The organism is Glycomyces paridis, from assembly GCF_004912155.1.
GTDB lineage: Bacteria > Actinomycetota > Actinomycetes > Mycobacteriales > Micromonosporaceae > Glycomyces > Glycomyces paridis.
In genome coordinates, this window is the sequence record NZ_STGX01000002.1 from 186,968 (window position 1) to 242,011 (window position 55,044).

Here is a 55,044-nt window from a genome sequence, read left to right on the forward strand (position 1 = left end):
CGCCCGAACCGGGCGCGGCCCCGCCGCCGTGTTCGGCCTCGCGGCCGTTCGCTCAGACTTCCAACACGTGCGGCACGATCATCGGGCGGCGGCGGTAGGTGTCGTTGACCCACTTGCCGACGGTGCGCCGCAGGATCTGCTGGAGCTGGTGGGGTTCGGTGACCCCGTCCTTGGCGGCGCGCTCGATCGCCTCGTTGATGAGCGGCAGGACCCCGTCGAAGGCCTTGGGGTCCTCGGAGAAGCCGCGGGCCGAGACGGTGGGGCCGCCGACGACCTTGCCGTTCTCGGAGTCGATGACGACGGTGGCGGCGATGAAGCCGCCGTCGCCGAGGACGCGGCGCTCGTTGAGGACCGGCTCGCCGACGTCGCCGACGGAGAGGCCGTCGACGTAGACGAGGCTGTTGGGGATGTGCCCGACGAGGCGGGCGCGGCCGTCGATGAGGTCGACGACGTCGCCGTTCTCGATGACGATGACCTGGTCGGCCGGGACGCCCGACTCGATGGCGAGCCGCGCGTGCGCCTGGAGGTGCCGCGCCTCGCCGTGGACGGGGATCATGTTGGAGGGCTTGACGACGTTGAGCACGTACAGCAGCTCGCCCGCGGGGGCGTGGCCGGAGACGTGGACCTTGGCGACGTCCTTGTGGATGACGGTGGCGCCGGTGCGGGCCAGGCGGTTGATGACGCCGTAGACGGCGGTCTCGTTGCCGGGCACGAGCGAGGAGGCGAGGATGACGGTGTCCTCGGGCTCGACGGCGATGTGCCGGTGGTCGCCGGAGGCCATGCGGCCCAGGGCGCTCATGGGCTCGCCCTGGGAGCCGGTGGACATGTAGACGATCTCGTCGGCGGGCAGGCGCACCGCCTCGTCCATGCTCACCAGGAGGCCCTCGGGGACCTGCATGAGGCCGAGGTCGCGGGCGATCGCCATGTTGCGGACCATGGAGCGGCCGACGAAGGCGACCTTGCGGCCGTGCGCGTGGGCGGCGTCCATGACCTGCTGGACGCGGTGCACGTGGCTGGCGAAGGAGGCGACGATGATGCGGCCCTTGACGTCCTCGAAGAGCTTGTCGAGGACGGGGCCGATCTGGCGCTCGGAGGTGACGAAGCCGGGGATCTCGGCGTTCGTGGAGTCCGAGAGGAGCAGGTCGACGCCCTGGTCGCCGAGGCGCGCGAAGCCGGCGAGGTCGGTGATGCGCCCGTCGAGCGGGAGCTGGTCCATCTTGAAGTCGCCGGTGTGGAGCACCAGTCCGGCCTCGGTGCGCACGGCGACGGCCAGCGCGTCGGGGATGGAGTGGTTGACGGCGAGGAACTCCAGGCCGAACGGTCCGAGCTGGAGTGTCTCGTTCTCGGTGACGACGATGCCGGCGGGTTTGATGCGCCGTTCGCGGAGTTTGGCCTCGACGAGGGCGACGGAGAAGCGGGAGCCGACGACGGGGATGTCGTTCTTGTGCTCCAGGAGGAAGGGGATCGCTCCGATGTGGTCTTCGTGGCCGTGGGTGACGACGATGGCCTCGATGTCGTCGAGGCGGTCGAGGATCGGCGTGAAGTCGGGGAGGATGAGGTCGACGCCGGGCTGGTCGACGTCGGGGAAGAGGACGCCGCAGTCGACGATGAGGAGGCGGCCCTCGTACTCGAAGAGGGTCATGTTGCGGCCGATGGCGCCGAGGCCGCCGAGCGGGATGACCCGCAGGGCGCCGTCGGGGAGGGCGCCGGGCGCGCCGAGGTTCTTGGGTCGGGTCAGGCCCATCAGGCCTCCTTCAGGTCGGCGATGCGGGCGGCGATGAGTTCGGCGAGGTCGGGTTCGGCCGGGAGGAGGGGGAGGCGGGGTGCTCCGGAGGGGAGGCCCTGGGAGGCGAGGCCGGATTTGACGGCGATGACGCCGGGGCCGCGGAAGATCGCGTCGGTGGCGGGGAGGATCGCGTCGCTGATCGCCTGTGCCTGGGCGGTGTCGCCGCGGTCGTAGGCGTCGAACATGGCGTTGATGTGGCGGCCGAGGAGGTGGGCGGTGACGGAGACGACGCCGATCTGGCCGGTGGCGTAGGCGGCGAGGTTGAGTTCGTCGACGCCGCAGTAGAAGGCGAGGCCGGTGGCGGCGCGGACGCGCTGGGCCTTGACGAGGTCGCCGGTGGCGTCCTTGACGGCGATGATGCGCTCGTGGGCGGCGAGGCGGGCGAAGGTGTCCTCGGCGATGCCGACGACCGAGCGCGGGGGGATGTCGTAGAGCATGACGGGCAGTTCGGTGGCGTCGGCGATGGTCTCGAAGTGGGCGGCGACGCCGGCCTGGGTGGGTTTGGAGTAGTAGGGGGTGACGAGGAGGAGGCCGTGGGCGCCGGCCTTGGCGGCGTTCTCGGCGAGGTGGACCGAGTGGCGGGTGTCGTAGGTGGAGGCGCCGGCGATGACGTGGGCGCGGTCGCCGACGGCGTCGAGGACGGTCTCGACGATCTGGGTCTTCTCGGCGTCGGTGGTGGTGGGGGATTCGCCGGTGGTGCCGTTGACGACGAGGCCTTCGACGCCTTGGTGGTCGACGAGGTGGCGGGCGAGGGCGGCGGTGCCGGGGACGTCGAGCTCCCCTGAGGGCGTGAACGGCGTGATCATGGCCGCGAGTGTTCGCCCGAAGGGGCGCGTTGCGTTGCGCATGTGCTTTCACCAATGCTGATTCCGGCGGCCGGGCGGTGCGCGCGGCCGCACGCTTCGTATAACTGTCTCAAGTTTCGCCGCCGCGCCGCCGCGTTTCGGGCCGCGCGGTGGTGCGCGGCCGGGTGCGGGGCGGGGCGGTGGTGTGCCTGCGGCTCAGCCCTCGGTGACGTAGGGGCTGGAGGCGACCTCGGTGCCGTCGTCGAGCTTCGCGATCTGGAAGTCGGCGAAGACGTTGGCGGCCTTCTCCTTGAGCTGCTTGAGGCATTCGACGGCCAGCGCCCGGATCTCGACGTCGGCGTGCTCGGAGGCGCGCATGGCGATGAAGTGGCGCCAGGCGCGGTAGTTGCCGGTCACGACGATGCGGGTCTCGGTGGCGTTGGGCAGTACCGATCGCGCCGCTTGGCGCGCCTGCTTTCGGCGCAGGGTCGGGTTGGCGACGTCGGCGAACTGCTTCTCGAGTCCTTCGAGGAGGTCGTTGTAGGCGCTCTGGGCGGCTTCGGCGGCGGCGAGGAAGCGTTCGTGGAGTTCGGGGTCGGCGGCGATCACTTCGGGCTCGACCATGTGCGCGTCGCGTTCGGGGACGTAGCGCTGGGAGAGCTGGGAGTAGGAGAAGTGTCGGTGGCGGATCAGCTCGTGGGTGAGGGAGCGGGAGATGCCGCTGAGGTAGAAGCTGACGGTGCCGTGTTCGAGGACGGAGAGGTGGCCGACCTGGAGGATGTGTTCGAGGTAGCCGGCGTTGGTGGCGGTCTTGGGGTTGGGCTTGGTCCAGGACTGGTAGCAGGCGCGGCCGGCGAATTCGGCGAGGGCTTGGCCGCCGTCGGCGTCGGTCTCCCAGGGGACGTCGGCCGGGGACTCGAAGTGCGTCCAGGCGATGAGTCGGACGTCCATCGGTACGATTTCGGGCATCCCCGCTCCCCCTCGTTCGTGTTCGGGCCTGTTATTGCTGGTTCTCGACTACCTGAGGGTACTCGTGGGCGGAGTGTGGTCCGGCACGCGCCCGGTCCCGGGCGGCGGTTCGGGTGTGTCGTGTGTGGCCGGGCGGGTCGGGCGTCCGTGTTGCGTGCGGTCTGGATCCAGCACGCCGCTTGACAGACGTCAGAAATGATGTCATGATGGTGTCATGAACTTGACGCCGTATATCGAATCGCTCCGCCGGAGCCTCACCGCCGCCGCCGCGCCCGGCGGGGAGGACGCCGCGCGGACCGCTGCACTGCTGTCCGAGGCTCTCGACGCGGGGGCTCGCCTGGCGCTCATGGAGGCCCTCTCGGAGGCCGCCGCCGAGATCACGGCCGGGCTCGACCAGGCCGGTTCCTCGGCGTCGGTCGACCTGCGCGTGCGCGGCAGGGAGGTGGACCTGCGGGTCAGCGGCGGCGAGACCGCCGAGACCGCGCCGCCGCCGGCCCCGCCGGTGGACGACGACGTCGCCCGCATCACGCTGCGCCTGCCCGAGTCGCTGAAGGAGGACGTCGAGAAGGCGGCCTCCGCCGACGGCGCCTCGGTCAACGCCTGGCTGGTCCGCGCCATCAACAACGCCGTGCACGCCTCGCGCACGTCCGGCCCTTCGGGCGGCGGCGCGAAGTACAGCCAGCGCATCACCGGCTACGCCAGGGCTTAGGGAGCTCCACTGATGAACGAGTACACCGAATTCACCCACGACGGGCCCGTCACGGCGGCGCTCACGCTCGCCGACGGCTCGGTCACCGTGACCGCCCACGAGGCGAAGACGGTGCTGGTGGAGATCAAGCCCGCGCAGCGGCGCTCCGAGGGCGACGGCGACGCCGCCGACCTGGCGCGCGTCGAGTTCGAGAACGGGCACCTGCGCGTCCTGGCCCCCGACAAGCCCGCGAACTGGTTCTTCCGCAAGGAGATCGGCGTGCACCTGTCGGTGAAGGTCCCGGTCGGCTCCGAGATCTCGGTGAAGACGACCTCGGCGCCGATCAGCCTGCACGGGCGCCTGGGCGCGGTCTCGATCAACACCGTCGCCGGCTCGGCGACCGTCGAGAGCGCCCTGAGCGTCAAGGCGAACACCGTCTCGGGCTCCATCAGCGTCATCGACGCGACCGAGGACTTCCGGGCGAACACCGCCTCGGGCCAGGTCAAGGCCGACCACGTCGGCGGGGACTTCTCCGCGAAGACCGTGGCCGGGTCGATCTCGGCCGAGCGCGTCGACGCCTCCGCGAACGTCAACACGCTCTCGGGCGGCATCGAGCTGGCCGCGCTCAAGTCCGGTTCGGTCAAGGCCAACACCGTCTCGGGGCGCATCACCATCGGGGTCGTGCCCGGCACCGACGTGTGGGTCGACCTCGACGCCAAGGCCGGGACCGTGACCTCCGAGCTCGCCACCGGCGACACCTCCCCGGCGCCCGCCGGGGGCGGCACGAGCCTGGAGGTGCGGGCCCGCTCGGTCTCGGGCGACATCTACCTGCACCGCGCCAGCGCGTTCGCATAGAGCTGCATTCAACACCCACCGAAGCCCGGCCGCCCCGGGCGGGACCCGCGAGGTCCCGGACCGGGGCGGCCGGGCCTCCGCGTTCAGACGTAGAAGAACGTGAACGGCGGCCACGGGAGGTTCCGCGCCACGGTGAAGGCCGCCCAGACGATGAGGAAGCCGGTGAGGGCGCCGGGGGTGAGGTGGAAGACCGGCAGGCGCCAGGTGCGCCGCGCGACCAGGCGCGGCAGGGCCCAGGCGACGAACATCCAGACGAGGAACGGGGCGGCGAAGACGGCCATGAGGTGGTGGCGGGCCGCTTCGGGGAGGTTCAGGGTCGCCAGGTAGTAGAACGCGCGCGTGCCGCCGCAGCCGGGGCAGTCGAAGCCGGTGGTGAGCTTGAACAGGCACGTGGAGGGCCCGGTGTTGTCGGTCGGGTCCGTGGCGACGACGCCCGCGGCCGCTCCCGCGACGCACACGAGGATGCCGACCGGCGCGACCCAGGGGCGCGCGAAGAGGGCGCCGATCCACCGCCGGACGGCGTCGCCGCGGCGCGGCTCCGGGGCCGGGCCGCGGGCCGCGTCCAGGCCCGCCTCATCGACTGCGCACACGTCGCCTCCTCGCCTTCAGGGTAGCGGGCCCGCGCCCCCGCGCCGGGCCCGAGGCCCGGCCCGGCGAACCGGCGAATTCACCGGTTCGCGCCGTTCGGGAGCTTAGGCTCGGTTCATGCTCGGTCTCACCGTTTCCGGCCGCCCGGCCCCGCGCGCCCTCCGCCGCGCCCTCGTCGCCGCCTGCGCGCTCGGCCTGCTGTTCACCGCCTCCGGGTGCCTCCGGCTCGACCTGGGCCTGGAGGTGCGGCCCGACGACACCGTCGGCGGGACCTTCACCGCGGCCTGGAACGAGGAGTTCCTGGAGGACTCGGCGGACCTCGGCGTCGACCGCGCGCAGCTCGACGCGTTCCTGGACGCCCTCCTCGACGGCGTCCCCGGCACCGAGCGCACCCCCTACCGCGAGGACGGCTTCGTCGGCCAGACCGGGACCTTCACCGACCGCCCGCTCGCCGAGTTCGCCGACTTCGGCGGCGACGAATGGGGCTACCTGCGCATCGACCACACCGGGCGCCAGTACGACCTGGAGGGCTACTGGGACCTGCGCGCCGCCGGGTTCCTCGACCCCGGCACCTTCGAGGACGCCCAGATCCGCATCAGCGTCAACTTCCCGGCCTCGGTCACCGAGCACAACGGCGAACTCGACGGGCGCACCGTCACGTGGGAGATGCGCCCCGGCGACGAGTACGAGCTCCACGCCACCGCCGTCGCCAACAACGGCTGGGCGTTCCTCGCCGCGGGCGTCGCCTTCCTCGTCGTGGTCGTGGCGCTGCTGTGGCTGTGGCAGTGGCGGGCCCTGCGCCGCCACTCCGTGGGGGCCTCCGCGTAGGCGGTTACCTCGCGCACAAACCGTGGGCGGCGCCGGTGAGGCCCGTATCCTGGTGAGTCGGCCGGCGTAACGGATCGATAACACCGGGGGGAGGACCGTTGCCGCAGTACCGCTCCAAGAGCAAGGGCGACAAGCCCGACTCCGGACTCGAGCTCAGCGTCGGGCAGGTCCTCGCCGCCGCCGGGGCCACCGTCATCGGCGCCGTCCTCGCGAAACTCCTCAACCTGTGGGGCACCGTCGCCGGGACCGCGATCCTCAGCGTGTGCTCCTCCATCGGCGCCGTCCTCATCCTGCGCGCCATGCGCAGCACCGGCGACCGGATCAAATCGCAGATCGCGGCCATGTCCCCCACCGCCCGCGGCGACGCCGCGGTCACGGTGGAAGTCGACGCCGAACGGACCGTGGTCCTCGGCCCCGACGGGACCCCCGCGGCCGCCTCGGAGACCGTCGTCGTCACCGCCACCGCCGAGGTCCCCGAGACCGAGATCCTCCCGGCCGCAGGCGCCACGGGCGACACCGTGGAGATGGACGTCCCCGACCTCGAACCCGAAGGGCACGTCACGAAGGTCCAGTCGCGCAAGCGGACCCTCCTGGCCGTCCTCGTCTCCAGCGTCCTCGTCTTCTCGCTCACCATCACCGTGCTCTTCCTCATCGGCGCGCTCACCGGCGACGGCACCCGGTTCATCCACGACGGCGGCGACACCCAGACCACCGTCATCGTCCAGACCCCCGACGAGACGGCGACCGAGCCCTCCGAGACCGCGACCGAGACGCCGAGCGAGACCGCCTCGCCCGAGGCGACCGCGAGCGAGGACCCCGGCGGGGGCACCGGGGAGACGGCCACCGAGGAACCCGGCGAGACCGCCACGACGCCGTCCCAGACGCCCTCCACCGAGCAGGGCGCGACCGACCCGACCCCGAGCACCAGCCCCGAGGCCGCCGAGGAGGAGGCGCTCACCGAGGCGCCCACCACCGAGGAGTAGACGAAGCGCCCGCGACCTGAGGCCGCGGGCGCTGCAACGTCGAAGCGTCAGTCCAGCAGGTCGTCGATGCCCACGGTCAGACCCGGGCGGCCCGCCACCGCGCGCACCGCCAGCAGCACCCCCGGCATGAACGAGGCCCGGTCGAGCGAGTCGTGGCTGATCGCGAACCGCTCGCCGGGGCCGCCGAAGCGCACCTCCTGGCTCGCCACGTACCCGGCCGAGCGGATCGCGTGGACGCGCACCCCGTCGACGTCGGCGCCGCGCGAGCCCTGCGGGTCGGTCTCGGTCGCGTCCGGCATCCCGTCCAGGCCCGCCTCCGCGCGGGCCGCGGCGATGAGCCGGGCCGTGTGCACCGCGGTCCCCGACGGCGCGTCGATCTTGCGCGGGTGGTGCGCCTCGATGACCTCCGCGGAGTCGAAGTGCTTCGCGGCCCTGGCCGCGAACTGCATGAGCAGCACCGCGCCGATGCCGAAGTTCGGGGCGATCACCGAACCGACCTCCGGGTCGGCCGCGAGGATCTCGCGCGCCGCCTCCAGGCGCGGCGCGTCGAAGCCCGAGACGCCCACGACCGTGTGGATGCCCCGCTCGACGCACCAGGCCAGGTTCGCCATGACCGCCCCCGGCAGCGTGAAGTCCACGACCACGTCGCAGCCGGCGACCTTCTCCAGGGACTCGTCGCGGTCCACCGTCGCCGCCAGCGCCATGTCGTCGGCGGCGTCGACCGCCTCGCACACCGCGCGGCCCATACGGCCGTGCGCGCCCAGCACGCCCACTTCGATCATCGGAAGTCCTTCGCGTCGAACGGCCCCACGGCCGCGGTCGTCATCGGCTGCGACAGCACGTCGGCGGCCACCGCCCGCACCTGGTCGGCCGTGACCGCGGCGTTGTCGGCCAGGTCCTGCTCCAGGCTGGTGATCTCGCCGTACAGGAGCTGCTCGCGCCCGAGCCAGTTCATGCGCGTGTGCGAGTCCTCCAGGCCCATGAGGAGCCCGACCTCGTACATCTTCTTGCCGCGGGCGAGCTCCTCGGCGGTGACGCCCTCGCGCACCACCTTGTCGAGCTCGGCCTGGATGAGTTCGCGCACCTCGGCGGCCCGGTCGGGACGGCACCCGGCGTAGACGCTGAACGAGCCGGTGTCGGCGAAGTACGAGTCGGAGGCCGAGATCGTGTAGACCAGGCCCCGCTCCTCGCGGATCGTCTGGAACAGGCGCGAGGACATCCCGCCGCCCAGGACGTTGCAGAGGATGCCCAGGGCGTCCTTGCGGTCGTCGTGGCGCGAGAACGTCCGGCAGCCCACCACGAGGTGGGCCTGCTCGGTGTCGTCGCGCAGGACCGCAAGGGGCGCCGGGCGCGTGGGGGGCTCCTCGGCCGCAGCCCGCTGCGCGGGCACCGTCGGGCGGCCCTCCAGGGGCGCGAACGCCTCCCGGACGAGCTTGACGAAGTCGTCGTGGTCGACGCCGCCGGCGGCGGCCACCACGAGGTTGTCGAGGCGGTAGTGCGCGGCGTAGAAGTCGCGGATCTGCGCCGCCGTCATCGCGCGGACCGTCTCGACGGTCCCGGCGATGTCGCGCCCGAGCGCCCCGGACCCGAACACGGCCCGGTTGAAGTGCTCGTAGACCATCTCCGAGGGCTCGTCGGCCGAGGCGGCGATCTCTTCGAGGATCACGCCCCGCTCGGTCTCGACGTCGGCCTCGGCGATGAGCGAGGCGCTCACCGAGTCGCCGAGCACGTCCACCGCCAGCGGCAGGTCGGCCGCCAGCACCCGCTCGTAGAAGCAGGTGTGGTCGCGCGCGGTGTAGGCGTTGGCGTCGCCGCCGACCGCCTCGATGGACCTGGAGATCTCGGCGGCCGAGCGCTTCTCGGTCCCCTTGAACAGCAGGTGCTCCAGGAAGTGCGAGGCGCCCGACAGCTCCGGGGTCTCGTCGCGGGAGCCGACCCCGACCCACGCGCCGACGGCTGCCGTGCGCAGGGCGGGGACGGATTCGGTGAGCACATGAAGCCCGTTGGGCAGCACCGTCGATGTGACGGTGCCGCCCAACGGGTCTTCCACGAGTGTGCGAGTCAGGGGACGACTCATCTACTCTTCCGAGCCTCCGCCTTCGTCGGAGCGGCGGGTGCGGCGGCGGCGGCGCTCGCCGTCGCCCGAACCGCCGCGGTCGCCGCCGGAGCGCTCGCCGCGCTCGCCGCCGCCGGAGCGTTCGCGGTCGCGGCGCGGGCCGCGGTCACCGCGGTCGCCCCGGTCCCCGCGGGACTCCTTGCGCTCGGCCGGGCGGCCCTTCTTGTACCCCTCGGGCTCCTGGCCCTCCGGGTACACCTTGTCGAGGTAGATCTTGCCGCGGTTGTCGATGTCGCCGATCTCGACCTCGATCTTGTCGCCGACGCCCAGCACGTCCTCGACCCGCTCGACGCGCTTGCCGTCGCCGACCTTCGAGATGTGCAGGAGGCCGTCGCGGCCCGGCGTCAGCGAGATGAACGCGCCGAAGTCGGTGGTCTTGACGACGGTGCCGAGGAACCGGTCCCCCACGTTCGGGAGGGTCGGGTTCGCGATCGCGTTGATCGTCTCGACCGCGGCCTGGGCGGCCTCGCCGTTCTCCGCCGACACGTAGATCGTGCCGTCGTCCTCGACGGTGATGTCCGCGCCCGTGTCGTCCTGGATCTGGTTGATCGTCTGGCCCTTCGGGCCGATGATCGCGCCGATCTTGTCGACGGGGATCTTCAGGGTCGTGATCCGCGGGGCGGTCGCGGCCAGCTCGCCGGGCTCGCTGATCGCGTCGAGCATGACGTCGAGGATCGCGTGGCGGGCGTCGTTGGCCTGCTGGAGCGCCTGCGCCAGCACGTCCGAGGGCAGGCCGTCGAGCTTCGTGTCCAGCTGGAGGGCCGTCACGAACTCGGCGGTGCCGGCGACCTTGAAGTCCATGTCGCCGTAGGCGTCCTCGGCGCCGAGGATGTCGGTCAGCGTGACGTACTTGGTCTCGCCGTCGACCTCCTCGGAGATGAGGCCCATCGCGATGCCCGCGACCGGCGCCTTGATCGGCACGCCCGCGTTCATGAGCGACATGGTGGAGGCGCAGACCGAGCCCATCGAGGTCGAGCCGTTCGACGCGAGCGCCTCGGAGACCTGGCGGATCGCGTAGGGGAACTCCTCGCGGCTCGGCAGGACCGGCACCAGGGCGCGCTCGGCGAGCGCGCCGTGGCCGATCTCGCGGCGCTTGGGCGAGCCGACGCGGCCGGTCTCACCGGTCGAGTACGGCGGGAAGTTGTAGTTGTGCATGTAGCGCTTCTTGGAGACCGGCGACAGCGTGTCGATGGCCTGCTCCATGCGCAGCATGTTCAGCGTGGTGACACCCATGATCTGGGTCTCGCCGCGCTCGAACAGGGCCGAGCCGTGGACGCGCGGGAGGATCCCGGCCTCGGCGGCGAGCGGCCGGATGTAGGCGGGCAGGCGGCCGTCGATGCGGACGCCCTCGGTGATGACGCGCTTGCGGACCAGCTTCTTGGTGAGCGAGCGCAGCGAGGCGTTCAGCTCGCCCTCGCGGCCCTCGAAGTCGGCGCCGAGCTTCTCGAGCATGACCGACTTGACGCGGTCGAGCTCGTCCTGGCGGTCGGTCTTGTCGGCGATCTGGAGCGCCTGGTCGAGCTCGGCCGTCACGGCCGCCTCGACGGCCGCGAACGCGTCGTCCTGGTAGTCGAGGAAGCGCGGGTAGTCGGCGACGGGCTTGGCGGCGACGGCGGCCAGTTCGGCCTGGGCGCGGACCAGCTCGGCGATGACCGGCTTGACGGCCTCCAGGCCGCTGGCGACGACCTCCTCGGTCGGCTTGGTGCCGCCCGAGGCGATGAGGTTGATCGTGTTGTCGGTGGCCTCGGCCTCGACCATCATGATCGCGACGTCGCCGGACTCCAGGACGCGACCGGTGACGATCATGTCGAAGGTGGCCTTCTCGATCTGCTCCAGGGTCGGGAACGCGACCCAGGTGCCGTCGATGAGGACGACGCGCGTCGAGCCCAGCGGGCCCGAGAACGGCAGCCCGGACAGCTGCGTCGACATGGAGGCGCCGTTCATGGCGACCACGTCGTACTCGTCGCGCGAGTCGACCGCGAGGATCGTGCCGATGACCTGGACCTCGTTGCGCAGGCCCGACACGAAGGACGGGCGCAGGCCGCGGTCGATGAGGCGGCAGGTGAGGATGGCGTTCTCGCTGGGGCGGCCCTCGCGGCGGAAGAACGAGCCGGGGATGCGCCCGGCGGCGTACATCCGCTCCTCGATGTCCACCGTCAGCGGGAAGAAGTCGAAGTGGTCCTTCGGGTGCTTCGAGGCCGCGGTGGTCGACAGGACCACGGTGTCGTCCATCTGGACGATGGCCGAGCCCTGCGCCAGCTTGGCGAGGCGGCCGGTGCTGAAGACGATCTTGCGGGTGCCGAAGGCGCCGTTGTCGATGACGGCGGTGGCGTGGTGCTCCCCGAGGTTGAAGGCCTCGGGTGTCCGTTCGGTATCGGACATAGAGTGTCGATCTCCTTTTGCAGTGCGGTATCACTGCGTCGTTCGGTAGCGCCGCCCACCCACGCGTTCCGGTCTTCGATCGAAGCACTCGGAGAAGGGCCCCGCTTCGCGCGGGGCGTTCCGGATGCCACTACCGAGGACCGGGGCGGTCTCAGGCGAGCCGCGCCGCGCCTCGCTGCGAGGCGCTGGATTGTCATGTGCACCGTGTGGTCTGTCGAGTACGGTGCTCCACGCCCACCTTACGTTACCCGGCGGACGCGGCTGCCGCCGCGAAGAGAAAGTGAGCCGCGGAAAGCAGTGTCCCGGGAGGGGCCGGGCACGCGAAAGGGAGCGGTCCTCGCGGACCGCTCCCTCCGGAGTCGGCTAGACGTTGTCGCGGATGCCGAGGCGCTCGATGAGCGCGCGGTAGCGCGTGATGTCTTCCTTCTTCAGGTACTTGAGGAGGCGCTTGCGCTTGCCGACCAGGAGGAGCAGGCCACGGGTCGAGTGGTGGTCGTGCTTGTGCTCCTGGACGTGGGCGGTCAGCTCCTTGATCCGCGCGGTCAGGATCGCGACCTGGACGTCGGTGGAACCCGAGTCGCCCTCGGTGAGCGCGTACTCCTTGATGATCGCGGACTTCTTCTCAGCGTCGAGCGCCATGTCGAACACCCCTTCTTTCGATGAACGGCCGGTCCGCGGTGTCGAGCAGACCGGTCTCGGTGGAACCCGACCAGGTTAGCAGCGGCGTCAGCCCAGCTCCAAGGCCCGCCGGGTGTCTGCGACGTCGGTCTCGATCTGCGCGACGAGCGGTTCGATCCCGTCGAAGGCGATCTGGCCGCGCAGGCGCGCGGTGAAGTCGAGCCGCACGCGCTCGCCGTAGAGGTCGCCGGAGAAGTCCAGGAGGTAGGCCTCCACGGTGCGCTCGGCGCCCTCGAAGGTCGGGTTGGTGCCCACGCTGATCGCGGCCGCCAAACGCTGGGAGCCGCGGTGGAACCAGCCGGCGTAGACGCCGTCGGCGGGGATCGCGGTCCCGTCCGCGACGTCGAGGTTCGCGGTCGGGAAGCCGAGCGCGGTCCCGCCGCGGCCCGCGCCGTGGACCACGGTGCCCTCGACGCCGAAGTCGCGCCCGAGCACCTCGGCGGCGGCCGCGACGTCGCCTTCGGCGACGAGGCGGCGCACACGCGTGGAGGAGTAGACCGACTGCGGCGGTGCGGGCGAGCCGTCCGCCGGCGCCGTGTCGGCGTTGAGGTGCTGCGCGAGCACCTCGAAGCCGAACTCCTCGCCGAGCTCGGCGAGCTTGGCGGTGTCCCCGGCGGCCTTGTGGCCGAAGCGGAAGTTCTCGCCGACGACGACGGCCTTGGCGTGCAGGGCGCCGACGAGCACGTGCCGCACGAAGTAGTCCGGGCTGAGCTTGGAGAGCTCCTCTGTGAACGGCAGGACGCAGACCCCGTCGACGCCGAGCGCCCCGAGCAGCTCGATCCGCCGCTCCAGGCTCGTGAGCCGGGCCGGGACCGCCTGCGGCGCGACCACGGCGGTCGGGTGCGGGTCGAAGGTGACCACGACGCTGCGGGCGTCGCGCTCGGAGGCGGCCTTGACGGCCGTCCGCACGAGCGCGGCGTGCCCGCGGTGCACGCCGTCGAACACGCCGATCGCCACGACCGAGGCGGGCCAGCCCTCGGGGGTCGCGTCCATTCCACGCCAGGTTTCCACGGTCCGAATCCTCTCACTGCCGCACGGCGGCGGGCAGTCGGACGGTCCCGCAGTGGCAGCGGCCGCTCAGAGCATCATCGACTCGTCCGCGTTGCCGCCCGACGCGAATATGAGCAGCATGAGGACGCCCACCGCGACCAGCAGCAGCATCCCTATCAGGAGCCACCCGGTGCCGGCCGGCTCGGCCGTCCTGGGCTGCTCCTCGGCGAGCATGGTCGGTTCGTCGCGGGCGGGCGCGCCGACGGCGCGGTCGCTCGGGCTTCGGCGGAACTCCTCTGGCAGTTCTTCTGCCGCACTTGGGCTCATGGGCTCCTCCTGGTGACGGGTTCCGGCCGGGGGGCACTCCCCTTGATTGTTGAGAGATCGTCGGCAATCCGACCGTCGTTTCCCAGAATCCGCCTGACAACAGCGTCATTTCGCCCTCGTGGAAATTACAAGGCCGTGACCGCCCCACCACGCGAAACGTCCCGTACCCGACCGAACACCCGCCATCCGACCGAAGACGTGCCATCTTCATGTCCCTGGGTGCAACGACGACCCGGGGCCGGTGCCCCGGATGCGAATGGGGTGCTGGCATGAAGGGGATCCTTGCGATGGCCGCGGTCGGAGCGGTCCTGGCGGCGACGGCCGTTCCGGCTCCGGCCGCCGCCGCCGCGACCGGCTGCGAGCGGACGGGCGACTACACCGTCTGCCGGACCGACCCGAAGGGCGGCAAGGACGCGTCGATCGTCGACGAGCTCGTGAGGCAGATCGACGCGACGAGAAAGGGCGACACCGTGCGGGCCGCGGTGTATCAGTGGACGCTGGAGCCGCGGATCGCGCCGCTGGCCGACGCGATGGTCGAAGCCGAGCGGCGCGGCGTGGACGTGCGCGCGGTCGTCGGGCAGCGGGCCGACAAGCCCGCCGCGAACGACCCGGTCATCCGGCGGCTGAAAGGCGCGGGCGTCAAGGTCCACCAGTGCGAGGGCGGGTGCCTGCCGAACGCCGCGGGCACGCGCAAGGGCCCCGACCACAACCGGTTCTTCCTCATCGACCGCGGCGGCTCGCCCACGGTCCTGGTGACGAGCTTCAGCTTCACGAAGTCGCACCTCAAGCAGGCGCACAACCTGCTCGGCGTCCACGGCGACCAGCGGCTGTACGACTTCTACGAGGGTTTCTGGAACCGCCTGTACAGCGAGGACTGGGACGGGTGGACCGACAAGAACAAGAGCACCACCGGAGACCTGGCACGGGCCTGGGTGTTCCCGCGCGGCGACGACGCGGTGGCCGGGCAGCTCAAGGAGATCACCGGCTGCGGCGACGGCGACCGGGTCCTGGTGGGCCACGCGAACTTCCAGTCCAACCGTCCGGCGGTGCGCGCGCAGCTCGACCGCATCCAGGGGCTCGGGTGCCAGGTGCGGGTGGTGGTGCTCGACGCGAAGACGAGCCATCCCAAGTGGGTCGAGGAGAAGTTGGGAGCCTCGAACGTGCGGGTGCACCCGTACAGCCGCAACAAGTTCATCGTGGCAGAGGCGCAGTTCGGAGACCGGCACCGCGCGGTGGTGTGGACCGGCACGCACAACCTCCAGGGCAACGCGATGAAGAACGTCGACGACAACGTGCTGCGGGTCGCCGACCAGGGCGTGGCGGACCTGTACGCGTCCTACTTCCAGCGCTTGTGGAACGGCGCGAGGTAGCGGCGCCGGGAAGCGGTGCGGGGGAGGGGCGTTCGCCCCTCCCCCGCGTGTTCGCCGGGTCAGCCCTTGACGGAGCCCGCGAGGAGCCCGCGCACGAAGTAGCGCTGGAGCAGCAGGAACACCACGAGCGGGACGATGATCGCGATGAAGCCCGCGGCGGGCAGGCGCGTCCAGCCGAAGCCCCAGGTGCCCGCCATGTCGCCGAGGACGGCGGTGAGCGGGCGGGTGGCCTCGCCGGGCGCGAAGGTGCGGCCGACGAGGAAGTCGTTCCACACCCACAGGAACTGGAAGATGCCGATCGAGGCCAGGGCCGGGGTCACCAGCGGCAGGACGACCTTGCGGAAGATCTGCGAGTGGCTGGCGCCGTCGATGCGGGCGGCCTCCATGACGTCGCCGGGCAGTTCGCGCATGAAGTTGTGCAGCAGGAAGATCGCCAGCGGCAGGCCGAAGATCGAGTGCGCGACCCACACTTGGACGATCGTGTTGACGCCGTCGAGCTGCCAGGCGGGCATGATGGTGAAGTCGCCGATGTGCAGGCCCTTGCTGAAGAAGGCGAGCAGCGGGATGAGCGCCATCTGGAGCGGCACGACCTGGAGCGCGAAGATGCCGACGTACAGGAGGTTCCTGCCGCGGAACTCGATCCAGGAGAGCGCGTAGGCGGCCATCGCGGCGAAGGCCACCGGGACGACCACGCCGATGATCGTGATGACGACCGTGTTGACGAGGTTGACGATGAGCCCGCCGCCCTGCGAGTCCGAGTACAGGACGTAGTTGTAGGTCTCCAGCGTGAACGAGCCGGGGTCGGCGAAGAAGTTCCACCAGCCGGAGGTGCGGATGTCGTCCTCGGGCCGGAACGAGGAGACGAACAGGCCGAAGGTCGGGATCGTCCACAGTGCCGCGATGACGAGCGCCACGACGCTGGCGGCGCGGCTGGAGAGGACCCGACGCAGGCGCTGCCCGCGGGTCTCGCCGATGCGGGCCACCGGTTCGGGGGTCTGCACGTCGGTGCTCATCGGGCCTCCTGTTCCTGGCGGCGCATGTTGCGCACCTGGTAGATGACGACGGGGACGACGAGCAGGAACAGCACGACGGCCATGGTGGCGCCGCGGCCGTCGTTGTAGAGCCGGAAGGCCTGCTCGACCATGTTGTGGGCGAGGACGTCGGTGCCGTGGTGGCCCTGGGTCATGGCGCGCACGATGTCGAACAGCTTCAGCGTGGCGATGAAGACGGTCACGGCGACGACGACGATGGCCGAGCGGATCGAGGGCACGGTGACGTGCCAGAAGATCTCGGAGGGCTTGGCGCCGTCGATGCGCGCGGCCTCGACGATCTCGGTCGGGACGCCCTTGAGCGCCGCGGACAGGACGACCGTGGAGAAGCCGACCTCGATCCACACGAGCACGACCATGAGGAGGAAGTTGTTCCCGGGGTGCTCGTTGAGCCAGTTGACCGGCTCGGCGCCGAACCAGATCATGACCTGGTTGAGCAGGCCGATCTGCTCCCCCGAGCCCTTGTACTGGTACATGAACTTCCAGATGATGGAGGCGCCCACGAAGGAGATGCCCATCGGGAGGAAGACGAGCGCCTTGTAGACGCGCTCGCCGCGGCGGCCGTCGATGAGGACGGCGTAGACGAGGCCGAGCGCGGTGGAGACCATCGGGACGATGACGATCCACAGTGCGGTGTTGAGGAGGATCTGGAGCGCGTCGGGGTCGCTGACGGCCCAGGCGTAGTTGTCGAAGCCGACGAACTCGCTGCCGTCCTTGTTGAAGAACGACATGACGACGGTGCGCACGGCCGGGTAGACGAGGCCCACCGCGAGGAAGAGCACGGCCGGGGCCAGGAACACGAAAGCGACCGCACGGCTGCGGTCGCGGCGGGAGGCGAGTTCGGCGAGCCCGTAGAGGGCCATCAGGATCACGGCGAAGGCGACGAGCCCGATGGCGAGCAGACCGAACCGGTCGATGAGAGCGGAGATTTCCACGTATGTGACTCCAGTTGTCCGGACAATGGGCCGAGCGGGGCCGGTAGGCCCCGCTCGGCTTCTTGATCAGCTACACGGGTCGCAGGCTACTGCGGCCAGGAGGCTTCGATGTCGTCGGCGACCTGCTGGGAGTCCTTGTCGCCGTCCACCCACTGCACGATGCCGGTCCAGAACGAGGACGCGCCGACCTCGCCGGGCATGAGGTCCGAGCCGTCGAAGCGGACGGTCACGTCCGGGTTGGTGAGGATCTCGGTGGCGAGCACGTTGATCGGCGTGGTGGCGTTGTTCGGGTCCACGCCCTGGTGGGCGGTGCTCCACGGGCCGGTCTGGAGACGGGCGTTGTGGTAGACCTCGCTGGCGAGGTACTGGCGGGTGGCCTCGGTGGCGTCGGTGTCGGAGAACGCGGCCACGAACTCGCCGCCGACCAGCATGGTGTTGTCGCCCTCGTTGGTCTCGGGGAACTGGAACGCGAAGACGTCGCCGTCCTCGGCCACGTTCGTGCCCTCGGGCCACATGGCGCCGTAGAAGGAGGCCATGCGGTAGAAGGCGCAGTCGCCGTCGAGGATCGGCCAGCCGGCCTCCTGGAAGGCGGTGGCCGAGATGGTGTCGGTGCCGTTGAAGACGTAGTCCTCGTTCAGCAGGACCGAGCCGGCCTTGTCGAAGGCCGAGACGATCTCGGGCGAGTTGAACGGGATCTCGTGAGCGACCCACTGGTCGTAGGTGTCAGTGCTCTCGCGCAGGACGATGTCCTCGATCCAGTCCGTGCCCGGCCAGCCGGTGGCCCCGCCGGACTCGAAGCCGGCGCACCACGGGGTGGTGCCGGACTCGGCGATGGTGTCGGAGAGGGCGATGAGGTCGTCCCAGGTGGTGGGGACCTCGTAGTTGTTCTCCGAGAAGAAGGTCGGCGAGTACCAGATGAAGGACTTCGCGTTGGACGAGTTCGGGGCCGCGTAGAGCGTGCCGTCGATCGTGCCGTAGTTGAGCCAGTCCTCGCTCCAGCCCTCGGTCGCCAGGGCGGTGACGTCCTCGGACGCGGGGACGAGGTCGTCCTTGAAGGAGGACATGAGGCCCGGCTGCGGGAACAGCGCGATGTCGGGGGCGTTGCCGCCGTCGACGCGGACCTTCATGTCGGCCTCGAACTCGCCGGTGCCCTCGTAGGCGATGTCGACGCCGGTGCAGTCCTCGAAGAACTTCCAGGCGGCCATCATCTCGTCGGCCTCCTGGTCGCGGATGGAGCCGAGGATGGTGACGGTCTCGCCGTCGAAGGAGCCGAACTGCTCGTAGTTGGCGCAGTCCTTCGCCTCCTCGGGCACCTCGCCGCGCGAGTTGTCCTCGTCCTCGGGTGCGCCGCACGCCGCCGCGGCGAGCGCTATGGCACTGACGGCAGCCGTGAGGTAGGAGATTCGTCTGGTCTTGCTCATCGGGGTTTCCCTCTCTTCGCAGGTGTTGTACGCCCGGCGAGTCCGACTGCCTCCCTGTCCCGACCATTCGGGGAACCGCTCTCACCGATTCCACGCCAGGTAGGGACTGCCTCACCCGCCGTTGGGGCGACGCGGCAATCGTGCTCTGAGTAACACTGGATGTCAAGTCTGCATTGCTGAATCGTTACCGGTTGGCATTGGATCGATATTCGTTCGCACCCAAATTGTGGGAGCGATACCAATGACGTATCATTCCGGAGCCCGGCAACTCGTTTCACCCGCGCCGACCGCGCGGGCCCCAACAGCGCGCAGCCGAAAGCGGTGCACAGCCGAGAAAGGTGCCATCCATGACGCAGCTGACCTTCCCCGAGGGCTTCCTGTGGGGGACGGCCACGGCCTCCTACCAGATCGAGGGGGCGGTGAATGAGGACGGGCGGGGCCCCTCCATCTGGGACACCTTCTCCGACACCCCCGAGAAGACCTGGCGCGGGCAGACCGGCCGCGTGGCCTGCGACCACTACCACCGCCTCGACGAGGACATCGCCCTCATGGCCTCCCTGGGCCTGGACACCTACCGGTTCTCCATCGCCTGGCCGCGCATCCAGCCCGACGGCACCGGCCCGGTCAACCCCGCCGGCATCGCCTTCTACGACCGCCTGGTCGACAAGCTCGTGGCCGCCGGCATCAAGCCGATGCCCACGCTCTACCACTGGGACCTCCCGCAGTCCTTCGAGGACCGCGGCGGCTGGCCCGCGCGCGAGACCGCCGAGCGCTTCGGCGAGTACGCCGCGATCGTGGGCGAGCGCCTCGCCGACCGCGTCCACACCTGGTGGACCCTCAACGAGCCGTGGTGCTCGGCGTTCCTGGGTTACGGCAACGGCCACCACGCCCCCGGCCGCACCGAGCCCGTCGCGGCCCTCACCGCGGCCCACCACCTCAACCTCGCGCACGGCCTCGCCGTGCAGGCGCTGCGCGCCGCCGGGGCCGAGCGGGTCTCGATCGCGCTCAACCCGACCCAGGCCCGCGGCGAGGAGGAGGCCGTGCGCATCGTCGACGGCCTCGCCAACCGCGTCTTCTTCGACCCGATCCTCAAGGGCGAGTACCCCGCCGAGATGATGGAGCGCACCGCGCACCACACCGACTGGTCCTTCGTGCGGGACGGCGACCTTGAGCAGATCAACCAGCCCATCGACCTGCTCGGCGTCAACTACTACAACCCCACCTGGTTCCGGATCAACGCCGAAGAGCCGGAGTGGCCGGTGCAGCCGGGCTCGGCCGGGATCGAGGGCTACACCCCCGAGGGCCTGGAGTTCACCGACATGGGCTGGCCGATCGAGCCCTCGGGCCTGACCGACCTGCTGGTGCGCCTCCACAAGGAGTACAACGTGCCGACCATGATCACCGAGAACGGCGCGGCGTACCCGACCGGTCCGGGCGCCGACGGCGAGGTCGACGACGTCGAGCGCGTCGCCTACCTGCGCGGGCACATCGCCGCCGTCCACGACGCGATCGCGGCCGGGGCCGACGTGCGCGGGTACACCGCGTGGTCGCTCATGGACAACTTCGAGTGGGCCTTCGGCTACGACAAGCGCTTCGGCATCGTCCACGTCGACTACGCGACCCAGAAGCGGACCCCGAAGGCCAGCGCCAAGTTCTACGCGGGCGTCATCGCCGCCCACGGCCTGGAGCGGTAAGCGGCACAAGGATTCAGAGGACGGCCCGGAGCGCGCGCACGGCGCGCTCCGGGTCGTTCGCCTTCATGACCGCGCCCATGACGGCGACGCCCGCCGCGCCCGCTTCGCGTGCGGCGCGGGCCCGCTCGGGCCCGGTCACGCCGCCGAGGGCGTAGACCGGGACGGGGCCGGCGCAGGCCGCAGCGAGGCCGTCGAGCCCGAGGGCGGGGCCGTAGCCGGGTTTGGAGTCGGTGGCCCAGACCGGCGAGTAGGTGCAGTAGTCGAGGCCGGGGTCGATCGGCTCGCCCGCGTGGACGGAGCGGCCCAGGAGCGCCGGGCGCGGACTGGGGACGGGGAAGCGGGCCGAGAGGTGGGCGGCGGCGACCGGTCCGGCCGGGTCGGCGATGAGGAGGAGCCCGCCGGAGGCGGCCATCATCGGCCCGAGCGCGGCGGCGAGCGCGAGGCGCTCGGTCCACGGGAGGTGCTTGTCGCGCAGCAGGAGTGCGAAGGGCCCGCCGCGGAGGGCGAGGGCGACCTGCTCGGTGAGGGGCCGGGCGGCGCCGGGGGCGTCGGTGACGACGAGGAGCGGGTGCATGCGTCAACCGTATTGCCCGTTCGCGGCGGCGCACGGGGGTCGCGTGGAGTGTCCGGAGTGCCTGGAGTCGATTCATGCCCGACTGGTCAGTGCTACACCGATTTAACGCTTGTGTATCGGTCCACGTCTCGAACTTGCGTAATTCACGACACAGGTGCGAAACTTCAGGGGATGAACATCGGCGATCAAATCAACGTGCTGCGCACCGAAGGGGAGCGGATCGCTGTCGCTGGTGGGGAACTCTCGCTCAACGCCGTCGTGCCCACTTGCCCGGGCTGGGTCGTCAAGGACCTCTTGACCCATATCGGGACCGTCCACCGCTGGGCGGCGGCGATCGTGGGCGAGGCCCTGCCCCACGATCCGCGACGGCGGGACTTCCAGCGTCTCGTGGGGCCCCTGCCCCACGACGACCTGCTGGTCGACTGGGTCCGCGAGGGCCTCCTGCGACTAGTGTCCACATTGGAGAAAGCCCCGAGCGGCCTCCAGTGCTGGCAGGTGTTCCCCTCCGAGTCCTCGCGGCGCTTCTGGGTCCGCAGACAGGCCCACGAGACCACCATCCACCGCGTCGACGCCGAACAGGCGCGCGGCGACGAGATATCACCGGTCGGCCCCGAGTTCGCGGCCGACGGCATCGACGAGCTGCTGCTGGGCTTCCACGGCAGACCGTCGAGCCGCGTGCGCGCACTGCGCCCGTCGGTGCTCCACATCCATGCCACCGACCTGCCGCCGGGCCGCGGCGACTGGTACATCCACCCCACCGACACGGGCCCGCTCGTGACGTTCAGCGAGGTCGAGTCCCCGCACTGCGTCATCGAGGGCCCGGTGGAGCTCCTGTACCTGGCGCTGTGGAACCGGCTGCCGTTCGACGACCTCCTGGTCCGCGGGGACCCGGCACTGCTCCACTTGTGGCGCAATTACTCCGCGGTCCGGTGGGTCGATCCCGTCGACGTCTGAGCACTGGAGCGCACCAGCGCGAAACCGCAGGTGATCGAGTGCTCACCGTCCGAGATGTCCGCCGCTCGCGGCGCCGGGGCGCGCTGCTGCGCCCGAACGGCGGACCGGGATCGTAAGCTCACCGACGTGAACCAGGTCCATCCGAACCACGCTCATGCCGTCCCGAACGACGCCGTGCCCCGCGCCGCGCTGTGGATCCTGGTCCCGGCGGCGGCCGCGACCCTCCTCGGCCTGCTCCTGCTGTGGCCCCACGACGTCGAGGACACCGCGATCGAGGGCTACGGCACCGAGGTCGACGGGCACGTCCTGTCGGTCCACGAGACCGAGTGCGAGGCCGCCGACGCCGAGCTCAACGAGCAGCTCCAGGCCACCGTGTGCGGCGACGTCGTCGTCCGCATCACCGAAGGCGACCTCGCCGACCAGGAGATCGTGGTCGACATCCCCTCCGGGCCCGGCGCCCCCGTCGTGGCCGCCGGCGACGACGTCATCCTCATCCACACCCCCGACTCGGTCTCGGGCCAGCAGTTCCACCTCATCGACCACGACAGGTCGAGCGCCCTGTGGGCGCTCGTGATCGCCTTCGCGCTCGCCGTGATCGCCTTCGGGCGGTGGAAGGGCGTGCGGTCCCTCGCCAGCCTCGCGGTGACCTTCGCGATCGTGCTGCTCTTCATGGTCCCGGCCGTCCTCGACGGCTCCTCCCCCATGCTCGTGGCGACCGTGGGCGCCGCCGCGATCATGCTCGTCTCGCTCTACCTCGCCCACGGCTGGAACCGGACCACGACCGTGGCGGTCATCGGGACCCTCGCGTCGCTGGTGCTCACCGTGGCGCTCGCCGAGGCCGCGGTGCGGCTCGCGAAGCTCAACGGGGTCCTCGACGAGAACACCACGAACCTCGCGCTCCAGTACCCCATTGACATGTCCGGGCTGCTGCTCGCGGGCATCCTCATCGGCGCGCTCGGCGTCATCGACGACGTCACGGTCTCCCAGGCCGCCACCGTGGACGAGGTCGCCAAGGCCAACCCGCGCTGGGGCGCGCCGCGGCTGTTCAAGTCCGGGATGCGGGTCGGGCGCGACCACCTGACCTCGGTCGTCAACACCCTCGTGCTCGCCTACGCGGGCGCCTCGCTGCCGCTCCTGGTCCTCATCAGCGCCGCCGACCGGCCCCTGGGGCAGGTGCTCACCAGTCAGACCATCGCCACCGAGATCGTCCGCTCGGTCGCGGGCACGCTCGGCCTCATCGCCGCCGTGCCGATCACCACCTGGCTCGCCGCGCACCTGGCGCGGCGCAACCCCGAGCCCGCGGCCGAGAAGCCGGAGAAGGCGAAGGCCCCGGACGCGAAGCAGGCTCGGCCCAAGCCGACCGAGACCGGGGACGACACCTGGGACGGCGACGACTCCCCTTACCCGCCTTCACATCTGAACTAGAAGCGCTCCGCGGCGGCCATGAGCCGGCGCGAGGCCTGGTGCAGCGCCTGGAGCACCGTCATCACCGCCGGGCGGCCCGTCGAGGCCGTCCGGTGGACCACGTAGACCTCGCGGCCCCGCAGCGGCTCGGCCACGCGGCGCACCGCCACGTCCCGCCGCTCGGCCGCGGCCATCCACGGCGCCACCGTCACCCCGAGGCCCTTGGCGACCAGCGTCAGGATCGTGTCGAGCCCCTCGAACTCCGAGACCGGCGCGCTGATCCCCTCGGCGCGCCACAGCCGGTCCAGGGCCATGCGCGAGGGCTCGCCCTCCGGCGAGGCGATCCACGACTCCCCCGCGAGAGCGTGCGCCGACAGGACCGTCTGCTCGGCGAGCGGGTGGCGGGTCGGCAGGACCGCCACGAGCGGGTCGTTCACGAGGTGGTGGAACGTCAGGGTGCCGGAGGTGGCGGGGCGGCGCTGGCCGGACCAGTCGTCGATGAGGGCGAGGTCGATCTCGCCGGAGCGCACGCGCGCCAGGGACTCGGAGACGGTGAGCTGCTGGCGCAGGACCATCTGGAGTTCGGGGTAGCGGCGCAGGCGGCGCACGATCGGCCCGGCGAGGGCGACGGCCACGGTGGGGAAGGCGGTGACGATGACGCGGCCGCGCGGTTCGGCGCTCTCGGCGGCGAGGTCGGTCTCGGCGGCGTCGATGGCCTCCAGGATGCGGCCGGTGTGCTCGACGAGGCGGCGGCCCGCGTCGGTCAGCTGTGCGGACCTGGCCGTGCGTTCGAGCAGGGCGACGCCGGCCTCCTTCTCCAAGGCGGCCAACTGCTGCGAGACGGCGGAGGCGGTCTGGGCGGTCGCCACGGCAGTGGCGGATATCGATCCCTGGGCGGCGAATTCGTAGAGAAGGCGCAGGCGGCGAACATCGAGCATAAGGAAATCTTACCCTCGGCGAAAGGTAGAAATACTTGCGTTGATGCTCCTTGTCGGGGAGTCTGGGTCCCGTCAGCGACTATCCACCGAGGAGTCACCCGTGACCGTCTCCGCCACCCTCGCCGCCAATGAGGCCATCGCCGCGCGCCGCGCCGCCGGGCTGGAGGTGCTCGCGCTCGGCTTCGGCGAGGCCGGCATCCCCGTGCATCCCCTGCTGCGCCAACGGCTCGCGCAGGCCGCCGGCGAGATCGCCTACGGTCCGGTCGCCGGTATCGACGCCGCCCGCGAGGCCGCCGCCGGATACTGGACCCGCCGCGGCCTGCCGACCGAGGCCGGGCACGTGCTGCTGGGCCCCGGCTCAAAGCCGATCCTCTTCGCGCTCCTGCACGCCGTCGGCGGCGACGTGGTGCTCCCCGCCCCCGCGTGGGTCTCCTACGCGGCCCAGTCGCAGCTGCTCGGGCGCGAGCCGATCCGCGTCCCGGTGCCCGTCGGAGAAGGGGGCGTCCCCGACGCCGAGGCGATGGACGCGGCCGTGCGGGCCGCCCGCGCCGCCGGCCGCGACCCGCGCGTCGTCGTGGTCACCCTGCCGGACAACCCGACCGGCCGCCTCGCCTCCGAGCGCTCGGTCAAGGCCCTGTGCGAGACCGCCAGGGAGCTCGACCTCCTCATCGTCGCCGACGAGATCTACCGCGACCTCGTGTTCGAGGAGGGGCCCTTCCCCTCCCCCGCCGCGTGGGCGCCGGAGCGGACCGTGACGACCACGTCCCTGTCGAAGAACTACGCCCTCGGCGGCTGGCGGGTCGGCGCCGCGAGGTTCCCGGACTCGCCGATGGGCACGCGACTGCTGGAGTCGGTGCGCGGCACCGCCTCCGAGCTGTGGTCCTCCACGCCGATGCCGATGCAGCACGCGGCCGCGTACGCCTGGGGCGACCCGCCGGAGCTCGTCGAGCGGGTCGCCGCGGCGCGGCGCCTGCACGGGTCGGTCGCCAGGGCCGTGGCCGGGACCTTCGCGAGCGTCGGGTGCACCGTGCCCGCGCCGCAGGGCGGGTTCTACGTGTGGCCGGACTTCGCGCCGCTGCGCGGGGCGCTCGCCGAGCGGTGGGGCGTCGCCACGAGCGCCGACCTGGCGCGGGTCCTGCTCGACGAGTTCGGGGTGGTGGTCCTGCCGGGCAGCGCCTTCGGCGACGACCCGGCCTCGCTGACGCTGCGCGTGGCCGTCACCGGGATCTACGGGGTCTCCGACTCCGAGCGCCTCGCGGCGCTGGTCGCCCCCGAGCCCGCCGCCATGCCGTGGATCGCCGAGTCCCTAGAGGGACTGCGGGACAAGCTCGCCGCGCTGGTCGCGGCGCCGTGATTCCGTCCGGGTGCTGCTGAGGCCGATGCAGCAGCACCCGGGCGGCTCATTTCCACCGCCCGTAGAGGCTGATCGCGGCGTAGACGCACGCGAGGACCGCGATGAGGGCGACGGCGACGAAGAGCGCGCCGACGAACCGCTGGACCTCCAGCTCCCTGCCTTCGCGGACCGGGCCGCGCCAGCGGCCGTAGCGCCAGTGGTCGCGGCCGTGGTGGTAGTCGCCGACGTCCTGCATGAGCGCCTGGAGGTCGGCGAGGCTCTCGGCGCGGCGCGCGAGCTGGCGTCTGAGCCGGTACTCCGGCGCGTCGATCTCGCCGCGCCGCCGGGCCCGCGCGAGGCGGCCGAGGGCGATGCGCTTGTCGGTCTTGGAGGCCCGCGTTGCGAATGCGTCCATGACGTACTCCCACCTGTGCTGACTTTCATCATGACAGAGATGAAGGCCCTGCGCATTCCCCGTTTTCGCGGATCGTATGCGCCGGAAGCGCACTCGTCACACAGGACGCACCGGCCACATGCGGGGACGGCAGAGGGCCGCGCCGAGGCGGCGCGGCCCTGCGGATGTCGCTAGTCGAGGAGGCCGGTGATCGCCTCGGCGAGGTCGACGTCCTTGTCCGTGACGCGGTTCCCGGCCGAGTGGGTGGTGGTCGAGACGCGCAGGCGGTTGTAGTGGACGCTCAGGTCGGCGTGGTGGTTGCGCTGCTCGTTGAGGATGCCGACGCCGGTGGCGGCGGCCAATGCCGCGAAGTGGCCATCGAAGGTCCACTCGCGTTCGAGGCGGTCGCCGGCGTGGGTCCAGCCGGGCAGGTCGGACAGCGCCAGTTCGATCTCGGCGTCGGTCATGGGTCGGTCGCTCATGTGTCGATTGTTCCAGCCCCTCGCGACCGCGTCTCGGCCTTAGGGCTCGTCGACGAGCGAGACCGCGCCGGTGTCGAGGTCGTAGACCGCGCCGACGACGAGGACGCCGTCGAGCGAGGAGCGGCGGCCGAGGTCGGCGACCGTGCGGCGCACCTGGAGGCGCATCGCCTGCGAGGCGGCCGCCTCGGCGTCGGTCGACTCGGAGAGCGCCTGGGAGGCGGGCTGCCACAGCTGCTCGACGAGGTAGTCGGTGCGCGGGTCGTGCGTGTCGTCCTGGACGGCGTTGAGCGCCGCGGCGACCGCGCCGCACCGCTCATGGCCGAGCACGACGACCAGGCCCACGCCCATCTCGGCGGCGGCGAACTCCAGCGAGCCCACCGCGGCGCGGTCGGGCACGTGCCCGGCCGTGCGCACCACCAGCAGTTGACCGAAGTCGCAGTCGAACACGCTCTCGGCGGTGACGCGGGAGTCGATGCAGGTGAAGACCACCGCGCCCGGCTTCTGGCCCGGCGCGTGCTGACGGGCGGCGGTGATGTCGCGCTTGTATCGCGGCTCGCCGGCGATGAACCGGCCGTTGCCTTCGAGGAGGCCCGCGAGGACCGAGGCGGCCTGGTGGTGTTCCATCAGCGATGCGGCTGTCAGTTCTGGCACGCACTGAATGGTGCCGCAAGTTCCGCGCCGGCGCAAGGACGACGGGCGGACCGTCACGCACGTTTTACAGAGCGCACGTTATCGTTCCGAGACATTGTGGTCATTAAGCAGGACTGGCTGTTGGACTTGCGGGACCTTATGATGAACGCAGACAACCGCGGTGGGACCCACCTGCGGATTCACCCACCTGGAGGACCGGTGCGAACCTACGGCGACGGCTGCCCGGCCGCACACGCGCTCGACCTCGTCGGCGAGCGCTGGTCGCTCCTGATCGTCCGCGAACTGCTGCTGGGCCCCAAGCGCTTCACCGACCTGCGCGGCGGCCTCCACGGCGCCAGCGCGAACGTGCTCTCCCAGCGCCTGCGCGAACTCGAAGCGCACGGCGTGGTCACCAAGCGGCGGCTGCCGCCCCCCGCGGCCTCCAAGGTGTACGAGCTCACCGAGTGGGGCCGCGAGCTCGAAGGCGCGATCGTGCTGCTGCTGCGCTGGGGCGCGCGGTCGGCGGCGATCCCGCTGGACGCGCCGATGGGCGCCGACGCGCTCATCCTGGCGATGAGGAGCCTGTTCATCCCGGCCACCGCGCGCGGCTTCGACGCGGCCTTCGAACTGTGGGTCGGCGACCGGCCGTTCATCGCCGAGATCATCGACGCGCAGCTCATCCTGGCCCCCGGGCGGCCCGAGCACCCGCACGCGGTCATCCGCACCGACGCCGAGACGCTCAAGCGCCTGACCCTGGGCGGGCGCAGCCTCGACGTGTCGCTGCACGCCGGGCGCATCACCGTCCAAGGGGACCAGGCCATGGCCGAGCGGTTCCTCGGCATGTTCCGGCTGCCGGAGCCGGCGGCCTCGTCGGCGGGTGCCGTGTAAGCGGTAGACGGGGATCGGGCCTGAGCCGCGGACGCGGCGGTCGGTGATGAGCATGTGGCCGGGCGCGTGCGTGATCGCGAACGGCAGCCGCGCGTACGCGATCGCCTCCAGCACCGTGATCCCGCAGGCCCAGAACACCGGGACGTCGCCGGGAGCGAGCGCCACCGGGTCGCCGAAGTCCGGTCGGGCGAGGTCGCGGACGCCGATGCCGGCGGGGTCGCCGACGTGGACGGGCGCGCCGTGCTCGTTCGGCAGGTTCGCCGTCACGCGTTCGGCCCGCTCGACGAGGTCCGAGGGCATCGGCCGCATGGAGACCACGACCGGGCCGCGGAAGCGCCCGGCGCGCAGGCACCGCATCCGGGAGCGGTACATCGGGACGCCGCGGCCTTGCTCGCGGTGGCGCAGCGGGACGCCCGCGCGCTCCAGCAGCGGGTCGAACGTGAGGCTGCACCCCACCAGGAGGGTCACCAGGTCCTCGCGCCACACCTCGACGACCTCGGCCCGGCGCTCGACCGGCTTGCCCTTGCGCCACACCAGGTACGCGGGTAGGTCGCGGCGCAGGTCGGCGCCGAAGGCGAGGTCGGTGGTGTACCTCCCGGCGCCCACCGCGCCCAGCAGCGGGCAGGGCCTGGGGTTGCGGACGGCGAAGCGGCGCAGGTCGTCGGCGTACTGGCGCGGCACGCTCACCAGGTTGGCCTGCACGAAGCCGTCGGACCAGCCGCTCGTGGGGACCGCCAGCCCCTCCCTGAACCGGGCCCGGGCTTCGCGGGGGACGGCCAGGGCCTGAGGGCATTCTCTCGTGGACATCGCTCCTCCTCGTTCTCGGATCTGAGACCGAGTCTGGTCGCGAATGCGACAACTCCTTCACGAGTCGTTCACGAGCGCGCGAACCGTGTCCGAACGCTCACTGAGCGAAACCCCTTGCAAGCGTTCCCAAATGATCAGCAAATGCCCCTAGAATGGGTACTTCCCCGACAACGAACGGCCGCACCCCGACCACCCGGAGGTGGCCCGTGGACTTCGGCATCCTCGGACCGTTGCAGCTGGCACGGGAGGGCCTGCCCGTGCCGCTGCCCGGCCGGACCCTGCCCAGGCTGCTGGCCGTCCTGCTCCTGGACGCCGGGAACGTCGTGTCCCTGCCGCGGCTGGTCGACGCGATCTGGGAGGAGGCCCCGCCCGCCACGGCGCGGCGCCAGATCCAGAACACCGTCGCCACCGCCCGCGGGCTGCTGCTGGAGGCCGGGACCTCCGAACTGGAGACCGTCGGCGAGGGCTACCGGCTGCGGGTGCGGGCCGAGAAGCTCGACTCGCTGCGGTTCCAGCGCGCGGTCCGCATCGCCCGCGAGCAGGTCGACGCCTCCGAACCCGAAGCGGCCCTGGGGACCCTGCGCGAAGCGCTCGGCCTGTGGCGGGGCCCGGCCCTCGCGGGGCTCGGCGGGCGCGTCATCGAGGCGGGCGCGCTGCGGTGGAACGAGGAGCGCGCCGCCGCCGAGGAGGACCGCGCCGAACTCGAACTGGCACTGGGCACCGGCGCCGCCGTCGTCCCCGGCCTGCGCCGCGTCCTCGAACAGCACCCGTACCGGCAGCGCTCGGCCGAACTGCTCATGACCGCGCTGTACCGGGAGGGGCGGGCGCCCGAGGCGCTCGACGTGTACGAGTCCATCCGCGGGCAGCTCGACGAGGAGCTGGGCATCGACCCGGGCCTGCGGCTCAAGGAGCACCGCACCGCGATCCTCCGCGAGGACCCGGCGCTGCGCGCCGCCCCGGCGCCCGCGCCGCACGCCCTGCCCGCTCCCGCGCAACTGCCCGCCGACAGCGTCCACTTCACCGGCCGCGGCAGCCAGCTCGCGTCCCTCGGCGCCCTGCTCGAACCCGGACCGCGGACGGCGGTGCTCTCGGGGATCGGCGGGTCGGGCAAGACCACGCTCGCACTCCACTGGGCCCACCTGGTGCGCGAGCGCTTCCCCGACGGGCAGCTGTACGTGAACCTGCGCGGGTTCGACCGGGCCGCGCCGCTCACCCCGCTCGACGCGATCGCCGGGTTCCTGCGGGCCCTCGGCGTCGCCACCGAGGCGATCCCCTCCGACACCGAGGAGGCCGCGGCGCTGCTGCGCTCGCGCCTGGCCGACACCGCGACGCTCCTGGTCCTCGACAACGCCCGCAACTCCCAGCAGGTCCTGCCGCTCCTGCCCGCCACCGGCGGCAGCGTCGCGGTCGTCACGAGCCGGTCGCGGCTGCCCGACCTCGCCGCCGTCCACGACGTGCACCGGCTGACCGTGGACGCGCTCGGACCCGACGAGTCGGTGCGGCTCCTGGAGGGCCTCATCGGCGCCGAACGGGTGCGGGCCGAGGCCGCCGACGCCGCCCGCATCGCCGACCTGTGCGGCGGCCTGCCGCTGGCGCTGCGCATCGTCGGCACGAACCTGCGCGGCCAGCCCGGCACGACCCTCGCCGAGACCGCCGCGGCCCTCGCGGGCCGCGACCGGCTCGCGCACCTGGCCGTCGAGGGCGACCCGACCACGACCGTCGCCGCCGCGTTCGACCTCTCGCTCCTGGCCCTCGAACCCGAGGAGGAGCTGCTGTACCTCACGTTGGCGTTCCTTCCGGGCGCCGACTTCTCCAAGGGGCTCGCGGTCGCCCTCGCCGCCTGGGACCCCGAGGCCGCCGAGGGCCTGCTCGCGCGGCTGGTCGCCGCCCACCGCATCGACGAGTACCGGCCCGGCCGCTACCGGTTCCACGACCTGGTCCGCGAGTACGCCAGGCGCAAGGCCGAGTCGGGCTTCGACGGGGCGGCGCTCCAGCGCCTGCGCGAGCAGACCGTGGAGTGGTACGCGACCGGCTCGACGCGGCTGCCGGTCGAGGAGTACCGCAACATCGTCGCCACGTTCCTCGAATGGAACGGCCACCGGTCCGTCTCGCGCCTGCTGCGGCGCCTCATCGCCTTCGCCGACGCGGGCTACCGCGACGAGACCTCGCTCGCCGACTCCCTCTACGAGCTGCCCGAACTCGCCCTCGTGGCCGAGCGCGGCATCGAGACCGGGCTGCGCTCGGACGACCCGATGGACGGCGCGCGGGCCTACGCGCTCGCCGACGCCGTCGCCTACGCCTCCGGGAAGCTCAACCGCTCCAAGTACTACGGGGAGAAAACCCTCGAATACCTGCGGCGCACCCCCGACGGCGACCGGACCGGCAAGGCCCGCAACGACCTCGGCACGACGCTGACGCAGTTGGGCCGCCACCGCGAGGCCGTCTCGATCCTCCGCGAGGCCGTCCAGGCCGCCGACGCCTCCGGCGAGCGGTGGGTCCGCGTCGAGGTGCACACCTCGCTGGGGACGGTGCTGCGGCGCATGGGGCGGTTTCCCGAGGCCGAGGCGCAGATGCGCCGCGCCCGCGCCCTCGACGCGGCCGGACCCGAGGGGCCGACCACGGTGTACCCGCTGCTGGCGCTCTCGGAGCTGTACGTCGACCAGGGCCGCATCAGCGCCGCCGAGGATTTGTGCCGCCAGATCGCCGACATGCTCCGCGACCACCCTTCGGACTACTACCGGTCCCGGCTCTACTTCAGGCAGTTCGCCGTCCACCGCGCCGACGAGGACCACCCGCGGGCCGAGGCGGCGCTCCTGCGCGGCGTCGAACTCGCCGAACGCGTCAACAACCGCCGCCACCAGCTGATCTACCAGTACTGGCTCGCCGACCTGTACGTGGACTCCGACCACCTCGACCTCGCCCGGGAGGTCCTGGGCCGCCTCGCGCACCTCGGCCGCTACGAGACCTCCGAGTCCCTCGCGATCAAGGCGAGGGTCAACTGCCGCCTCCTCACCGCCGACGGCGACCCCCGCCAGGCCGTCCGCATGGGCCGCCAGGCCTGCGACGTCTTCGCCGCCATGCCCGACCCCCTCCGCCAGGCCCGCAGCCTCAACGCCCTCGCCCGCGCCCACGACCGCGCCGGCACCCCCGAAGCCGCCGCCGCCTGCCGCGACCAGGCCCGAGCCCTCTTCACCGCCCTGGGCATCGACCCCGAGCCCTGAGGTCCAGTCGGTCGACTGATGCGGGGCCGGTCGGGGGGTTCGTAGTGTGGGGCCGACACAAGGAAGAGAGAAGGCCAGGATGAAGGCGATACGGCAGCACGAGTTCGGCGGGCCCGAGGTCCTCGTGTACGAGGAGGCGCCCGAGCCGGCGCCGGGGCCGGGGCAGGTGCGGATCGCGGTGCGCGCGGCCGGGGTGCACCTGCTGGACACCACGTTCCGGTCGGGCGACCCGAACGGGCCCTACCCGCTCCCCGACCTGCCGATGATCCCCGGGCGCGAGAGCGCCGGGGTGGTGGACGCGGTCGGTGAGGGCGTCGACGAGGCGTGGATCGGCAGGCGCGTCGTGGCGCACCTCGGGTTCGCGTCGGCGGGATACGCGGAGAAGACGGTGCGGGAGGTCGAGTCGGTGCACGAGCTGCCCGAGGGCGCGGACTTCGCCGAGGCGGTCGCGATGATCGGAACCGGACGGACCGCGCTGATGGTCCTGGAGGTCGGGCCGCCGCAGGCGGGGGACGTCGTGGTCGTGCCGGCCGCGGCCGGGGGCCTGGGGACGCTGCTGGTGCAGGCCGCGAAGCGGGCCGGGGCGTACGTCGTCGGGCTCGCGGGCGGGGCCGACAAGGTGCGGCAGGTTGCCGCGAACGGCGCGGACGCCGCGATCGACTACCGGGCCGGGGACTGGACCGCGGTGCTCGACGAGGCCCTGGCGGGCCGGGAGGCGAGCCTGTTCTACGACTCGGTGGGCGGCGAGGTCGGCCGGGCCGTGTTCGAGCGGCTCGGGCGCGGCGCGCGGATGGTCGTGTTCGGCTGGTCGGCGGGGAAGGCCACGGAGGGCACCGTGGAGGAGATCGTGAACCGGGGCCTGAGCGTCACCGGCGCGCTCGGCCCGCACCTGCTCGCGAAGCTCGGCGGCCTGCGGGCCCTGGAGGAACGCGCACTCGCCGAACTGGCCGCGGGACGTCTGCGCCCGGCCGTGCACACCTTCCCGCTGGCCGAGGCCGCCGAGGCCCACCGGGCCCTGGAGCACCGGGGCACGACGGGCAAGGTGGTCCTGGTCCCGTAAGCGAACGCGAAGCGGCGCCGCCTTCGGGCGGCGCCGCTTCGCGTGCACTAGGAGGCGGTGACCAGGTCGGAGGCCTTCACGTTCGGGACGGCGGTCTCGGCGTGGGCGCGGGCGAGCGGGACCGACAGCCCCAGCCCGGCCAGCGCGAGGAACACGCCGACGAGGATGGGTGCGGTCAGGCTCATCCCGAGCGACAGGGCCAGGCCGCCGAGCCAGGCGCCGTTGGCGTTGGCGAGGTTGAACGCGGCGTGGTGCAGCGAGGACGCGAGCGAGGGCGCCTCGTGCGCGCCGTCGAGGAGCAGTCGCTGCATGATCGGGCCGACCAGGGACGAGGAGGTCGCCATGAGGAAGACGCCGCCGATCGCCAGGACCGGGTTGGACATGGAGAAGAACATCATGAGCAGGACCGCGGCGATGAGCGTGAACGCGGCGAACAGGCCCTGGATGGGGGCGCGGTCGGCGATCTGGCCGCCGAGGACGTTGCCGGCGGTGAGCCCGATGCCGAACACCGCGAGGGTGATCGCGATGGCGACCGCGTTCAGGCCGGTGACCTCTTCGAGGATCGGCGTGAGGTAGGTGTAGGCGGCGAACATGCCGCCGAAGCCGACCGCGCCGGTCACGAGCGGGAGCAGGACGCGCTTGGAGCGGATCGCGCGGATCTCGTCGGCGGCGCTGGTCGCGGCGATGGCGCCGCGGGTGTCGGGCACGGTGGCCCAGATGGCGGCGGCGGCGACCAGGCCGAGGGCCGCGACGGCGGCGAAGATCCAGCGCCAGGAGACCTGCCCGACGAGCAGGGTGCTGAGCGGGACGCCCACGATCGTGGCGACGGTGAGGCCGGACATGATCCCCGAGATGGCGCGGGCGCGCCGGTCGTGGGAGACCAGGCTCGCACCGACGACCGCGGCGGCGCCGAAGAAGGCGCCGTGCGGGAGGCCGGCGATGAACCGGGTGGCGAGGAGGAACCCGAAGTCGGGGGCCAGCGCCGTGGCGAGGTTGGCGACCGCGAAGGCGCCCATGAGCGCGATGAGCAGGGGCTTGCGCGGGACGCGGGTGGTGAGGACGGTGAGCAGGGGGGCGCCGAGGACGACGCCGACGGCGTAGGCCGAGACGGCGAGTCCGGCCTGGGCGAGCGTGACGCCCGACGAGGCGGCCAGCTGGGGCAGGATGCCCATGATGACGAACTCGGCGGCGCCGATGCCGAACGCGCCGATGGACATGGCGAAGAGAGGCATGCGCATGGAAAGCAGCTCCGGGTGGGAAGAAGGAGGGTGAGAACGCTGAGGCTGTCACCGGGTGCTTCCTTGCCGTACCGGTCGCTGTTCAAGATCGGAAGGCTCGCGCCTTCGGACCAATCATAAGAACACTCGCCGCACGAGTAAAAGTCCTTTGCGTGAAATCCCGTCGTGATCTCGGTCGCCGGGCGGTTACCGGCGCCGCACGGGGGCCCCGATGGTGACCGGCGTCGCGGCCCTGATCGAGGCGAAGGCCGCCGCGGTGGTCGAACCCGGTTGCGGCACATAGACGATGAGGCGCACGGCGGTGCCGGGCACGTCGAGGACCTGGCAGTCGAACTCCATGGGCCCGTACTGGTGGTGGCGCACGCGCTTGGTCTGGACCCGGCGGACGGCCACCTGGTGGTCGGCCCACATGGCGCCGAACTCGGGCGAGGCGCGCAGCAGCTCCTCGACGAGGCCGCGGAGCTTCGCGTCGCCGGGGCTGCGGGCGAGGGAGGCCCGCAGGTCGGCGACCGAGTCCTGGAGGAACGCGAGCGTGGAGGGGTCGGCGAGGTTCTGCGCGGCGTGCGGGCCGGTGAAGTTGGTGCGCAGGATGTTGCGCTGCTCGGGTTCGAGCTTGGAGAGGAAGCCCATGAGGCGGTCGGCGACGGCGTTCCAGGCGAGGATGTCGTAGCCGGCGTCGATGGCGTACGCGGGGAAGTCGCCGAGCCCGGCGAGGAGGTTGCGGACCGTCGGCGGGATGGTGCGGCTGGAGGCGGACTCGGGCAGTTCGTCGACGAGGTGGAACAGGTGGGCGCGCTGGTCGCGGTCGAGCACGAGCGCGCGGGCGAGCGCGCCGAGGACCTGCCGGGAGGGCTTGGGGCCGCGGGCCTGTTCGAGCCGGATGTAGTACTCGATCGAGATTCCGGCGAGCTGGGCGACCTCCTGGCGGCGCAGGCCGGGGGTGCGGCGGCGCGGTCCTTCGGGGAGCCCGACGTCGCCGGGCCGGATGGCGGCGCGGCGGGTGGTGAGGAAGTCGGCGAGCTGCTTGCGGTCCATGCGTCCATGGTCCCCCGTGCGGGGCCCGGCGACCAGGTACCGGGAGTACCACCATAAGCGGTGCTCTTTGCGGGCGGCGCGAACCGGCGCAGGCTCGGGGCATGACCAAGAGAACTGCACTCATCACCGGAGCGAACAAGGGCATCGGCCTGGAGATCGCGCGCGGCCTCGGCGGCAGGGGCCTGCGGGTCCTCGTCGGCGCCCGCGACGCCGAGCGGGGCGAAGGGGCCGCCGCGCAGCTGCGCGCGGAGGGCCTGGACGCCGTGTTCGTGCACCTGGACGTCACCGACGGGTCCTCGATCGCCGTGGCCGCGCAGCGGATCGCGAGCGAGTTCGGGGGCCTGGACGTGCTCGTCAACAACGCCGGGGTCGCGCTCGCCGAGATCGGCGACCACACCAGCACCATGACCGCGGCGACCGCCCGGACCATCTTCGAGACGAACGTCATCGGCGTGATCGCCTTGACGAACACGCTCATGCCGCTGCTGCGCGACGCGGAGGCGGGCCGGATCGTGAACGTCTCCAGCGAGGTCGGCTCGTTCGGGTTCATGACCGATCCTGAGCAGCCGTTCTCCGGCATGGAGGTGGGCGCCTACGGGGCGTCGAAGTCGGCGCTGAACATGATGACCGTCTCGTACGCCGTCGAGCTCAAGGGCACCTCGGTCAAGGTCAACGCGATGACCCCGGGGTACACGAAGACCGATCTCAACCACAACACCGGCTGGCGCTCCCCGCAGGAGTCCGCGAAGGTCGCCGTCGACCTCGCGCTCATCGGCGAGGACGGGCCGTCGGGCGGCTTCTTCCAGGAGGGCCTCGAATACCACGCGGACACCGTCGTGCCTTGGTAAAGACCTGACAGCACCGTGCCGGGCGGCCCTCCAGGAGCCGCCCGGCACGCGGGATTCCGCTTGTCCCCCAGTGCCTCCGGCCGTACGCTCCGGCCATGGACGCACCCCGCTTCACCCGCGCCTCGGCCGCCGACGCGGGCGAGATCCTCACCCTCCAGCGTGCCGCGTACCTCACCGAGGCGCAGCTGTACGGCGACCCGTTCCTGCCGCCGCTGGTCGAGACGCTCGACGACGTCGCCGCGGCGATCGCCGGGACGCACGTGCTCGTCGGCGCCTCCGGCGGCCGGATCTGCGCGACGGGCCGCGCCCGCCAGGACGGCGCGACGCTCCGCCTGGGACGGTTCGCGGTGGCCCCCGACCTCCAGGGCCGCGGCCTCGGATCGGCCCTCGTCGCGGCCCTCGAAGCGCTCGCGGCGCCCGGCACCGAGCAGTTCGAACTCTTCACCGGGGCCCTGAGCGAACCGAACCTTCGCCTGTACGAACGCCTGGGCTACAAGGAGACCCACCGCGGCCCCGGGCGGCCCGGCATCGAACTGGTCTACCTGCGCAAGGTCCGAACAACGTGAATCAGGCGCCTTCGCAGGCCGGGGAGTCGGGGTCGCCGTCGCGCTCCACCGCGAGTTCGGCGGCCTCGCCGAGGTGCGGCGGGAGCGCGTCGGCGTACCAGTAGCCGGGGCCGTCGTCGAGCGCGACGCCGTGGAGGCCCTGCAGGAACGCCGAGGTCGCCTCGTCCACGTAGAACACGTATATCGCCGCTTGCAGCCCCGCGCTGTCGTCGGCGCCTACGGTCGTGCGGATCTCCCATTCGCCGTCGGCGTGGCGGTCGACCTCTTTGACGTAGAACGCGCCGCCGACTTCGGCGTTCGCGAACCACAGGGTGCGACCGTCGAGCTGCGGCGCGGTGCCGGAGAAGACGGCGCACCGCGGCACGGCCGCGCCGTCCGCGAGGTCGAAGGTGACGGGGATCGGGTCCGGCGTCTCGGCCGCGGCCGTCGCTTCCGCGACTCCGGGGCTCTCCTCGGTGTCCTGCACACCCTCCCAGAGCCGCAGGTCGGGGAACTGCCAGGTGAGCACGGCGACGGCGATGCCGAGGACGGAGAGGAACATCGCCGACGACCACCGCAGGAGGTGCCGCCGGGGGCGTGGCGCGGGGGGCATGTGGTCCAAGGTCGACTCCGAGGGGTGCGGGCAAGTGCGTCCAGTGTGCCCGGACGCTGCCAGTCCTCCACGGCCGCAAGCGTGTTCAGGGGTCGAGGAGGGCGAGGTGGGCCCGCAGGAGGCCTGCGGCCTCGAGCATGGCGAGGCCTCGGGTGTTGAGGCGGCGGCGCCAGGTGTCGAGGGAGGCCGCGAGGGCCTCGGTGTCGCCCGCGTCGCGGAGGCGCGCGATGACGGCGGCGATGTGCTCCAGGGGCTGCCCGCCGCGGCGCAGGAGGTGGGCGAGTTCGGCGTCGCGCACGTCGTCGGCGTCGAAGCGGCGGTGGCCGGTGGCGCGGTCGCGTTCGGGGGCGAGGATGCCCGCCTCCTCCCAGTTCCGCAGGGTCGCGGGGGTGACGCGGAGGCGGCGGGCGAGTTCGCCGACGCTGAAGGGGGCCTGCACGGGTCGCGGTTCGGGTGCGGCGGTGAGGCGGTCGACGGCGGCGCGCACCGCTTCGAGGGTGCCGCGGTCGCGGAGCAGTTGCTCGTGGGCGCGGTCGACGATCATGAGGACGCCGTCGAGGTCGCCGTCCCCGGCGGCGTGCATGGCCTCGGCGGCGGTCGCGTGCCCGCAGGCGCGAACGAGCGCGAGGAACGTCCGCAGCGCAGAGGCGTGGAGTTCGGTGTAGACGCGGTAACCGCTGGGAGTGCGCCGCGCGGGCGGCAGCAGCCCGTCCCGCTCGTAGTTGCGGACCGCCTGGGTCGAGAGGCCGTGCTCGCGGGCGAGGTCGGCGGGTCGCAGGTTCACCATCGTTTGAGACTTTACAGAGGGCAGCCTAGGTCGGAGGCGATGAAAGGTTCAACCGTGTTCTCAACGATAGGTTTGAGGCCATGACTCAGGACTTCCAGACCCTCATCGGCGGCGTCGACGTGCTCGGGCTCGGCGAGCCCGTCCACGGGAGCGCCGCCTTCGGCCGGGCCCGCAACGAGGCCTTCGCGCTCCTCGCCGGGCTCGGCTTCCGCTCCTTCGCGCTGGAGACCGACCGGGTCGCCGCGTTCACTGTGGACGACTACGTGCGCAAGGGAGAAGGCGACCTCGACGCGGTGATGACCGAGGGCTTCACGCACGGGTTCGGCGCGTTCGCGGCGAACCGCGAACTCGTGGCGTGGATGCGGGCGTACAACGAGGAGCGTCCCGCGGCCGAGCGCCTGGCGTTCCACGGCGTCGACGCGCCGCTGGAGTTCACCGCCGCCAGCCCGCGGGCCGACCTCGAACACGTCCGCGACTACCTCGGGCTCGACCACGACATCGCGGCCCTGGCCGGGGACGACGAGCGGTGGAGCCGCGAGGAGGCCGTGCGCGACCCGGCCGCCTCTTCTGGAGACGCGCCGGAGGCCCGGGAGCTGCGGGTGATCGCCGACGACATGCGCTCCGCGCTGTACGCCGCCGCGCCCGAACGGATCGCGGCGACCTCGCCCGAGGCCTGGCACCGCGCGAGGACGCGCCTGAGCTCGGCGCTCGGCCTGCTGCGCTACCACCGCCAGGCCGCGCGGCGACTGGACGAGTCCGAGCGGTGGAGCCGCCTGTCGGGGGTCCGCGACGCCCTCATGGCCGAGAACCTGCTGGATATCCGTGCGGCCGAGGCGCCCCGCGGCCCGACCCTGCTCTCAGGGCACAACATCCACCTCCAACTACCCGAGAGCCGGATGGGCATGGCGGGCATGGACTTGCGGTGGAACGGCGTCGGCGCCGTCGCACGGGCGCTGCTGGGGAACCGGTACGCGTTCGTCGCCGGAAGCGAAGCGCCCGAGGGCCGGACCGGCGTTTGGGGGCTCAGAGCGTCGGAACCCGGCGAGGCGGCCCTCGAAGGGGCCGCGGCGGTCCTGCACGCCGAAGGGAGCTGAAGCCGCGAATCGGTTGCGGCGCAACGGAAGAACACACGTCGAAGGCCCCGCCTCGCGGGGCCTTCTCTGTAGGGCAGGCAGGACTTGAACCCGCGACCCAGGGATTATGAGTCCCCTGCTCTAACCAGCTGAGCTACTGCCCCGAGCGGGCAATATCGTCTCACACCGCACGGTCACGAAGTGGCCCCGGGGAGCAGCCGGTCGTAGGCCGGCGGCGCCGGAGCGCGTCGGGGGCCGCGGCGGCGGGCGTTTTCGGTAAGTTCACACCCGGCGAATAGTCCGGTAACGGCGCGGTGGAACACGGGTGAGGCCTTCGCGTGGCCGCCGGTAACATCTGAGCCACATTTGCAACGGTTCTATAACGAGGACTGCTCTTGTAAGCCAGGTCTCCTTAAGATGCGACTCACTCCCGCCGTTTCGTGTTTCTCGAACGTTGCACGAGGCGGGTGCCGATGCCCGAACCTCCCGAGGGGGCCCTTTGAGACGAACAGTGTTGTTGATGTCGGCTGCGTTCGCCGGCCTGTTGCTGGGGTTGGGGGTGAACAGCAGCGCCGGAGCCCAGGAGGCGCTCGGCGTCCACGGCACGCTCGAAGACCAGCAGGACCAACCGGTCGCGGGCGTGACCATCACCGTCGCCGACGCCTCCGGCACCGAGATAGCCGCCGTCGAGAGCGGCGCCGACGGCGCGTGGGCGGTCGAACTCGACGCCGAGGGGACCTATGTGGTCACCCTCGACGAGTCCACACTGCCCGACGGCCTGCTGGTCCGCAACGGCCGGCCGCAGCTCGAAGTCGAGGTCAGCTCCAACCGGGCCGTCCTGTTCCCGCTCGACACCCAGCTCGCCGAAGGGGTCGAACCCCAGCAGCCCGGCGACGACGCGACCGACGCCGGAGGCGAGTCCGACTCGCCCGAGGAGGAGACCTCCGACGCCGACACCGAGGACGGCGAGCAGCTCGGCGCCATCGAGGACGAGGGCGGCTCCACCCGCGCCATCAGCCTCCTGGTCTCGGGCCTCCACTTCGGCCTCATGATCGCCCTCGCCGCGGTCGGCCTGTCCATGGTCTTCGGCACCACCGGGCTGACGAACTTCGCCCACGGCGACCTCATCACCTTCGGCGGGGTCATGGCCCTGATGTTCAACGTCGCCTTCGGGCTGCCGGTGTGGGTGGCCGCGATCCTCGCGGTGGCCCTAGGCGGCGCCTTCGGCTGGGCGCAGGACTTCGGCCTATGGGCGCCGCTGCGCCGCAAGGGCATCGGCCTGATCTCGATGATGATCATCTCGATCGGCCTGGCCCTGCTCATCCGCTTCGCCACGCTGTTCTTCTTCGGCGGCCAGCGCGAGCGCTACAACGAGTACGTCGGCCAGAAGCCCTGGGACCTCGGCTGGCTCGTGATCGCGCCCAAGGAGGTCGTCACCGGGATCATCGCGCTCGTCGTGTGCGTCGCGGTGGCGCTGGCGCTCCTGTTCACCAGGCTCGGCAAGGCCACCCGCGCGGTGGCCGACAACCCGGCGCTCGCGGAGTCCACCGGCATCGACGTCAACCAGGTGATCCGCCTGGTGTGGACGATCGGCGGCGCGCTCGCGGCCATGTCGGGCGTGTTCCTGTCGATCAGCGACGGCGTCAAGTTCGACATGGGCCAGCACCTGCTGCTCCTGGTCTTCGCCGCGGTCGTCCTCGGCGGGCTCGGCACGGCCTTCGGAGCGTTCATCGGCTCGATGCTCATCGGCGTGTTCGTCCAGATGTCGACCCTCGTCATCGCGCCCGAGCTGAAGTACGTCGGCGCCCTCGCGGTGCTCATCATCATCATGCTCACCCGGCCCCAGGGCATCCTGGGCCGCCGCGAGCGAATCGGTTAGGGGGCGACGACATGGATTGGCACTTCGTATTCAGCCAGGCGCTCACACAGGCCATCGGGCCGACGATGCTCGTGTACGCGCTCGCGGCCATCGGCCTGAACCTCCAGTTCGGGTACACGGGCCTGCTCAACTTCGGCCAGGCCGCGTTCGCCGCGATGGGCGCGTACGGCCTCGCGATCGGCGTGGTCGTGCTCGACCTGCCGTTCTGGTGGGGCATCGGGCTCGGGCTCGCCTCGGCGGTCGTCCTGGCGCTGCTCCTGGGCATCCCGACGCTGCGGCTGCGCGCCGACTACCTGGCGATCGTGACGATCGCCGCGGCCGAGATCGTGCGGCGCACCGCGCGGGCCACGGGCCTGTCGGAGTACACCGGCGGCTCGGACGGCATGCGCGGGTTCTCCGAGCCGTTCTTCGCGATGAACCCCTACCCCTCGGAGGCGACCTGGACGTTCCTGTTCGCCTCCATGGACGGCGGGCGGCTCAAGCTCGACTTCCTCCTGTTCGACCTCCAGTACTCCAACCGCGACCTGTGGGTCATGACCGTCGGGTGGGTCCTGGTCGCGTTCTTCCTGGTCCTGCTGGGCCTGCTGGTGCGCAGCCCGTGGGGCCGGGTCCTCAAGGGCATCCGCGAGGACGAGGAGGCGGTGCGGAGCCTGGGCAAGAACGTGTTCGCGTACAAGATGCAGGCGCTGGTCATCGGCGGCCTCATCGGCGCGGTGGCCGGGTTCCTGTTCGCGCTCAGCCGCGCGAACGTGCAGCCCGACACGTTCATCACCGACTTCACCTTCTACCTGTACGTGATCATCATCCTCGGCGGCGCGGCCCGGCTCTTCGGGCCCGTGCTCGGCGCGGCCCTGTTCTGGTTCCTCTACAGCTTCCTGTCGCAGGGCCTGAACCAGGGCATCCGCTCCGGCGCCATCCCCGAGGACTGGCTGAGCGCCACCCAGGTGGGACCGCTCGTGTTCTTCCTGGTGGGCCTGAGCATGGTCCTGCTGCTGATCTACCGGCCGCAGGGCATCCTCGGCGACCGAAGGGAGCTGACGCTCGATGTCCGATAGCGAGGAGGCCGTGACGGCCGAGGAGCAGCCGAGTACGGTCCCTGCCGGGATCGCCGCGGCCCGCGCGGCGCTGGCGGACGTGCCGGCAGAGCCCGGCGTGCCGAAGCTCGACCCGATCCTCAACGCCACCGGGGTGCGCCGCGCGTTCGGCGGCCTGGTGGCGGTCGACGTGGCGCACCTGGAGGTCCAGCGGGGGGCGATCACCGCCCTCATCGGACCGAACGGCGCGGGCAAGACCACGTTCTTCAACCTGCTCACCGGTTTCGACCGGCCGAACCGCGGGGAGTGGGTGTTCGACGGGCGCCGCGCCGACCGGATGCGCTCGTACCAGGTGGCGCGGGCGGGCATGGTCCGCACGTTCCAGCTCACGAAGGCGCTCACGCGCATGACCGTCATGGACAACATGCTCATCGGCGCCGCCGACCAGGTCGGCGAGGGCTTCTGGGCCGGGCTCGTCCATCCCCTGTGGAAGCGGCAGGAGGCGGCCAACCGCGAGAAGGCGCTGGTGCTCCTGGAGCGGTTCAAGCTCATCGACAAGCGCGACGACTACGCGGGCGAGCTCTCGGGCGGCCAGCGCAAGCTCCTGGAGATGGCGCGGGCGCTCATGCTCAACCCGCGCATGGTCATGCTCGACGAGCCGATGGCCGGGGTGAACCCGGCGCTGAAGCAGTCGCTGCTGGAGCACATCAAGGACCTCCGCGAGGAGGGCATGACGGTGCTGTTCGTGGAGCACGACATGGACATGGTCCACGAGATCGCGGACTGGGTCGCGGTGATGGCCGCCGGGGAGCTCATCACGGAGGGCACGCCGGACCAGATCTCGGCGGACCGGCGGGTCATCGACGCCTACCTGGGCGCGCACCACGACGCGGCCGAGCGATAGGAGGCAACGTGTCTGACAGTGCAACCGACAGCGAGAAGGGCATCGGCCCCACCGGGGTACCGATCGACGAGACCGCGGAGTCCTCGACCGAGGTGTGCTCGCGCGAGGGGCACCTCGCCGCCTCGGGCGAGGCGCTGCTGCGGGCCGACGAGGTGACGGCCGGGTACCTGCCCGGCGTGTCGATCCTCAACGGCACGGACCTGTACGCGAACGAGGGCGAGCTCGTCGGCATCATCGGCCCGAACGGGGCCGGGAAGTCGACGCTCCTCAAGGCCATGTTCGGGCTCGTCTCGGTCACCTCCGGGACGGTGGAGCTGCGCGGGGAGAACATCACCAACCGCAAGGCCCACCAGCTCGTCCCGCTCGGGGTGGGCTTCGTGCCGCAGACGAACAACGTGTTCCCGACGCTCACGGTCGAGGAGAACCTCGAAATGGGGGTCTTCCTGCGGCCCAAGGCGTTCAGGCGGCGGTTCGGGTTCGTGACCGACCTGTTCCCGATCCTCGGCGAGCGGCGCACGCAGCGCGCGGGCTCGCTCTCGGGCGGCGAGCGGCAGATGGTGGCGATGGGCCGGGCGCTCATGATGGAGCCGACCGTGCTGCTGCTCGACGAGCCTTCGGCGGGGCTGTCCCCGGCGATGCAGGACGAGGTCTTCTTCAACACGAAGCAGATCAACTCGACGGGGGTGACGGTGGTGATGGTCGAGCAGAACGCCCGGCGCTGCCTCCAGATCTGCGACCGCGGCTACGTCCTCGACCAGGGCCGCAGCGCCTACACCGGGCCCGGCGACGGGCTCATCGACGACCCGAAGGTCGTGGAGCTGTACCTGGGGACGCTCGGCCACGCCGGCTGAGCGTCCACGGCGAACGCCCGGGTCCTCACGGACCCGGGCGTTCGTGGTTTCTAGCGAAGGGGAAGGCCCCCGGGTCCTGTGGTCCCGGGGGCCTTCCCTATGCGTTCAGGGCTAGTTCAGCTCCTGGAAGTTGTAGTCGACGTTCTCGTAGGTGTTGTCGGCGAGGTACTCGTAGATGCCGATGGTGGCGGCGGTGACGTCGCCCTCGGGCGAGAACTCGATCGGGCCGGAGTAGCCGTCGTAGTCGATGTCGGCCTCCCCGTCGGCGAGGAGCTTCGCGCACTCGGTGAAGCCGGTGCACTTGGTGCCGCCGGTGCTGACGTCGATCAGGTTGTCCTTGATCGAGTTCGAGTCGACGCTGTCGCCCGCGATCGCGGCGAGCGCGATGAGGGCCGTGGCGTCGTAGGACTCCGGGCCGTACGTGAAGTCGGTGAGCTCGGGGTCGATCTCCAGCAGGCGGTCGCGGATCGGCTCGGGGTCGGCGCCGGGGAAGGTGCCGCGGGCGCCCTCCATGAAGCCGGCGTCGAAGTCGGCGCTGTAGTCGGCGAGGTTGCCGTCCACGAGGTACCAGCCGAGGTCCTGGGCGCTGGCGCCCTGCTCGGCGAGCGCCGGTCCGAGGTTGACGAGCTCGTTGAAGGAGATGATGACGACCGCGTCGGCGCCGGAGTTGGCGACGGCGGTGGCCTCGGCGGTGAACTCCGCGGCCGTGGGGTCGTAGATGGTCTCGTAGACGACCTCGCCGCCGAACTCGGTGAAGTTCTGCTTGACCGATTCGGACAGGCCGGTGCCGTAGGCGTCCTGGAGCGCCAGGATGGCGATCTTGGCGTGGCCGTCGGCGATGATCTGGTCGGCGAGCACGCGGCCCTGGAGGACGTCCGAGGGCGCGGTGCGGAAGTAGTAGTCGCCGCGCTCGTACGTGGTGAAGTCCGGCGAGGTGTTCGCCGGGGAGATCTGGACGATCTGCTCCTCGTAGAGCTTGTCGATGAACTGGAACGACACGCTGGAGGAGGCCGCGCCGATGACGGCCTGGACGCCCTGCGAAATGAGCGCGTCGGCCGCGGGGCTGGCGATGTCGGTGGCGGCGTCGCCGGAGTCCTCGTGCAGGACCTCGACGCAGTTGCCGAGCACGCCGCCGGCCTCGTTGATCTCCTGCTGGGCGAGGTCCACGCCGGCGAACTCGGGCGGGCCGAGGAAGGCGAGCGAGCCGGTCTGCGGCAGGATCGTGCCGATCTTGAGGCCATCGCCTTCGGTGCAGGCGTCGCTGGACGATCCGGGGTCTTCGTCACTGCATGCGACGAGTGAGAACGCTGTGACGCCGGCTGTTGCTACGGCGAGCAGCGCTCGGGGAAGGCGAGCCATGGCTTCTCCTAGATTCTGTTCGAGATGGATCAGCAGGTATTGGTGGAGGTTGACGTGATCCGAGTTACACCCTATGGCAGCCGGGGTGACGACACCAGACGCCGTGACCACACCCCATCCTGTTTGTGATGAGTCCGTGACCTTTTCGAACGGGTATTGCAATTGGCTTTCGCTTTGGGGAAGCGCGCGTTGTGAAACCGTTTCGCGGACGCTTCGGAGGCGGCGGCCGCGGGAGCCCTGGGAGGCGAGTGCCGGAAGTGGCGGCCGGGCTCCCCCGGGCGGCTCCCACGGGCCGCTCCCCCTGCGCCGCTCCACCGTGCCGCTCCCCCGGGCCGCTCCCCCACTGGAGGGAGCCCGTTCGCCCGCGAGCGGGAGGGCCCGGGGCCGCCGGGCCGCGAACCTGGAGGCATGACGCAGACACACGCCCCGCGCGAGGCCCGGACCGGGCGCCTCGCCGCCACCGCCGCCTTCCTGTGGTCGCTCACCGCGATCCCCATCGGACTCTGGCAGCTCCTCGACCCCGAGGGCGGCCCCTTCGGACACGAGAACTACGACCCCTCCTTCCGCCTCCCCGCAGCCCTGCCCGACCAGACCGGCCCGGCCTTGCTCGTCGCCGCGGGCGTCCTCGGCCTCGTCGCCGCCCGCGCCAAACCGCGGCTGTGGCCGCTCCCCGCGCTCTTCGCGGCGGTGTTCGGACTGGTCCTGAGCACCATCGCGCCGATCGCGTTCGCCGGGTACCTGTGCGCGTTCCTCATCCCGGCCGTCGCCGTCGCCGCGCCGACGCTCCTGGCCCGCGGCACCGCCGGGCGGATCGCGGCGGCCGCCGCGACCGTGGCGCTGCTGGTCGTCCTCGGCGTCACGGGCGTGGTGGACTACGGCGCCGCGGGCGCCTTCCTCGCCGACCTCGGCCGCGTGCTCGCCTCGATGGGCGCCTACATGGCCGTCCAGGTCTGGATCGTCGTCGGCGCCGGGATCTGGACCGCGCTCACGCTGCGCCTCCTCCTCGCCGGCCGCGAGGACCGGCCCGCCCCGGCCTGGGCGGCCCCCGAGCGCGCCGCCCGGTGGGGCCGGGTCGCGAGCTGGATCGCGTTCGCCGCCGCGCTGCCCTACGGCGTGGTCAGGATGTCGTGGCTGACCCCGTGGGTGTGGGTCGGCGGGCCGCTCGACAGCGAGCAGATCGACATGACGACGCGGGTGTGGGGCCTGTGCCTGGGCTTCGCGGCGATCAGCGGCGGCGTGCTGTGCCTGGGCATGACCTACCGCTGGGGCGCGCGCTGGCCCGCCTGGGTGCCGCGCGTCAAGGGCCGCCCGGTCCCGCCGATGCTCGCGATCGTGCCCGCCACGGCGGCGGCGGCGCTGTTCACGTTCGTCTCGGTTCCCATGGTGTCCCTGGGCATCCGGCAGGACGCGCTGGAACTGGTGTGGGCCTTCCCGTTCTACGTGTGGGGCCCGGCGCTCGGCGCGGCGACGCTGGCCTACGCGATCAGGCGCGGCGTGGTCACCGCGCGGTGACGAAGACGCCCTCGCGGGCGGCGGCCGCGGTGGCGGCCGCCGCCCGCTGCGCCGTGCCCGCGTCGAGCGGGTCGCCGGAGGCGAGGAGCCGGTAGTACAGGGGCGCGGAGAGGAAGCGGATCACCTCGGCGGCGTCGGTGCCCTCGGGGACCTCCCCGCGGTCGACGGCGCGGTCGACGCACGGCGACCACTCCTCGATCCTGGTGCGGTAGAAGCGGTGCAGGGCCGCGGCGGTCCCGGCGTCGCCGGTCGCGGTGGCAATCACCGCCTTGAACAGGGGGCCCTGGCGCTCGTCGGTGAGCGTCTCGCGGATGAGGGCGGCCAGCGCGGCGAGGTCGGCGGCGAAGGAGCCGGTGTCGGCCCGCGGCTGCGAGGACTCGGCCATCTCGGCGAGCATGTCGGCGACCAGGCCCGGGACGGTCCCCCAGCGGCGGTACACGGTGGTCTTGCCGACCCCGGCCCGGCGCGCGACCTCGGCGAGGTCCACGCCGCCGAAGCCCCGCTCCACCAGGGCGTCCCCGGCGGCGCGGAGCACGGCCTCGCGGACGCGGGCGGTGCGCCCGCCGGGGCGGACGGTGCCGGGGCCTGACGTGTCCTCAATCATAACGGGACTCCAGTTGCGTTAACGGTCTGCTCTGCGCTAGCTTAGACCCGAAACTAACGGAACGGAAGTTCCTTTTAGAAAGGGATCGTCATGGAGTTCAACCGCCTCGGCCGCTCCGGCCTCCACGTGCCCGCCCTCTCCTTCGGCGCCGGGACCTTCGGCGGCTCCGGCCCGCTCTTCGGCGCCTGGGGCGACACCGGCGAGGGCCAGGCCCGCCGCATGGTCGACATCGCCCTCGACGCCGGGGTCACGATGTTCGACACCGCCGACGTCTACTCCGACGGCGCCTCCGAGACCGTCCTCGGCGCGGCCCTCAAGGGCAGGCGCGATCGTGCGCTCATCTCGACCAAGGCCGGGCTCCCGGTCGGCGGCGACCCCAACGCGGCCGGGTCCTCGCGGCTGCACCTCGTGCGCGCCGTCGAGGCCGCGCTGACCCGGCTCGGCACCGACTACGTCGACCTGTTCCAGCTGCACGCCTTCGACGCCCGCACCCCGGTGGAGGAGACCCTGTCCGCGCTGGACGACCTGGTGCGGGCCGGGAAGATCCGCTATGTCGGCGCCTCGAACTACGCCGGGTGGCAGCTCCAGAAGACCCTCGACGCCGCCGACCGGCACGGGTGGCCGCGCTTCGCCGCCCACCAGGTCTACTACTCGCTCGTGGGCCGCGACTACGAGTGGGACCTCATGCCGCTGGGCCTGGACCAGGGCGTCGGGGCCCTTGTGTGGAGCCCGCTGGGCTGGGGGCGGTTGACCGGGAGGATCAGGCGCGGGCAGCCCGTCCCCGAGGGCAGCCGCCTGCACCAGACCGCCCAGTTCGGGCCGCCGGTCGAGGACGAGCGGCTCTACGACGTGGTCGACGCGCTCGACGAGGTCGCCGCCGAGACCGGCAAGACCGTGCCGCAGGTCGCCATCAACTGGCTGCTGCGCCGGCCCACCGTGGCCTCGGTGATCGTCGGCGCCAGGAACGAGGAGCAGCTGGTGCAGAACCTCGGCGCGGTCGGGTGGGAGCTCGACGCCGAGCAGGTCGCGCGCCTCGACGCGGCCTCGGCGCAGGTCCCGCCGTACCCGCACTACCCGTACGCGCGCCAGGAGGGCTTCGCGCGGCTCAACCCGCCCGCGGTGTGAGGTGCGGAAGGGGCCGGGGCGATGCGCCCCGGCCCTCTGCGGTCGCTCACCCGTACAGCCGCCGCGCGAGGGAGACGACGCGCTTGGTCTGGATCGCCACGGCCACGCGGTTCTTCTCCCCCACCGGGCCCTTGAGCCCGATGTGACTGGCGCCGTAGGGGTTGCCGATGTCGAGGTCGAACTGGAGCGGGTCCGTGTAGCCGGGGGAGACGATGATCGCGCCCCAGTGGTAGAAGGTGTTGTTCAGCGCCAGGATGGTCGACTCCTGGCCGCCGTGGGCCGTCTGCGTCGAGGTGAAGGAGGACATCACCTTGTCGGCGAGCTTCCCCTGCTGCCACAGCGGCCCGGTGGTGTCGATGAACTGCTTGAGCTGCGCGGTCGGCAGCCCGTAGCGGGTGGGGGTGCCCCACATGACCGCGTCGGCCCAGTCGAGGTCGTCGAGGGTCGCCTCTTCGAGGTCGGAGGCGGCCTCGGAGTGGTTCGCCCAGGCCTCGTTGGAGGCGATGGCCTCGGGCGGGGCGAGCTCGCGGACCCGGCGCAGGCGCACCTCGGCCCCGGCGTCCTCGCCTTCGCGGGCGGCCGTGCGCGCCATCTCGTACACGTTCCCGGTCTGCGAATAGTAGATGATCGCCAGTCTGACCATGTCCCTCTCCTCCTGCGTGAGAATCGGTCTTGACCCTCGCACGGCCGCGGGCCTAGAGTTGCTCGCGCAACGTATTCCAATCCCAAGCAATTTCTATGCAGAGGATGCAAGAACATGCTCGACATCCTGGTAGTCGGCGGCGTCGGCGTCGACACGATCGTGCGGGTCCCCGAGATCGCCATCGGCGAAGGCGACTCGCTCGGCGTGGAGCCGATCCGCGACTACGTGGCGCACACCGGCAACGGCGTCGCACTCGGCTGCCTCCACCTGGGCATGGCGACCCGGTTCATCGACTTCATCGGCGACGACGAGCAGGGCGCGCTCATCCTGCGCCACTACGAGCGCCACGGCCTCGACTTCCGGCACCTCGTGTCCCCAAGCGGGACCCCGCGCTCGGTGAACCTCGTCGACGCCGAGGGCCGCCGCTACTCCTTCTACGACGGCCGCCACCCCGCCGAGCTGCGCCTGCCCGAGGGATTCTCCGCGCCGCACCTGGCCGAGGCGAAGCACGTGCACGTCTCCATCACCAACGTCAACCGCAACGTCCTCGAAGCGGTCCCCGAGGGCGTCACCGTCTCGACCGACCTGCACGCGTGGGACGGCGAGGCCGAGCACCACAAGGAGTACGCCCTGCGCGCCGACCTCGTGACGCTCTCGGCCGCGCGCCTGGACGACCCCGAGAAGACCATGCGCTGGATCCTCGACAACGGCCGCGCCTCCGTCGTCGTCGCAACCGACGGCGAACGCGGCGGCCACCTCATCGAACGCGGAGGCGACCTGGTGCGGTACGCGCAGGTCGAACCGGCGGCCGAGCTCGCCTCGCTGCCCGAGTGGGCCTCGTGGGCGCCGGTGGACTCCAACGGCGCGGGCGACGCGTTCGTCTCGGGCTTCCTGTGGGCGCGCGCGAAGGGCGAGGACGTGGCGACGGCGGTCGACGCGGGCCGCGTCTCGGGCGCCTACGCCTGCGGCGAGCAGGGCACGAGCACGGCGCTCATCTCCGAAGCGCTGCTGGTGAAGAGCCTCGCGGCCCTGAAGTAGGAACGGCGCCGGGCCCCCGGGGGCCCGGCGCCGTCGCGCTACTGCGGTTCGTCCTTGCTCGCGGTCATGGCCTTCGCGCGGGCGATGACGTCGTCGAACGGGGAGGGCTCGGAGGGGACCGTGCGGATCTCGCGGCGGCGCTCGGGCTGGATCACGAGCATGAACAGGCAGCCGGCGAGGGCCGCGACGACCGGCGCGCCGATGCCGATCTCGGCGGCGGGCCAGTTGCCCGTCGCCGAACCGGTCGCGATGAGGTAGGCCGCCCACACCGGGACCGCCCAGGCGCCCGCGAGGACGAGGAGGTCGCGGCGGCGGCGCAGCTCGGGGCGGATGAGCCAGACCAGGAAGTCGAGCCAGACGCCCGAGAGCAGGAAGACCCACACGTACTCGCCGTTGGCGAAGCCCTGCACGGCCCCGGCCATGACGGCGGGGTAGGCGAAGGCGACGGTGAAGAAGCCCATCGGCAGGCGGAAGCGGCCGGTCGCGAGGACGGCGACGGCGAGCACGAGCACGGTGGCGGCGACGATCCCGGCGACCGGGAACGCGTCGAAGTTCCCCGGGCCCTCCAGCGCGAGGGCGACCGCGCGCGGGTCGGCGGTGAAGGGCACCAGGTAGTTGAGGAACAGCACGAGCGCCGAGACGGCGTAGCCCAGGGCCAGCGCGGGCGCGGCCATGCGCGCTTCGAGCGGGACCGGTTCGGGGTCGACGGCGAGCGCCTCGCGGCGCCAGGCGGCGAGCCAGGGCGCGGCGGCGATGAGGACGCCGCCGACGGCGAGGCCGAGGTGGGAGGGGCTGAAGAAGATCGCGAGGTCGGCTTCGACGCCGAGGACCTGGTGCCAGATGAGGTCGGCGATCCCGGAGACGAGGAAGAGCGGGGCGCCCACGATGGCGGACCCGTAGCCGTGGGGGACGGCGGAGAAGCCGGTGCGGCCGTCGGCGCGGTGGGCGCGGACGAGGAGCCAGGCGATCCAGGCGGCGGTGGCGGCGAACCCGGAGTAGAAGACCAGGTGCCACCAGGTGAAGAAGGACTCGTTCCAGCCTTGGGCGTGGGCGTTGACGTCCAGGACGAGGCCGCCGAAGAACCAGGCCGAGAAGGCGGCCGTGACGAGGTCCTGCCACCAGGTGGCGAAGGCGCGGGGCTGGCGGGAGTCGGTCAAGAGGTGCATCTTGTACTCCAGCAATCGGTCCAGGGGTGTGATGGCCATGGACTCATCATGGCCCACCCGGACCAGCGGCGCAATTGCCGCAGCGTCACCGCTCAAGCACGGTGAACAGGGGCGCGGCCCGCGCGGCGGGTGCGGTGGAGCGGATTACGGTTGGGCGCCTTCGGTTCCGGGGCGCGTGACGGTGAGGACGCGGGTGACCGGGCCCTGCTCCTCGGGCTGGTCGCGCACGTGGACGAAACCGAGTTTCGCGAGGACGGCGAGCGAGGCCTCGTTGGGCGCGGCGACGGTGGCGTGGACCTCGTGGAGGCCGAGGGTCTCGAAGCCGTAGGCGACGATCGCCGCGGCGAGCTCGGTGCCCAGGCCCCGACCCCACGCGGCGGGGGCGAGGGCGTAGATGAGCTCGTGGCCGCCGGAGACCTCGGTGGGCTTGATCTCGGCGTGGCCGACGAGGCGGCCGTGCTCGCGCACGGCCCACACGTCGAACCTGCCGGTGGCGTAGACGTCGGTGAAGACCCGCCCGAACAGGGCCCGGGTCTCCGCCTCGGGCTCGGGCCCGTCGCCCATCCAGCGGGAGACGCGCTCGTCGCCGAAGAACGCGACGAAGTCCTCCTCGTCGGCGGGCAGGTAGGGCTGGAGCAGCAGGCGTTCGGTGCGGATCTCAGGAGTCACGGGAGGCGATGCTGCCACGGGTGAGGGCCCGTGGCAACGCGATTTCAGACGAACCTGACGAGGAACAGCTTGGGCCAGTGCTTGCCGGTGACGTAGAACTCGCCTTCGGTGGCGGTGGCGGCGATGCCGTTGAGGACGTCGGCGCCCGCGGACTCCTCGTCGCTGAGCAGCCCGGAGGCGTCCACGACCGCTTCGACCTGCCCGGTGTCGGGGTCGATGCGCACGATCTGGTCGGTCTGCCACAGGTTGGCCCAGACCTGGCCGCCGACGCATTCGAGCTCGTTGATCTGGAAGACCGGCTCGCCGTCGAGGGTGACGCTCGCGACGCCGAGTTCGGCGAAGGTGTCGGGGTCGCGGAAGGTGAGGGTGTCGGTGCCGTCGCTCATGACCAGGCGTTCGCCGTCATGGCAGATCCCCCAGCCCTCGCCTTCGTACTCGACGGTCTCGATGATGTCGAGGGTGACCGGGTCGCGGCGGTGGGCGACGTGCTCCTGCCAGGTGATCTGCCAGATCGCGTCGTCGGTGAGGGTGAGGCCCTCGGCGAACTGCTCCGCGGGGAGGTCCTGGGAGTCGAGCACGTCGCCGGTGCCGGGGTCGGCGATGCGCACGTCGGACTCCTCGTAGAGGCCCGCGCTCTCGTAGAGGACGGTGCCGAACTCGGGGTGCTCGCCGAGTTCGAGGCCCTGCGTGAAGGAGTCGGCGTCGTGGTCGTAGGACGCGAGCACCTCCACGGTGAGGGCCTCTACCGCGCCCTCCTCCACGGCCTCCTCCACTGAGGACTCGATCTCTTCGGGGGTGTCGGCGCCGGCGTTGCCGGTGCCGCAGCCGGTCAGCGCGAGCAGGCCGGCGGCGCCGAGGGCGGCGGTGCGGCGCGTCGCGCGCTTCTCATCGAACACTGATCTCATCTCCAGGCGGTTCGGGGGTGATGCTTCGTACCGTACTGGTCATGCCAAAAGAGGACAAGAGATCGTCGCTCGTCGATCGGTGCGGCCGGGTTCAGGCCCTGCGGCGCCAGGCGGTGACGGTCGCCGAGACGGTGACCGTCACCGGGTCGGGCAGCGCGGCGAGGGCCGCCGCGAAGGCGTCCGCGTCGAGGTGGCGGGCGCTCGGCCCCATCCCGACGAGCAGGCGCACTTTGTCGTGCGCCAGTTCCATGGCATAGCGGAGCTCGTCGGTCCGCTCGGCCTCGAAGAGGGTCCCGAGCTGGTCGGCGGTCCGCTGCGGTTTCTCGGGGTCGACGCTCAGCAAGTCCAAGGCGTCGACGAGTTCGCGCAGGTGGTCGTGACGGGGGGTCAGGACCGCCAGCACGCCTTCCGGGTGGAGGATGCGCGCGATCTCGTCGGCGTTGCGGGGGGCGAAGACGTTGAGGACCGCGGCGGCGGCGCCTTCGCGCAGCGGCATCCGCCGCCACGCGTCGGCGAGGACCGCGGTGAGCCGCCCCTGAGTTCCGGCGGCGAGCCGCGGTCCGTCGTCTCCGGGGACCTCCCGGCGGGCGCAGCGGCGCAGCGCGTACTTCGAGGTGTCGAGGCCGACGCCGACCCGCGAGGGATCGGCGGCCAGCGCCGCGGCGAGGTAGTGGCCGGTGCCGCAGCCCGGTTCGACCACGGCGCCGGGTGCGTCGGTGCGCGAGGCGGCGGCGACGGCCGCCAGGAGCGGGTCGTAGGCGCCCGAGGAGAGGAAGTCCTCGCGGGCGGCGACCTGGTCGGCGGTGTCGCCGGTGGTGGCGTTGGAGCCGGGGGCCAGGAGCGGGGCGTAGCCCTGCTTGGCGAGGTCGAACGAGTGCCCGTCGGGGCACGAGAGGCGCCGGTCGTTCTGGGCGAGGGCCCCGCCGCAGTTGGGGCAGGCGAGCGCGTCGAGCGCGGGCAGGCTCATGCGCCGGACTCGGATTCGGGGGCCGCGGGGTCGGGGACGGCGAAGTCCGGGTCGAGCAGGTGCACGAAGGCGCGGAAGGCGGCGGGCATGTCGAGGTTCTCCGGTTCGTGGAGCCATTGGAATTGGAGCCCGTCCATGATCGCGACCACGAGCGGCGCGGCCTCCTCCGGGGTGAGCCCGGTGGGCAGGCGGTCACCCCACTCGGTCCGCAGGGTCGCGGCGATGGCCTCGCGCACCCGCCGGTAGCGGCGCCGGAAGTAGTCGGCCGCCGGGTAGTCCTCGGTGACGGACTCGCCCAGGAGCGCCGAGAAGGTGCGCACGATCGCCTCGCGGTGCGCGTTCGCGTCGACCACGCCCACGGTGGCGGCCATCGACATCGGCTCGGACACGATGTCGCGACCGCCGGTGTCCCAGCGCTCGCGCAGCAGCAGCACCCCGATGAGCAGGTCCTCCTTGCTCGGGAAGTAGTGCAGGAGGCCCTGCTGGGTGAGCCCGACCTTCTCGGCGACGGCCGACAGGCTCGCCCCGCGGTAGCCGCGCTCGGCGATGACCTCGATCGCGGCGCGCACGATCTCCTCGCGGCGGGCCTGGCCGCGCGCGTTGTGTCGGGGACCGGGCTGCGTGGGCATGGGCGGCCTCTCGGTTCGGGTGCTCGATGCTCCAGCATAGATAATCACGAATCGGCATCAGGGCCTACCGGTCGGTCGGAGCGAGTGGCAGACTCCGTTGCGAGAGATTGGAGAGGCCCCTGATGACCGAATGGACCGTCCCCGACGACCGGCCCGACTACGCGGCCGCGATCGAGGCCGCGCTGGCGCGGCTCGACCTGGAGACGAAGGCCGCCCTGCTCGGCGGCCGCGACATGTGGCGCACGGTCGCCGCACCCGAGGCGGGACTGCGGTCGATGACCGTCTCCGACGGGCCGATCGGGGTGCGCGGCCGGTTCTGGACCGCGGCCGACCCGTCCCTGGCGCTGCCGAGCCCCACCGCGCAGGCCGCGTCCTGGGACCCCGAGCTCGTGCGCCGCATCGGGCACCTCCTCGCGGCCGAGTCGCGCCGCAAGGAGGTCGACGTGCTGCTGGCGCCCACGATCAACCTGCACCGCTCCCCGCTGGGCGGG

General features: G+C 71.8%; 53 protein-coding genes, 1 tRNA gene and 1 pseudogene (1 of these 55 running past the window's edge). 23 read left to right on the forward strand and 32 right to left on the reverse strand.

What is annotated here, in order from left to right; translation table 11 throughout:
* Positions 1-52: 52 nt before the first annotated feature.
* The 3 genes from E9998_RS02940 to thyX all read right to left on the reverse strand — a co-directional run bounded on the left by E9998_RS02940 (position 53) and on the right by thyX (position 3,540).
* Positions 53-1,744: a ribonuclease J gene (locus tag E9998_RS02940; RefSeq protein ID WP_136528213.1), complete on the reverse strand. Its 1,692-nt coding sequence runs from the start codon at positions 1,742-1,744 to the stop codon at positions 53-55.
* The gene (dapA, locus tag E9998_RS02945) at positions 1,744-2,634 is read right to left on the reverse strand and encodes a 4-hydroxy-tetrahydrodipicolinate synthase (protein ID WP_136528214.1); all 891 of its coding nucleotides are present in this window, start codon (positions 2,632-2,634) and stop codon (positions 1,744-1,746) included. Before dapA ends, E9998_RS02940 begins: the two co-directional genes overlap by 1 nt.
* Positions 2,635-2,787: 153 nt before the next feature.
* Positions 2,788-3,540: an FAD-dependent thymidylate synthase gene (thyX, locus tag E9998_RS02950; RefSeq protein WP_136528215.1), complete on the reverse strand. Its 753-nt coding sequence runs from the start codon at positions 3,538-3,540 to the stop codon at positions 2,788-2,790.
* Positions 3,541-3,754: 214 nt separating this feature from the next.
* On the opposite strand from thyX, the gene E9998_RS02955 reads away from it, so the two are divergent.
* Positions 3,755-4,249 (forward strand): hypothetical protein, encoded by a 495-nt coding sequence (locus E9998_RS02955; protein WP_136528216.1) that lies wholly within the window; start codon positions 3,755-3,757, stop codon positions 4,247-4,249.
* 12 nt (positions 4,250-4,261) lie between these two features.
* Positions 4,262-5,083 carry a DUF4097 family beta strand repeat-containing protein gene (locus tag E9998_RS02960; RefSeq protein WP_136528217.1) on the forward strand — a complete coding sequence of 274 codons (822 nt, stop codon included), beginning with the start codon at positions 4,262-4,264 and terminating at the stop codon, positions 5,081-5,083.
* Between the two features lie 83 nt (positions 5,084-5,166).
* On the opposite strand, the gene E9998_RS02965 is transcribed toward E9998_RS02960, so the two are convergent.
* Positions 5,167-5,673, reverse strand: coding sequence for a DUF2752 domain-containing protein (locus E9998_RS02965; protein WP_136528218.1), 507 nt, complete (start codon positions 5,671-5,673; stop codon positions 5,167-5,169).
* A gap of 115 nt (positions 5,674-5,788) precedes the next feature.
* Here E9998_RS02965 and E9998_RS02970 point away from each other — a divergent pair, with 115 nt between their 5' ends.
* Both E9998_RS02970 and E9998_RS02975 read left to right on the forward strand, forming a co-directional pair.
* Complete coding sequence (locus E9998_RS02970; RefSeq protein ID WP_136528219.1) at positions 5,789-6,499, forward strand: LppM family (lipo)protein; 711 nt, start codon at positions 5,789-5,791, stop codon at positions 6,497-6,499.
* A 98-nt stretch (positions 6,500-6,597) separates the two neighbouring features.
* Positions 6,598-7,482: a hypothetical protein gene (locus tag E9998_RS02975; RefSeq protein WP_136528220.1), complete on the forward strand. Its 885-nt coding sequence runs from the start codon at positions 6,598-6,600 to the stop codon at positions 7,480-7,482.
* 47 nt (positions 7,483-7,529) lie between these two features.
* Here E9998_RS02975 and dapB read toward each other — a convergent pair whose 3' ends face one another.
* The 6 genes from dapB to E9998_RS03005 form a co-directional block, all read right to left on the reverse strand.
* Entirely contained in the window at positions 7,530-8,264 is a 735-nt protein-coding gene (gene dapB, locus E9998_RS02980; protein WP_136528221.1) for a 4-hydroxy-tetrahydrodipicolinate reductase, read from the reverse strand.
* On the reverse strand, positions 8,261-9,559 hold the full coding sequence (locus tag E9998_RS02985) for a M16 family metallopeptidase (protein WP_136528222.1): 1,299 nt from the start codon (positions 9,557-9,559) through the stop codon (positions 8,261-8,263). The genes dapB and E9998_RS02985 overlap by 4 nt, the downstream gene beginning before the upstream one ends.
* The gene (locus tag E9998_RS02990) at positions 9,560-11,980 is read right to left on the reverse strand and encodes a polyribonucleotide nucleotidyltransferase (protein ID WP_136528223.1); all 2,421 of its coding nucleotides are present in this window, start codon (positions 11,978-11,980) and stop codon (positions 9,560-9,562) included. It lies immediately after the preceding gene.
* Positions 11,981-12,343: 363 nt separating this feature from the next.
* Positions 12,344-12,619: a 30S ribosomal protein S15 gene (gene rpsO, locus E9998_RS02995; RefSeq protein ID WP_136528224.1), complete on the reverse strand. Its 276-nt coding sequence runs from the start codon at positions 12,617-12,619 to the stop codon at positions 12,344-12,346.
* An 87-nt stretch (positions 12,620-12,706) separates the two neighbouring features.
* Complete coding sequence (locus E9998_RS03000) at positions 12,707-13,669, reverse strand: bifunctional riboflavin kinase/FAD synthetase (RefSeq protein WP_136528225.1); 963 nt, start codon at positions 13,667-13,669, stop codon at positions 12,707-12,709.
* A gap of 66 nt (positions 13,670-13,735) precedes the next feature.
* Complete coding sequence (locus tag E9998_RS03005) at positions 13,736-13,975, reverse strand: hypothetical protein (protein WP_136528226.1); 240 nt, start codon at positions 13,973-13,975, stop codon at positions 13,736-13,738.
* A gap of 269 nt (positions 13,976-14,244) precedes the next feature.
* Here E9998_RS03005 and E9998_RS03010 point away from each other — a divergent pair, with 269 nt between their 5' ends.
* On the forward strand, positions 14,245-15,345 hold the full coding sequence (locus E9998_RS03010) for a phospholipase D-like domain-containing protein (RefSeq protein ID WP_158299674.1): 1,101 nt from the start codon (positions 14,245-14,247) through the stop codon (positions 15,343-15,345).
* 59 nt (positions 15,346-15,404) lie between these two features.
* Here E9998_RS03010 and E9998_RS03015 read toward each other — a convergent pair whose 3' ends face one another.
* The 3 genes from E9998_RS03015 to E9998_RS03025 form a co-directional block, all read right to left on the reverse strand.
* Positions 15,405-16,358 (reverse strand): carbohydrate ABC transporter permease, encoded by a 954-nt coding sequence (locus E9998_RS03015; protein WP_136528228.1) that lies wholly within the window; start codon positions 16,356-16,358, stop codon positions 15,405-15,407.
* A complete protein-coding gene (locus E9998_RS03020; RefSeq protein ID WP_136528448.1) occupies positions 16,355-17,257 on the reverse strand; it encodes a carbohydrate ABC transporter permease in 903 nt (300 codons plus the stop codon). Before E9998_RS03020 ends, E9998_RS03015 begins: the two co-directional genes overlap by 4 nt.
* 158 nt (positions 17,258-17,415) lie before the next feature.
* On the reverse strand, positions 17,416-18,750 hold the full coding sequence (locus tag E9998_RS03025) for an ABC transporter substrate-binding protein (RefSeq protein WP_136528229.1): 1,335 nt from the start codon (positions 18,748-18,750) through the stop codon (positions 17,416-17,418).
* Positions 18,751-19,097: 347 nt separating this feature from the next.
* Between E9998_RS03025 and E9998_RS03030 the strand changes: the two genes are divergently transcribed.
* A complete protein-coding gene (locus E9998_RS03030; protein WP_136528230.1) occupies positions 19,098-20,444 on the forward strand; it encodes a GH1 family beta-glucosidase in 1,347 nt (448 codons plus the stop codon).
* A 13-nt stretch (positions 20,445-20,457) separates the two neighbouring features.
* Here the strand turns inward: E9998_RS03030 and E9998_RS03035 are convergent, their stop codons facing one another.
* Positions 20,458-21,018: a thiamine phosphate synthase gene (locus tag E9998_RS03035; protein WP_136528231.1), complete on the reverse strand. Its 561-nt coding sequence runs from the start codon at positions 21,016-21,018 to the stop codon at positions 20,458-20,460.
* A gap of 171 nt (positions 21,019-21,189) precedes the next feature.
* Here E9998_RS03035 and E9998_RS03040 point away from each other — a divergent pair, with 171 nt between their 5' ends.
* Positions 21,190-21,972 (forward strand): maleylpyruvate isomerase family mycothiol-dependent enzyme, encoded by a 783-nt coding sequence (locus E9998_RS03040; protein ID WP_136528232.1) that lies wholly within the window; start codon positions 21,190-21,192, stop codon positions 21,970-21,972.
* A gap of 126 nt (positions 21,973-22,098) precedes the next feature.
* Positions 22,099-23,397, forward strand: coding sequence for a YibE/F family protein (locus E9998_RS03045; RefSeq protein ID WP_204745215.1), 1,299 nt, complete (start codon positions 22,099-22,101; stop codon positions 23,395-23,397).
* Here the strand turns inward: E9998_RS03045 and E9998_RS03050 are convergent.
* Positions 23,394-24,314, reverse strand: a complete 921-nt coding sequence (locus E9998_RS03050; protein WP_136528234.1) for a LysR family transcriptional regulator — start codon at positions 24,312-24,314, stop codon at positions 23,394-23,396. The genes E9998_RS03045 and E9998_RS03050 overlap by 4 nt on opposite strands.
* Before the next feature lie 100 nt (positions 24,315-24,414).
* Between E9998_RS03050 and E9998_RS03055 the strand changes: the two genes are divergently transcribed.
* Positions 24,415-25,668: a pyridoxal phosphate-dependent aminotransferase gene (locus tag E9998_RS03055; protein ID WP_204745216.1), complete on the forward strand. Its 1,254-nt coding sequence runs from the start codon at positions 24,415-24,417 to the stop codon at positions 25,666-25,668.
* Between the two features lie 46 nt (positions 25,669-25,714).
* Here E9998_RS03055 and E9998_RS03060 read toward each other — a convergent pair whose 3' ends face one another.
* The 3 genes from E9998_RS03060 to E9998_RS03070 all read right to left on the reverse strand — a co-directional run bounded on the left by E9998_RS03060 (position 25,715) and on the right by E9998_RS03070 (position 27,174).
* Entirely contained in the window at positions 25,715-26,062 is a 348-nt protein-coding gene (locus E9998_RS03060) for a hypothetical protein (protein ID WP_136528236.1), read from the reverse strand.
* Between the two features lie 170 nt (positions 26,063-26,232).
* Complete coding sequence (locus tag E9998_RS03065; RefSeq protein WP_136528237.1) at positions 26,233-26,523, reverse strand: 4a-hydroxytetrahydrobiopterin dehydratase; 291 nt, start codon at positions 26,521-26,523, stop codon at positions 26,233-26,235.
* A gap of 39 nt (positions 26,524-26,562) precedes the next feature.
* Positions 26,563-27,174 (reverse strand): carbonic anhydrase, encoded by a 612-nt coding sequence (locus E9998_RS03070; RefSeq protein ID WP_136528238.1) that lies wholly within the window; start codon positions 27,172-27,174, stop codon positions 26,563-26,565.
* 198 nt (positions 27,175-27,372) lie between these two features.
* Between E9998_RS03070 and E9998_RS03075 the strand changes: the two genes are divergently transcribed.
* The gene (locus E9998_RS03075) at positions 27,373-28,041 is read left to right on the forward strand and encodes a winged helix-turn-helix transcriptional regulator (protein ID WP_240037477.1); all 669 of its coding nucleotides are present in this window, start codon (positions 27,373-27,375) and stop codon (positions 28,039-28,041) included.
* Between the two features lie 93 nt (positions 28,042-28,134).
* Here the strand turns inward: E9998_RS03075 and E9998_RS26935 are convergent.
* Positions 28,135-28,848: pseudogene (locus E9998_RS26935) on the reverse strand (D-glutamate cyclase family protein); the annotation flags it as partial.
* 206 nt (positions 28,849-29,054) lie between these two features.
* On the opposite strand from E9998_RS26935, the gene E9998_RS03085 reads away from it, so the two are divergent.
* Both E9998_RS03085 and E9998_RS26660 read left to right on the forward strand, forming a co-directional pair.
* Positions 29,055-32,069, forward strand: coding sequence for an AfsR/SARP family transcriptional regulator (locus tag E9998_RS03085; RefSeq protein ID WP_158299675.1), 3,015 nt, complete (start codon positions 29,055-29,057; stop codon positions 32,067-32,069).
* A gap of 79 nt (positions 32,070-32,148) precedes the next feature.
* Complete coding sequence (locus tag E9998_RS26660) at positions 32,149-33,129, forward strand: zinc-binding dehydrogenase (RefSeq protein WP_136528241.1); 981 nt, start codon at positions 32,149-32,151, stop codon at positions 33,127-33,129.
* Positions 33,130-33,176: 47 nt separating this feature from the next.
* On the opposite strand, the gene E9998_RS03095 is transcribed toward E9998_RS26660, so the two are convergent.
* Both E9998_RS03095 and E9998_RS03100 read right to left on the reverse strand, forming a co-directional pair.
* The gene (locus E9998_RS03095) at positions 33,177-34,367 is read right to left on the reverse strand and encodes an MFS transporter (RefSeq protein WP_204745217.1); all 1,191 of its coding nucleotides are present in this window, start codon (positions 34,365-34,367) and stop codon (positions 33,177-33,179) included.
* A gap of 186 nt (positions 34,368-34,553) precedes the next feature.
* A complete protein-coding gene (locus E9998_RS03100) occupies positions 34,554-35,402 on the reverse strand; it encodes a helix-turn-helix transcriptional regulator (RefSeq protein ID WP_136528242.1) in 849 nt (282 codons plus the stop codon).
* A 101-nt stretch (positions 35,403-35,503) separates the two neighbouring features.
* Between E9998_RS03100 and E9998_RS03105 the strand changes: the two genes are divergently transcribed.
* Complete coding sequence (locus E9998_RS03105; protein ID WP_136528243.1) at positions 35,504-36,250, forward strand: SDR family oxidoreductase; 747 nt, start codon at positions 35,504-35,506, stop codon at positions 36,248-36,250.
* A gap of 95 nt (positions 36,251-36,345) precedes the next feature.
* Positions 36,346-36,816, forward strand: coding sequence for a GNAT family N-acetyltransferase (locus E9998_RS03110; protein WP_136528244.1), 471 nt, complete (start codon positions 36,346-36,348; stop codon positions 36,814-36,816).
* 1 nt (position 36,817) lies between these two features.
* Here E9998_RS03110 and E9998_RS03115 read toward each other — a convergent pair whose 3' ends face one another.
* Both E9998_RS03115 and E9998_RS03120 read right to left on the reverse strand, forming a co-directional pair.
* Positions 36,818-37,408: a hypothetical protein gene (locus E9998_RS03115; protein ID WP_136528245.1), complete on the reverse strand. Its 591-nt coding sequence runs from the start codon at positions 37,406-37,408 to the stop codon at positions 36,818-36,820.
* A gap of 85 nt (positions 37,409-37,493) precedes the next feature.
* Complete coding sequence (locus tag E9998_RS03120; protein WP_136528246.1) at positions 37,494-38,195, reverse strand: TioE family transcriptional regulator; 702 nt, start codon at positions 38,193-38,195, stop codon at positions 37,494-37,496.
* An 80-nt stretch (positions 38,196-38,275) separates the two neighbouring features.
* Between E9998_RS03120 and E9998_RS03125 the strand changes: the two genes are divergently transcribed.
* Entirely contained in the window at positions 38,276-39,289 is a 1,014-nt protein-coding gene (locus E9998_RS03125; RefSeq protein ID WP_136528247.1) for an erythromycin esterase family protein, read from the forward strand.
* Positions 39,290-39,358: 69 nt separating this feature from the next.
* On the opposite strand, the gene E9998_RS03130 is transcribed toward E9998_RS03125, so the two are convergent.
* Positions 39,359-39,432 (reverse strand) — tRNA-Ile (locus E9998_RS03130).
* A gap of 356 nt (positions 39,433-39,788) precedes the next feature.
* On the opposite strand from E9998_RS03130, the gene E9998_RS03135 reads away from it, so the two are divergent.
* The 4 genes from E9998_RS03135 to E9998_RS03150 all read left to right on the forward strand — a co-directional run bounded on the left by E9998_RS03135 (position 39,789) and on the right by E9998_RS03150 (position 43,936).
* Positions 39,789-41,147, forward strand: coding sequence for a branched-chain amino acid ABC transporter permease (locus E9998_RS03135; protein WP_136528248.1), 1,359 nt, complete (start codon positions 39,789-39,791; stop codon positions 41,145-41,147).
* A gap of 11 nt (positions 41,148-41,158) precedes the next feature.
* Entirely contained in the window at positions 41,159-42,202 is a 1,044-nt protein-coding gene (locus E9998_RS03140) for a branched-chain amino acid ABC transporter permease (protein ID WP_136528249.1), read from the forward strand.
* On the forward strand, positions 42,192-43,085 hold the full coding sequence (locus E9998_RS03145; protein WP_136528250.1) for an ABC transporter ATP-binding protein: 894 nt from the start codon (positions 42,192-42,194) through the stop codon (positions 43,083-43,085). The genes E9998_RS03140 and E9998_RS03145 overlap by 11 nt, the downstream gene beginning before the upstream one ends.
* Before the next feature lie 92 nt (positions 43,086-43,177).
* On the forward strand, positions 43,178-43,936 hold the full coding sequence (locus E9998_RS03150) for an ABC transporter ATP-binding protein (RefSeq protein ID WP_420842406.1): 759 nt from the start codon (positions 43,178-43,180) through the stop codon (positions 43,934-43,936).
* A gap of 111 nt (positions 43,937-44,047) precedes the next feature.
* Here E9998_RS03150 and E9998_RS03155 read toward each other — a convergent pair whose 3' ends face one another.
* Positions 44,048-45,295, reverse strand: a complete 1,248-nt coding sequence (locus E9998_RS03155) for an ABC transporter substrate-binding protein (protein ID WP_136528251.1) — start codon at positions 45,293-45,295, stop codon at positions 44,048-44,050.
* A gap of 408 nt (positions 45,296-45,703) precedes the next feature.
* Between E9998_RS03155 and E9998_RS03160 the strand changes: the two genes are divergently transcribed.
* A complete protein-coding gene (locus E9998_RS03160) occupies positions 45,704-46,807 on the forward strand; it encodes a hypothetical protein (protein ID WP_136528252.1) in 1,104 nt (367 codons plus the stop codon).
* On the opposite strand, the gene E9998_RS03165 is transcribed toward E9998_RS03160, so the two are convergent.
* Positions 46,794-47,411: a TetR/AcrR family transcriptional regulator gene (locus E9998_RS03165; RefSeq protein WP_136528253.1), complete on the reverse strand. Its 618-nt coding sequence runs from the start codon at positions 47,409-47,411 to the stop codon at positions 46,794-46,796. The two genes, E9998_RS03160 and E9998_RS03165, sit on opposite strands and share 14 nt — an antisense overlap.
* A gap of 90 nt (positions 47,412-47,501) precedes the next feature.
* On the opposite strand from E9998_RS03165, the gene E9998_RS03170 reads away from it, so the two are divergent.
* Positions 47,502-48,536 carry an aldo/keto reductase gene (locus E9998_RS03170; protein ID WP_136528254.1) on the forward strand — a complete coding sequence of 345 codons (1,035 nt, stop codon included), beginning with the start codon at positions 47,502-47,504 and terminating at the stop codon, positions 48,534-48,536.
* Positions 48,537-48,582: 46 nt separating this feature from the next.
* Here E9998_RS03170 and wrbA read toward each other — a convergent pair whose 3' ends face one another.
* Positions 48,583-49,179: an NAD(P)H:quinone oxidoreductase gene (gene wrbA / locus E9998_RS03175; protein WP_136528255.1), complete on the reverse strand. Its 597-nt coding sequence runs from the start codon at positions 49,177-49,179 to the stop codon at positions 48,583-48,585.
* Between the two features lie 114 nt (positions 49,180-49,293).
* Between wrbA and E9998_RS03180 the strand changes: the two genes are divergently transcribed.
* Positions 49,294-50,217: a carbohydrate kinase family protein gene (locus tag E9998_RS03180; RefSeq protein WP_136528256.1), complete on the forward strand. Its 924-nt coding sequence runs from the start codon at positions 49,294-49,296 to the stop codon at positions 50,215-50,217.
* A 38-nt stretch (positions 50,218-50,255) separates the two neighbouring features.
* Here the strand turns inward: E9998_RS03180 and E9998_RS03185 are convergent, their stop codons facing one another.
* The 5 genes from E9998_RS03185 to E9998_RS03205 form a co-directional block, all read right to left on the reverse strand.
* Entirely contained in the window at positions 50,256-51,422 is a 1,167-nt protein-coding gene (locus E9998_RS03185; protein WP_136528257.1) for a hypothetical protein, read from the reverse strand.
* Positions 51,423-51,527: 105 nt separating this feature from the next.
* Positions 51,528-52,052: a GNAT family N-acetyltransferase gene (locus tag E9998_RS03190; protein WP_136528258.1), complete on the reverse strand. Its 525-nt coding sequence runs from the start codon at positions 52,050-52,052 to the stop codon at positions 51,528-51,530.
* A 44-nt stretch (positions 52,053-52,096) separates the two neighbouring features.
* Entirely contained in the window at positions 52,097-52,957 is an 861-nt protein-coding gene (locus tag E9998_RS03195) for a glutaminyl-peptide cyclotransferase (protein ID WP_136528259.1), read from the reverse strand.
* Positions 52,958-53,048: 91 nt separating this feature from the next.
* Positions 53,049-53,924 carry a putative RNA methyltransferase gene (locus tag E9998_RS03200; RefSeq protein ID WP_136528260.1) on the reverse strand — a complete coding sequence of 292 codons (876 nt, stop codon included), beginning with the start codon at positions 53,922-53,924 and terminating at the stop codon, positions 53,049-53,051.
* On the reverse strand, positions 53,921-54,553 hold the full coding sequence (locus tag E9998_RS03205; RefSeq protein WP_136528261.1) for a TetR/AcrR family transcriptional regulator: 633 nt from the start codon (positions 54,551-54,553) through the stop codon (positions 53,921-53,923). The genes E9998_RS03200 and E9998_RS03205 overlap by 4 nt, the downstream gene beginning before the upstream one ends.
* A 122-nt stretch (positions 54,554-54,675) precedes the next feature.
* Between E9998_RS03205 and E9998_RS03210 the strand changes: the two genes are divergently transcribed.
* Positions 54,676-55,044 carry the start of a glycoside hydrolase family 3 protein gene (locus E9998_RS03210; RefSeq protein ID WP_136528262.1) on the forward strand. The gene runs 2,097 nt beyond the window's last position, so 369 of the gene's 2,466 nt are visible here — the first part of the coding sequence; its start codon is at positions 54,676-54,678; the stop codon falls past the right edge of the window.

Bases quoted from the DNA above. Each gene is read 5' to 3' on its own strand.
- E9998_RS03195 (WP_136528259.1), bottom strand. From the start codon at position 52,957: ATGAGATCAGTGTTCGATGAGAAGCGCGCGACGCGCCGCACCGCCGCC.
- E9998_RS03200 (WP_136528260.1), bottom strand. From the start codon at position 53,924: ATGAGCCTGCCCGCGCTCGACGCGCTCGCCTGCCCCAACTGCGGCGGG.
- E9998_RS03205 (WP_136528261.1), bottom strand. From the start codon at position 54,553: ATGCCCACGCAGCCCGGTCCCCGACACAACGCGCGCGGCCAGGCCCGC.
- E9998_RS03105 (WP_136528243.1), top strand. From the start codon at position 35,504: ATGACCAAGAGAACTGCACTCATCACCGGAGCGAACAAGGGCATCGGC.
- E9998_RS03100 (WP_136528242.1), bottom strand. From the start codon at position 35,402: ATGGACCGCAAGCAGCTCGCCGACTTCCTCACCACCCGCCGCGCCGCC.
- E9998_RS03015 (WP_136528228.1), bottom strand. From the start codon at position 16,358: ATGAGCACCGACGTGCAGACCCCCGAACCGGTGGCCCGCATCGGCGAG.
- E9998_RS03035 (WP_136528231.1), bottom strand. From the start codon at position 21,018: ATGCACCCGCTCCTCGTCGTCACCGACGCCCCCGGCGCCGCCCGGCCC.
- E9998_RS03155 (WP_136528251.1), bottom strand. From the start codon at position 45,295: ATGGCTCGCCTTCCCCGAGCGCTGCTCGCCGTAGCAACAGCCGGCGTC.
- thyX (WP_136528215.1), bottom strand. From the start codon at position 3,540: ATGCCCGAAATCGTACCGATGGACGTCCGACTCATCGCCTGGACGCAC.
- E9998_RS03005 (WP_136528226.1), bottom strand. From the start codon at position 13,975: ATGAGCCCAAGTGCGGCAGAAGAACTGCCAGAGGAGTTCCGCCGAAGC.
- dapB (WP_136528221.1), bottom strand. From the start codon at position 8,264: ATGATCGAAGTGGGCGTGCTGGGCGCGCACGGCCGTATGGGCCGCGCG.
- E9998_RS03165 (WP_136528253.1), bottom strand. From the start codon at position 47,411: ATGATTGAGGACACGTCAGGCCCCGGCACCGTCCGCCCCGGCGGGCGC.
- E9998_RS03135 (WP_136528248.1), top strand. From the start codon at position 39,789: ATGTCGGCTGCGTTCGCCGGCCTGTTGCTGGGGTTGGGGGTGAACAGC.
- E9998_RS03115 (WP_136528245.1), bottom strand. From the start codon at position 37,408: ATGCCCCCCGCGCCACGCCCCCGGCGGCACCTCCTGCGGTGGTCGTCG.
- E9998_RS03060 (WP_136528236.1), bottom strand. From the start codon at position 26,062: ATGGACGCATTCGCAACGCGGGCCTCCAAGACCGACAAGCGCATCGCC.
- E9998_RS03040 (WP_136528232.1), top strand. From the start codon at position 21,190: ATGAACATCGGCGATCAAATCAACGTGCTGCGCACCGAAGGGGAGCGG.
- E9998_RS02990 (WP_136528223.1), bottom strand. From the start codon at position 11,980: ATGTCCGATACCGAACGGACACCCGAGGCCTTCAACCTCGGGGAGCAC.
- E9998_RS03030 (WP_136528230.1), top strand. From the start codon at position 19,098: ATGACGCAGCTGACCTTCCCCGAGGGCTTCCTGTGGGGGACGGCCACG.
- dapA (WP_136528214.1), bottom strand. From the start codon at position 2,634: ATGCGCAACGCAACGCGCCCCTTCGGGCGAACACTCGCGGCCATGATC.
- E9998_RS03025 (WP_136528229.1), bottom strand. From the start codon at position 18,750: ATGAGCAAGACCAGACGAATCTCCTACCTCACGGCTGCCGTCAGTGCC.
- E9998_RS03110 (WP_136528244.1), top strand. From the start codon at position 36,346: ATGGACGCACCCCGCTTCACCCGCGCCTCGGCCGCCGACGCGGGCGAG.
- E9998_RS03145 (WP_136528250.1), top strand. From the start codon at position 42,192: ATGTCCGATAGCGAGGAGGCCGTGACGGCCGAGGAGCAGCCGAGTACG.
- E9998_RS03125 (WP_136528247.1), top strand. From the start codon at position 38,276: ATGACTCAGGACTTCCAGACCCTCATCGGCGGCGTCGACGTGCTCGGG.
- E9998_RS03180 (WP_136528256.1), top strand. From the start codon at position 49,294: ATGCTCGACATCCTGGTAGTCGGCGGCGTCGGCGTCGACACGATCGTG.
- E9998_RS02970 (WP_136528219.1), top strand. From the start codon at position 5,789: ATGCTCGGTCTCACCGTTTCCGGCCGCCCGGCCCCGCGCGCCCTCCGC.
- E9998_RS02985 (WP_136528222.1), bottom strand. From the start codon at position 9,559: ATGAGTCGTCCCCTGACTCGCACACTCGTGGAAGACCCGTTGGGCGGC.
- E9998_RS02955 (WP_136528216.1), top strand. From the start codon at position 3,755: ATGAACTTGACGCCGTATATCGAATCGCTCCGCCGGAGCCTCACCGCC.
- E9998_RS03185 (WP_136528257.1), bottom strand. From the start codon at position 51,422: ATGGCCATCACACCCCTGGACCGATTGCTGGAGTACAAGATGCACCTC.
- E9998_RS26660 (WP_136528241.1), top strand. From the start codon at position 32,149: ATGAAGGCGATACGGCAGCACGAGTTCGGCGGGCCCGAGGTCCTCGTG.
- E9998_RS02960 (WP_136528217.1), top strand. From the start codon at position 4,262: ATGAACGAGTACACCGAATTCACCCACGACGGGCCCGTCACGGCGGCG.
- E9998_RS03160 (WP_136528252.1), top strand. From the start codon at position 45,704: ATGACGCAGACACACGCCCCGCGCGAGGCCCGGACCGGGCGCCTCGCC.
- rpsO (WP_136528224.1), bottom strand. From the start codon at position 12,619: ATGGCGCTCGACGCTGAGAAGAAGTCCGCGATCATCAAGGAGTACGCG.
- E9998_RS03010 (WP_158299674.1), top strand. From the start codon at position 14,245: ATGAAGGGGATCCTTGCGATGGCCGCGGTCGGAGCGGTCCTGGCGGCG.
- E9998_RS03095 (WP_204745217.1), bottom strand. From the start codon at position 34,367: ATGCGCATGCCTCTCTTCGCCATGTCCATCGGCGCGTTCGGCATCGGC.
- wrbA (WP_136528255.1), bottom strand. From the start codon at position 49,179: ATGGTCAGACTGGCGATCATCTACTATTCGCAGACCGGGAACGTGTAC.
- E9998_RS03050 (WP_136528234.1), bottom strand. From the start codon at position 24,314: ATGCTCGATGTTCGCCGCCTGCGCCTTCTCTACGAATTCGCCGCCCAG.
- E9998_RS03020 (WP_136528448.1), bottom strand. From the start codon at position 17,257: ATGGCCCTCTACGGGCTCGCCGAACTCGCCTCCCGCCGCGACCGCAGC.
- E9998_RS03065 (WP_136528237.1), bottom strand. From the start codon at position 26,523: ATGAGCGACCGACCCATGACCGACGCCGAGATCGAACTGGCGCTGTCC.
- E9998_RS02940 (WP_136528213.1), bottom strand. From the start codon at position 1,744: ATGGGCCTGACCCGACCCAAGAACCTCGGCGCGCCCGGCGCCCTCCCC.
- E9998_RS03120 (WP_136528246.1), bottom strand. From the start codon at position 38,195: ATGGTGAACCTGCGACCCGCCGACCTCGCCCGCGAGCACGGCCTCTCG.
- E9998_RS03170 (WP_136528254.1), top strand. From the start codon at position 47,502: ATGGAGTTCAACCGCCTCGGCCGCTCCGGCCTCCACGTGCCCGCCCTC.
- E9998_RS03140 (WP_136528249.1), top strand. From the start codon at position 41,159: ATGGATTGGCACTTCGTATTCAGCCAGGCGCTCACACAGGCCATCGGG.